The organism is Telluria sp. BA11 (assembly GCF_056680305.1).
Map to the genome: position 1 here is coordinate 4,805,788 of NZ_CM155275.1, position 56,417 is coordinate 4,862,204.

Here is a 56,417-nt window from a genome sequence, read left to right on the forward strand (position 1 = left end):
CGGCTGCAATCAAAAGGCAGCCAGGTGTCGCCGCCAACGCTCGCCATCCTCCCGCCATATCCTGATCAAATTCGTTTTCGTCCAGGGAAAGCAGGCGGGCACGGTCATGTCCACAATTGTTCGATGAAATTTCTTCGGCGTTGACGACGTTGCAAAAGGTCGTGAGGGCACAAAGACATAGTGCAGTGAAGGTTCGATTCAGCATGGGCAGGTTCATTGTCCGAAACATCGCATTATTTTTAGGAATTTACCATTGGAAAGAGGCGATGACGAGGAATACCCTCTGCGCATGAGTTTGGTGTTTACCTTGGAGAACATGATAAACAAGGCAATAATCAGCGCTTCGACACCGTACGGTCCACGTGATGACATTGCTTTCAAAGATGGCCGCCAATGCGCACTACAGTGCTGCCCTTTCAACTATCCAGAGTGCCGGCCTGACGCTGACCGGCTCTGCAGGTGATGATCAATTGACGGGAACAGCGCTGGATGACGCCATCTTTGGCGAAGCCGGCAACGATACCCTCGACGGCGGCGCCGGCAACGATACGCTCGACGGCGGTGCCGGCAACGATACCCTCATCGGCGGCGAAGGCGGCGGCGCCGACATCCTGCGGGGCGGCGATGGCGACGACTGGCTTCTTGTCAGCATGAATTGGCGTCGCCCTGATGCAGCGTCCCGGGTGAGCGAAACCGTGCTCGACGGCGGCGCCGGCAACGACAGCCTGCATGCCAGTCCTGAGGTCAAGAGCGTACTGGGCGGCAGTGGGGACGACCGCGTCGTCGTGTACTACAGCGGCCAGCTCACCGGCATCGCGCCGTTGTCGATCGATACCGGCGATGGCAACGACACGATCAGGATCGACGACGCTCTGGTCGAGCGCCCCGTGACGATCCGTGGCGGGGCTGGCAGCGATACGGTGTTCGTCGCGTCGAGCTTCGCACCACCTGTGGTGACGGTGCTCGATTTCGAGGCCGGGGTCGGCGGCGACGTGCTCGACCTGTCTGACCTCTTCCATCGGATTGCAGGCAACCCGTTCGGCGCCGTCGGTGGGCTGCGCCTGGTGCAGGACGGCAGCCGGGTACTGGTGCGGACCGATGACGATGGCGCGGCTGGCCCGGGCGTATTCATCACACGCATCATTCTCGAGAATGTGCTGGCTACTGAGCTGGGCGCCGCCAATTTCGCCGGCGGCTGGCATCCGGACGGGTCCACACGCGGCATCACGCTCGAAGGCGACGGTATGTCGACCCGCCTGTTTGGTGGCCGTCTGGACGACGTCCTGCACGGCAGCGCCATTGACGAGCACATCTACGGGGACGATGGCGATGACCGGATCGACGGTGGCGCAGGCAACGACCTCATGTATGGCGGCGATGGCAGCGACATCCTGCGGGGGAGCGCCGGCAACGACCGCCTCGATGGCGGGCTTGGCCTGGACACCGCTTTATACACAGGGCCGCGCGCGGCCTATGAGGTAGTCAGAAAAAGCAGCGGTGCAGACTGGCAGGTCAGCGAGCTTGACGGCAAGCGTGGCGAGGGTGTCGACAACACCGCCGCCCTGGAACGCCTGCTGTTCGCCGATGGCGCAACGGCGCTCGACTTGTCGGGCACGGCTGGCCAGGCGTATCGCATCTACCGGGCCGCCTTCGACCGCGCACCGGACGACGTGGGCCTGGGCTTCTGGATCGCAGCCCTCGACGCTGGCAGCGCGCTCGACACGGTGGCGCACGGTTTTGTCGCATCCGCCGAGTTTCGCGACGTGTATGGCAATGCGCCGACCAACGCCGACATCATAGGTCGGTTGTACCGCAATATCCTGGACCGAGAACCGGAGCAGGCCGGCTTTGACTTCTGGGTCGCGGTGCTCGATTCCGGGCGCGGCGACCTGGCTGGCGTGCTGGCGTCGTTCAGCGAGAGTGCCGAGAACGTCAACGCTGTCACGCCGCTGATCGCCCAGGGCATCGCCTACCAGCCCTGGGGATGAACACGGCTGCGCAGCCAACCAGGCGTAATCAACGGCTTTTTCTCCATGAATCTTGGGGAAAATGGTTGAATTCTCACTGTCCCAAAGGGCACGATGACTGCATCGCGTTAGGTGGCTTTGTCCAACTTGACCGCCGTGAACCAGATGAGCACACCCGCGCAGAGCCCCAGGATTGCAGGCGGTACCCAGTTCCAGGTAAGCCAGACCAGGACAACGATGAGTGGAACGACGAGAGCGAGCGCTTTTCCGCTGGCACCGATGTTGATTTTTTGTCCGCAGTTCGGGCACGCGCCATGTTTGACACGCTTTTGACCGTCGGATTCCGTAAAGATGCCGAGTCTGGATTGGCAGTTTGGACATCGAAGTTGCATGGTCTGGGCGCGGAAATAAGAGAAAAGAGGAAATTCAGTGATGAGCGAGGTTTGACGTGATCGTCTGAACAGCTGCTCATGGCCGACGCAAACCGTTCAAGTCAGCATAGCAAATCTTCCAGGACGAAAATAGCGCGTATTGTCACGAGTCGGAGCATGTCCGCCTCGGGCGCACGCCTCACACGTGATTGCTTTCGATCGAGCAGGATTGTCGATCTGGCCAGTTTCGGCAGCGCGTACGGCTCGCGCGCAGAATGGCGCATGTACGCGAGCGACACATGTGCGCTGGCGCAGCCACACACTAACGTTCGTCCGCGCGCCGCAGCCACAGGCTGCTGGCCCATCCCTCGACATCCTGGCCATCAAGTGTAGCGCGTACCTGCCACCAGTCGCCATCGCGGCGCCCGGTCGCAATCACGCGCGCACCGCCCGGCACCACCAGCAGGCGCTCGGCGCCGATGCCGCCTGCAACGCGCAGATTGAGCGCATCGCGCACGCGGTAGGGTGCGCCAGCCACGGGCACGTCGATTGCCGGCGGTGACGCCTCGGCCAGTTCGACGGACGGCGGCAGTGTGCCCGGTGCGCCGAACAATGCCAGCAGCAGCGCGCCGCCAGCCGCGGTACCGGCGGCCAGCACGCCCAGCGCGCGGGCGTTGGGCCGGCGCCACCAGCTGCGCGGCGTGAGCCACGCGCAGGCGCATAGCGTCAGCACGAGGGCCGCGCCGAACGCGCCAATGTACGTGGCGAAATGCGCCGCGATGTGGGTCGACGATGGCATGCTGGCCTCAGGCGTCGAAGCGCAGCACGTAGTGGCCGGCCACCAGGTGGTGGCCCGGCGGGATCAGGTACGGCGCTTCCTGCGTGGCCGCGTCGATCTGCGCCACCAGGGCCAGTTCAGCGTCGAGGTGATACAACGCCTGGCTCGGCGACAGGCGCACGACGCGCAGGCCGTCGCTAGATGCTTCCCAGCTGAAGGCGCTGCGCGACAGGCCGAGGCGGTCGGCGCTGGCGGCGGCGCCGTCGGCCTGGCGCACGAACTGCGGCGCATCGAGCACGCGCAGTGCTGCCAGCGATGGCATGCCGCGTCCGAACGTCAGGCGTGAGCCACCTGCCGCCGGTTGCGACGGGCCTTGCGGCAGCACCAGAAGGGCGCTGTAGCGCTCCGCCATCGACTGCGGCGCGGCGAGCAGGCCGATGCTGGCCCCGTCCATCGGCGAGAACTGCGACGGCACGGCAATCCGCTGGCGACCAGCAGGGGTGATCGCATGCAGTTCGTCCGCATCGTCGATGGCGAAGCGGATCACGTTGTCCTTGCCTGGCGCAGCCGGTACGAGTTGCGCATCGAGACCCACTTCGAGCGCCTGCGCACCCGTGTCGCGGTAGCGGCTCAGGCGTGGCAAGGCCAGCGCGGCCAGCGTGATGCGATGACGCGCGACGGGCGCGTAGGTGGTGTCGGTTTCTGACATCGCTGCGGAGCTCTTTGAAGATACGGGCGCCGGTGCGGCCAGTGGCATCGCGGTCAGGTCGGCCGGTGGCGTGCTGCTGCGCGACTTCCAGACGGCGGGACTGCGCTGAGGCGCGGTGGCTGGGGCTGCAGGCGCAGCAGCCGCGGACACCGGTGGCTTCAGGACTGCGCCAGCGCGACTGATTCTGAGCAGCAGGCGCTGGGCACTCGCGCCCTTGCCGCGCAGGACGTAGTAGCCATTGGTGGCATCGAAGACGCAGTCGAAACTGTCTTTCGGGCGCACCTGCAGTTCGAGGTGCGCTTCCGGTCCGTCGTTCACGAGGAGCAAGCCACCGTCCGGGCCGAACGGCCAGCCTGGCACGGCGAACGTGGCATTGGCGGGGTCCATGCCCACCAGGGTCAGGCGCTGGTTCGGGTAGATCGCGCACACGGGCTGCCAGATGGCGCTGTCGCGCGAGGCGGTCACCGTGTACTGCACCTGTTCGCCCGGTGCCGGCAGGTAGACGGCGTGGCCGAACTTGACCTGTACTTCGCCGGGCGCGATGCGCTCGTCGCCCGAAATGAAATAGCGCACCTCATCGCCGCCGAGCAGGTCGCCGAAATCCTTCTGGTGCAGCGCGGCCAGCGACTGCGCCAGGTCGCGCACGCGCGCGCCGCGGGTGAGGTGACGGTCGTCGTCGACGTCGTCCTGCGGCAGCATCAGCGTCACGTGCGAGAAGCAGCGCGTTGCGGCGCGGCCGCGCAGTTCGCGCGGCGAGCGTTCGAGCAGGTCGCGCAGCAGCGCGCGGCGCGAGAACAGCGACAGACCGGGCGCCTGCCACAGCGCGTCGGCGTTGAACACGTCTTCTACCTTGCCCAGGACTTCGTGTTGGACATAGACCGGCATGATTGAATCTCCTCGTTGAATGGGGTGCTTGCCATGCCAAACGCTAGCAGGGGGCAGATGAAAAACAGCAGGTGCGAGCCGCCGGCCGACAGGAAACTCATCGGCTGGCCCATGATCGGGAACATCGCCAGGTTGGTGCCCCACGACAGCAGCAGGTGGCCGGCGACGAACGCGGCGCCACCGCACAGCGCGAAGCACTGGAAGCGCCCCAGCCAGGCGCGCCTGAAATCGTTGGCTGCCAAGGCCCGGGCCCAGGCGCCGGCGGCAACGCGCACCAGCGCCACCAGGAACAACGCTTGCAGCGTCCATAGCGCCAGGCCGGCGGCCAGGCCGTGGCGCTGCAGCAGGAAGGCCGGCGCGAAGTCATCCTGGATCGCGGGGATCGCCAGCGCGTCGCCGGCCGCGCCACCCAGCGCCGCCAGACCGAAGGCATTGTCGGCCCCCATCCAGCCACCCTGGGCGATGGCGCGCGCGCCGAGCAGCATCTGCTGGCCCGTGTGCGGGTGGACGGTCGGTGCGCTCCAGACCTGGAACCGTTCGGGATAAAAGCCCAGCGCGCCGAGGAATGCCCCACCGCTACGCAGCGCTGCGCCGCCGGCGACCAGCAGGCAGAAGGCGACAGTCACCGTGACGAAGGCGGCGCGCCGGCCACGGCTCGCGCACCAGACCAGCGCCATTGCGCCGCTCCAGACCAGCAGCAGCACCAGTGGCGAATAATCGTCGACCCGCACCAGCGCCACACCCAGCAGGAACACGAACAGCAGCACGGGCGCGGCCATACGCAGCCAGAAGCGCCAGTTGCGCTGCTGGTGCGTCGCGCCACCCGCCACCAGCGCCAGGCAGTGGGCGCTGAGTGCGGCCAGCGCGAACTTGGCGAACTCGAACGGCTGGATGTCAAACACGCCCGTCTCGCTGCCGAAGCAGACCTGCAGCAGCACGCCGACCAGCGCGATCCCGGCGAGAACCAGCAGCACGCGTTCGGTGACGGGGCGCGACAGGTTGTTGCGGCCGACGGAGGACAAGAGCAGCAGCGTGCCCGGCAAGCCGAGGCCCAGCAGCGCGGTGGAGTTCTGGAAATGGCGCAGCCAGGCGGTGTCGCTCGCGCCCAGGCCCATCTCGAGCTGCACCAGCAGACCGGCGCCCAGCAGCAGGACGGCGGCAGCGGGCAATAAGCTGATGCGTGATTGAAAACGCAGGGCCAGCCACAGCGTGGCCCAGGCCAGCAGCAACGAGACGCCCACGCCGGGCGCGCCGCTGCTGCGTTGTGCCACCAGCAGCAGTGTGGCGCTGGCGGCGATCAGCGCCGCAACCACCGGCATGGCGACACTTGCGCGGGCGGCGCGCTGGCGCAGCAGGGGCAGTACGCTAGCCGCGCCCAGCAGCAGCACGCCAAGCGCGGCGGCCCAGGCCAGCGGCGTGGGGGCAGGCAGCGCGAACAGCGTGCGTTCCTGCCACTGCCAGCGCACGGCGTCGGGCAACTGGACCTGCGGCGCGTTCGACAGCGCGACCTGACCCGATGGTGTCAAGTGCAGCATGTCGCCATTTGGTGCCAACGTGAAAACCGTGCGGCCGACGGCGAAGGCATCGGTGGCCGCCAGCGGCTGGTCGCGCTGCGCGGCGTCTTCCCACCCGTTCGCAGTCGAGACGAGCACCGGCTGGTCGCCCCGTACCGAGAGCGCGATGCGGCCGTCGGGCAGGCGCGCCAGCATCGCCGTACCCGCGTCGAACGTGCTGCTGGCCAGCCGGTTGCCGCAATACAGCAGGCCGCCCAGGCTGACGGGCCGCGCCAGTCCCAGGAGGTGCGGCGTGACGCGGTTCCATAACGCGAGCGCGCGGCTGGCGAGGGGAGCATCAGGACAGGCCGGTTGCAGTGCGCCGTCCTGCAGCAGCGTGGCGCCGTCGTAGCGCCAGGTGCGCTCGCCGTTCGACAGTGTCATGCTGCGGGCATCGTGCGCCAGCACGGTAAAGCGCGCGGCGCCAGCCTGGATTTGCTGGCCGCGTTCCAGCGGCACCTCGCTGCTGCGCACGCGCGCGTCGCCACGGCGCAGCACGATGGGCTGGACCGGTTCCAGATTGCGCAGCCACCAGGCGCCGGCGATATCGCGGCGCAAGGTCAGCTGGCGCGCGGCGGCGCGCGGCGCGCCCAGTTCCGCGCGGCCGAGCACAATCGATTCGCCCGGCTGCAGGGTCACCGCGATCTCGCGCGGCAGCCAGGCAGCAGACGCGCGCAAGATGGCCAGCAGCTGCACGGCGCACAGCAGGGCGAGCAGAATCGAAGCCGTCACGGCGCCAAAGGACATGCGCGGGCGGCTGGGTGTCATGCTGCGCTCCGGGCTGGCAGGGCACCAAGCAGGCTGGTCGCTTGCCCGAGCAGGCGGCTGATTTCCAGCGCATGCTGTGGCCGCTCGGCAGGGCTGTCAGCCAGCAGGCGGCGCAGCAGCGCCAGGCCCGGTACGGCGGCCCGGCCCAGGTGGTTGGCGAACAGCGTAGCCTCATCGAGTTGCAGCACGGGCGGGCGCGCCTGGTGCGTGGCCAGCAGGGCCGCAGCGCCATCGCGACCATGCGCCTGCCAGGCCTGGCCGCAGGTGCTGCTGTAACGCAGCAGGCAACCGCAGACGAGGTAATAGAAGAGGGCGCCCAAGGCGAAATAGTCGGTGCGCGCTTCGGTGGCGTAGCCATCTGCGTCGGCGTCCGGGAAGAACTGCTCCGGTGCTTGCCAGTTGGCGGTGCCGGCATAGGTATGGGCGCGCAAGTCGTCCAGGCGCCGGTTGGTGCCAAAGTCGGCCAGTTTGAGCGTGTCGGTGGCACGGTCGAGCAGCAGGTTGCCTGGTTTCAGGTCGAGGTAGCGCCAGCCGTTGGCGTGGACCTTGGCCAGCGCCTGGTTGACCTGGCCGGTCCAGGCCAGGGCGCGGGCCGGGGCGATCGTGCGACCGGCAGTGGCCTCCTCCGCCAGATAGGCAGCCAGGTCGCCATCGAGCAGTTCCAGGACCAGTGCCGGCAGGCCCAGATGCTCGCCACTGTCGAGCAGGCGCACGATGTGGCGGCCGTCCCACGGCGCGAGGCTGCGCAGGAACGCGATCTCGGTGTTGGCGCTGTCCAGCCAACGGGTGCGCAGTGCGACCGGTGCCCGCGCCATCTGGTCGAGGTTGACGAGCTTGAGGGCGACGGCCCCGATGGCATGCAGGCTGTCGGCGCGCCAGACGACACCATAGGCCGCGCCAGCCAGCGGTTCGCGCAAGCGATATTGGCCGCCGCTGAGCGAAATGACGGTGCCTGCGTCGTACATGGTATCCCCCGAACATGGCGCAAGGCGCCGATGCAGAAGCACAGCGGAGGGAAAGAGAAAGGACTGCAAAAGCGGGGGTCAGGTCTGACATTCGGACACGATCTCGACAGTCGCGTAGTCGGACATCGGACCTGGCTGGAAAAAAGGCCACGCTAATGCTGGGCAAGACACCGTTGGAAGTGGCTAAGGCTGAGGCCGTGTCCGAATGTCAGACCTGACCCCGGCTGTGCCGGCTGTGGTTAAAGAAAAAGCCGCGCGGTGCGCGGCTTTCGGGGTTAGCGGCCGTAGCCGCGACGGTCATCGCGGTCCCAGCGGTCGTGGCGGTCATAACGATCGCGGCGGTCATGACGATCCCAGCCGCGGCCACCGTCACGGTATTCGACGTAGACCGGCCGCGGTTGCACGTACACCGGGCGCGATTCCACATACACCGGGCGTGGTTGGACGTATACCGGGCGCTGCTGGACATACACCGGGCGTTGCTGGACGTAGGCCGGTTGCGACTGGTAATACCCGCCGCGATTGTCGTAATAGTTACCGCGATCGCCGTAGTGGCGACGGTCGTCGCGCGAGTGGACCGAGTTGCCCACTGCCCGCGCCGATCACACCGCCCGCCACTGCGCCGCCGGTACCGCCGACCGTGTGGCCGACGACTGCACCGAGGACGGCGCCGATGGCCGTATTCGTACCACGATCGCCGGCCATTGCCGCCGGCGATACGGCGACGGCGGCCAGCAGCACAGCACCAAAGGTCTTCGATTTCAACATGGCTTTTTCCTTTTTACCCCGGCGGAGATCGGAATGATGTTCTCGCTCACCGGGTAAGAATGACTATATTCTTGCTTCTCGATAGTGCCATCTGTTAATACAGATTTTTACAAGTCATGCGCGGTCTGTAACATCCTCGCTTGCATCTCGGCCCATGTGCCCCATGTAGCTTCTATTGCTCTTCATCTATCCCCCTCATGCGTCCAAGCCGAAGCTTCCTCGTTGTTCTGTTTCTGATGGTCATGCTGCTGGTGTATCTCGGCATGCGCCTGCTGCCCGACCTGGCCCTCGGCATGGTCGGCAACCTGATCGCCGGATTGCTGTTGTGTCTGCTGGGCATCCTGGTGCCGGTCGGGCTGATGTCGGCCTCGATGCGCCGGCGCCGCTGGTCCGATGCCGTGGCCTGGGTCGGCTTGCTGTCGATGGGCCTGTTCTCGTCGCTGCTGGTGGCGACGGTGCTGCGCGACGTGGTGCTGCTGGTGTTGATGGTCGTCGGCGCAGTCACCGCCCCGGTGCTGTACATCAGCGCGCTGGCGGTGCCCTTGGTCGCGCTGGCGGTGACGCTGATCGGCTATGCCAACGCGCGCCGCGTCGCGCGCATCGTGAAGGTCGATGTGCCGATCCGCGACTTGCCGCAAGCGCTGCACGGCTACACGATTGCGCAGATTTCGGACGTGCACGTGGGTCCGACCATCAAACGCGCCTACCTGAATGCCATTGTCGACAAGGTCAACGCGCTGGAAGCGGACGCGATTGCCGTCACGGGCGACCTGGTCGACGGCAGCGTGCAGCGCCTGGCGCCGCACACGGAACCACTGGGGCGCCTGCGCGCGGGCGATGGCGTGTATTTCGTGACCGGTAACCACGAGTACTACTCGGGCGCGCTCGAGTGGATTGCCGAAGTGCGGCGCCTGGGCCTGAATGTGCTGATGAACCAGCACGTGATCGTGCACAAGGGCGACGCACGCCTGATGATCGCGGGCGTGGCCGACTATCACGCTCACCACTTCCACCCCGATCACAAGAGCGATCCGCAACGCGCCGCATCTGGCGCGCCGGCCGGCATCGGTGCGCGCGTGCTGCTCGCGCACCAGCCGCGCAGCGCGACGGCGGCAGCGGCGGCAGGGTTCGATTTGCAACTGTCGGGCCACACGCATGGCGGCCAGTTCTTCCCGTGGAATTTGTTCGTGCCGCTGCAGCAACCATTCGTGGCCGGCTTGAACCGGGTACGCGAGATGTGGGTGTACACCAGCCGTGGCACCGGCTACTGGGGGCCGCCGAAGCGCTTCGGGGCGCCGTCGGAAATCACGCTGGTGCGCCTGATAGCGGCCTGACAGCCGATACTGTTCCCTCTACAAGGAAAGTCGGGGCAAAACCTTACCGGATGCGCTATTGTTTGAATCCTTTCAATACCGCAAGGATTCCTGCATGAACTTCCGCGTTCGCCATCTTCGCCGTCTTCCCATTTTGGGCGCCATCGCTGGCGCGCTGATCGTGACACCAGCCCTGGCCGCCACTCCCGGCAACGATCCTGCTGCGCTGGTCAAGATCCGCGATGCGGCGATGACGAGCGACTATGCCTGGCAACGCACGGAAGACATGACCGACCTGATCGGCCCGCGCCTGTCGGGTTCGCCCGGCGCAGCGGCAGCAGTGACCCAGGTTGCCGACGCCATGCGCAAGCTGGGCGCGAAGGTGACGCTGCAGCCGGTAAAGGTGCCGCACTGGGTGCGCGGGATCGAGACGGGTGAACTGGTCGATTACACGGGCCGCCCGGCAGGCATCACCCAGCGCATCGTGCTGACCGCGCTGGGTGGCTCTGGCGCTACGCCGGTGGAAGGCCTGGTCGCGCCTGTGCTCGTGCTCAATAGTTTCGAGGAACTCAAGGCGCGCTCTGCCGAAGTGAAGGGCAAGATCGTGCTGTTCGACGTTGCCTTCGACCAGCACATGGCCGACCGCGGCCTGGCCGGCCCGGCCTATGGTGCGGGCTCGAACTACCGTCGCAACGGCCCGCGCCTGGCGGCCGAACTGGGTGCTGTCGGTGCACTGGTGCGCTCGGTCGGTGGCGCAGCTTATCGTTTGCCGCACACGGGTTCTTCCGGCCTGTCGGACGACGCACGCATCCCGGCAGCGGCCGTGACGGCGGAAGACGCGATGCTGATGGCGCGCCTGGCCAAACGCGGCCCGGTCAAGCTCAAACTCGTGCTGACCCCGAAAAACCTGCCCGACGCCGACAGCTTCAACGTGATCGCCGATCTGCCGGGCACGGACAAGCCGGAAGAAATCGTCATCGTCTCGGGCCACCTCGATTCGTGGGACTTGTCGCCCGGTGCGCACGATGACGCTGCCGCCGTGGCCAGTGCGATGGCTGTGTTCGACGTACTGAAAAAACTTGATTACCGGCCGCGCCGCACGATCCGCTTCATCGCCTGGATGAATGAAGAAAACGGCATGCGCGGCGCGAGCACCTATCTTGCCGTCGAACAGGCGAACGTCGCCAAGCACTTCGGCGCGATCGAGAGTGACAATGGCGTTGGCCGCCCGTTCGGTTTGCGCGCCAGCGTCACGCCGCAGTCGGTCAAGTTGTTCGCGCCCCTGCAAGCGGCCCTGCAGCCGATCGGCGCTGGCGTGTTCCAGCGCCAGGACGTGCTGGCGACGGGCGACCTGGCCGGCCTGGAACGCGCAGGCGTGCCAAGCTTCGCGCCGATCGTCGACACGGCGAACTATTTCGATATCCACCACACGCCGGCCGATACGCTGGACAAGGTCGATCCCGACAGCCTGCGCCGCAACGTTGCGCTGATGGCGGCGACGGCCTGGTACCTGGCCAATATCGAGCAGCCAATTGGCCGCTCCAGCGTGCCGGCGCTGTGACGCGGCTCAAGTTGCAGGTCAGGCCGCGGTTCAGCCCGCGGTTCAGCCCGCCGTACTGATCCGCCGTACCGCGCGCGCATGCCCGCGGTACGGCCGGCCGTAGATGGTCTGGATGCCACTGGCGAAATTCTGCCCCCAGACCAGCTGGGCGCGCGTGGCGTGCGGCTCGCTGGACCAGTACCAGTCGCGCTGGAACGATTCGCGCAGGTTGGCAAACAGCAGCGCCAGCTCGCGCCGCGTGGGCAGGGCGCCGCCCTGGCTGGCGGCCCAGTCGGCGGCCGTGGGCCAGCTGACGTCCGCGCTGTCGCCTGGCAGCAAGACAAGGTGGTAGTCGGGGTCGTCTTTGCCCAGGATGAGACCAGCGTATTCTTCACCCTCTTGCAGCAGGCCCCGGATTTGCATGTATTCGCCCATGGATTCACCTCACGTGTGGTAGCAATCCGGTAAGACTGGCGAACACGACGTTTGGTTGCATCCCGGGTTCGATCCAGATCAGACAACTGACGGGTTCCACGATATTCTCGCCGCCAACTTGCGCGGCGGGATGGCTCAGGCGTCGCTGTCGATGGGTTGCGCAACCTCAGGCCCACCGGCGCCGGCGCGATTGACCTGTGTGCTCACTTCGTGCCAGGCAAACGCATCCGGGGGCAGGGCGGCCGAGCGGGCCAGCGCCAATGCCTCTTCGCTCGAGAGCGCCGGATCGAGCCAGCGCTCGGCGTCCTGCGCGTCCAGCACCACCGGCCGCCGGTCGTGGATATCGAGCATGCCGCCCGAGGCATCGTCGGTCACGATGACAAAGCCCGCCTCGGCGCGGTTTTCGGTAAAACTGCCGAAATTGGCCAGCGCCAGCATGAACAGCGGCGCACCATCCTTGCGGTGGATATGCCACGGCTGCTTGCTGCCTTTTTCGCCCGTCCACTCGTACCAGCCCGAAGCAGGCACGAGCGCGCGCCCCGATTTGAGCAGGCCGCGCCAGTAGCGGTTGTCCAGCTTGTCCATGCGCGCGTTGATGGTCACCGGGACCTTGCCCTTGGCCCAGCGCGCCTGGTAACTCCAGTACACGTCGTCGACGCGCCGTTCACCGTCCTGCAGATGCAGCACAGGGCGATAGGTGCCCGGTGGCACGTTATAGGCCGGTTCGGATTCGCTGTCATACACGGCGTCGAGCCAGCCGATGACGCTGGCGTAGTAACGGGCCGTTTGGCTTTGGTCAAGTCGTCCACACATGGGAGCCATGGTAGCGCAAGGCGGCCGGACGCGTCGCACCGCGTTCTGGCCGCGCGCGACGCGTGTGGCATTTGGCCGCAACACGCCGCAATGGTATGCTCAGGAATACAACGATTGATGAGGAGCAGGTATGGCAGCAGGTTGGTGGACAGTATTGAGAACCGTTCCCTGGAGCGACGTGATCAGCGCAGCGCCGCAGGTGGCAAACGGCGCGCGGCGGCTGTGGGACACGGTCAACCGCAACCGGCAAGGGATGCCCGATGAGCCGATGGGCGTGGCGCCCGGGATGGCGGGGCAAGAAGAAGACGTGTTCGATATCCTGATCCGCAGCGTCGAGCGCAATGATGCCGAGATCACCGATCTGCGCAACCAGATGCGTTCGGCGTCCGAGATCATCGCCAACCTGGCCGACCAGAATGCGCAGCTCATCGCCAAGATGGATGCCCAGCGCCAGAAGATGACGTGGATGGGCGCGACGGCAGCGCTGTCCGGTCTGCTGTCGGTCGTGGCGCTCGTGCTCGTGGCCGTGCGTACCTAGTTAAACAAAGGCCGTCATGAAAGTCGTCCTGATTTGCGCGACGTTGTTCATCTTCTTTTCGATGCTGATGAACAGCGCGCGCAAGCGTGGCAAGCTCGGCGATAACGCCAACCGCGCCGTGACCGGCCTGGCCACGTCAATGCGCATCTTCGTCTACGGCCTGCTGTGCTGCGTCGTGATCCTCTGCTGCGCCATGGCCTGGCACATGCTCGGCCAGCAAGCCTGACGGGGTGACGACGCCAACGCCGGGTTTGGCAATCGGACTCGTATCGCGCGTACTCGATCTCGTCGATTGCGGCGTGATCGTGCTCGACGCGCAGGCCTGTATCGTCCACTGGAATGGCTGGCTGGTGCAGCGCTGCGGGCGCGGCGCTGCACGCGTCGTTGGCCATCCCCTGATCGAGGTTTTCCCCGTTCTGCGCGGCTCACGCGTCGAAACCGCCGTGCAGGCGGCGCTGACCGACGGTACGGTCACCACCCATGTGCCCGATGCAGGCAACCGCAATCCTCTTCCTCTACGGCCTGCCGGCAGCTTCGACGGCGACCTGATCGACCAGGCGGTGGCAGTCACGCCGTTCGACGACGCGGGCCAGCGGTTTTGCCTTATTGAAATCCGCGACATCAGCGATACCGCCGAGCGCGAGCGGCGTCTTCTGGAGCACGCTGAGGCCATGCGGGCGCGCTCGTTCATCGACGGCCTGACCGGCATCGCCAACCGCCGCCAGTTCGACGCCACGCTGGCGCGCGAACTGCGGCGCGCCCAGCGTGCCGACACCCCGCTCGCGCTGCTGATGTTCGATATCGATACGTTCAAGGCCTATAACGACCATTTCGGTCACCAGGAAGGCGACACGTGCCTGATCCGCGTGGCACAGGAGATTGCAGGCATCCTGAAGCGGCCCGCCGATCTGGCCGCGCGCTATGGTGGCGAAGAATTCGCGGCGATCCTGCCCGACACCACGCTTGAACAGGCGCGGGCGATGGCCGAGCGCATTCGCGCCCACATCGCTGCATTGAACCTGCCGCACGCCCCGGCCGCTGTCTACCGCCAGGTGACGGTCAGCGTGGGTGTGGCCGCGTTCGGGCGCGGCCGCCTGACTGACGAAGCCACGCTGATCGAAGCTGCGGACGCGGCGCTGTACGCCGCCAAGGATGGCGGTCGCAACTGCGTGGTGGCCGATGGTGACACTAGACCGGCAGCGGCATCTTCTCCAGCAGCTTGTCCAGCGTGACCGGATACTCGCGCACCCGCACACCAGTGGCGTTGTAGACCGCATTAGCAATCGCGGCAGCTACGCCGCACAGCCCCAGTTCACCCACACCCTTGGCCTTCATCGGCGACGAATACTCGTCTTCCTCGTCCAGGAAAATCACGTCCTGATGCGGGATGTCCGCGTGCACGGGCACCTCATAGGTTGCCATGTCGTGATTCGCGAAGAAGCCCAGGCGCGTGTCGACCACCAGGTGCTCCATCAGCGCGCCGCCCACGCCCATCGTCATCGAGCCGATCACCTGGCTGCGCGCCGACTTCGGATTCAGGATGCGGCCTGCCGCGCAGACGGCCAGCATGCGCCGCACGCGCGTCTCGCCCGTGCTTGAGTCGACCGCGACTTCGACGAAATGCGCGCCGAAGGTCGAGAGCTGGTTCTTTTTCGCCAGCTCGCCGAATTCGATGACGTCCTCGGCGACCAGTTCACCACCCTCGGCTGCCTTGGCCAGCGGCTGGCTGGCGCCGCCAGCGCGCACGGTGCCGTCGGCAAACACCGGGTCCGTCATGTTCAACTTGGCGGCGATCTGTTCGCGCAGCTTGACGCAGGCCGCGTACACCCCGGCCGTCGCACTGTTGGCGCCGAACTGGCCGCCCGAGCCGGCGGAGACGGGAAAGTCCGAGTCGCCCAGCTTCACCTTCACGCGCTCGAGCGGCAGGCCCAGCATCTCGGCGGCCGTCTGCGCAATGATCGTGTAGCTGCCGGTGCCGATGTCGGTCATGTCCGTTTCGACGGTCAGGATGCCATCCGTACCAAGGCGCACGCGGGCGGCCGACTTGACCACGGGGCTGTTGCGAAAGGCCGCCGCGACGCCGTGGCCGATCAGCCACTGGCCTTCACGGACCTGGGCCGGTTTGGCGTTGCGCGCCTTCCAGCCGAAGCGTTCGGCCCCGGTGCGCAGGCATTCGACCAGGCGCCGCTCGGAGAATGGGCGGTTCGGCTTTTCCGGGTCGACCTTCGTGTCGTTCAGGATGCGCAGCTGCACCGGGTCCATCCCGAGCTTCTCGGCCAGTTCGTCCATCGCGATTTCCAGCGCCATCATGCCCGGCGCCTCGCCTGGTGCGCGCATCGAATTGCCCTCTGGCAGATCGAGCACGGCCACGCGTGTTGCCGTCATCCGGTGCGTGCCGGCGTACAGCAGGCGCGTTTGCTGCGTGGCGACCTCGGGCCGGCCGCCCGGCAGGTTGCCGTTCCATGTTTCATGGCCGATGGCCTGGATGCGGCCATCGCGGCCCACGCCGATGCGCAGGCGCTGGATGGTCTTTGGCCGGTGCGTCGTGTTGTTGAAGATCTGGTGGCGCTGCAGGGCCACCTTGACGGGGCGGCCGGCAGCGCGGGCGCCCAGCGCGGCCAGCACGGCGTCGGTGCGCAGGAACAGCTTGCCGCCAAAGCCGCCGCCGATGTAGGGCGCGACGACGCGCACCTTGTCCTTGGCGATGTTCAGGGTTTTGGACAGATCGGTGCGGCACCAGTCGACCATCTGGGTCGAGGTCCACACCGTGAGCTTGTCGCCGTCCCAGCGCGCGGTGGTCGCATGCGGCTCCATTATCGCGTGCGCCTGGTCGGGCGTCGTGTAAGTGGCGTCGAGCTTGACGGGGGCGCTGTCGAACGTGCGCTCGAAGTCGCCGACGCGGGTGTCGGGCGGCGCATTGCGTTCGCCCTTGGGCGGGGTGCCGCTGTCCTTGACGCTGGCCAGATCGAAGCTGCCCTTGGCCTCGCGGTAGCTGACCTTGACCAGATGGGCGGCGGCGCGCGCCTGCTCGAACGTCTCGGCCACCACGAGGGCAACGGCCTGGTGGTAGTGCATGACCTCGGGGCCGGCCAGGAGCCGTGCCGTATTCTTCTGACCCTTGCCCAGTGTGCCGGCGTTGGCTGCAGTGACAACGGCCAGCACACCGGGCGCGCGGCGGGCTGCTCCGTCGTCGATACTCAGGATCGCGCCCTTGGCAATCGCGGCGCCGACCATTACGCCATGAGCGGCGTCCGGTACGGCCGCGTGGTGTTCATAGGCATATGGTGCCTGGCCGGTGCACTTGAGCGGGCCATCGACACGGTCGTACGGCTTGCCGACGTGGCGCAGCGTGTCGATGGGATTGGTGGTAGCGGGGGTATTGAATTTCATGGGCTCGGCCTTTGTTCGCCTCCGCATGGCGCGGGGGAGGGGTTCGGTGCACCGGAAAAAAGAGGGGAGCGCCTCATGGCCGCCAGGGACGGGGCCACGAGGGCAAGGTGGCGAACGGCATCATGCCGCCGCCACTGGAACGTCAAACGACCATCACACCGACAGCGGCATCTTTTCGATCAGCTTGTCGAGCGTGATCGGATACTCGCGCACACGCACGCCGGTCGCGTTGTAGATTGCGTTGGCGACCGCCGCAGCAACACCGCACAGACCCAGCTCGCCGATGCCCTTGGCCTTCATGGGCGACGAGATTTCGTCTTCTTCCTTCAGGAAGATGACTTCCTGGTGCGGCACGTCAGCGTGCACCGGCACCTCGTAGGTCGCCAGGTCGTGGTTGGCGAAGAAGCCCAGGCGTTTGTCGACCACCAGGTGCTCCATCAGCGCGCCGCCGATACCCATCGTCATGCCGCCGATGACCTGGCTGCGTGCCTGCATCGGGTTCAGGATACGGCCGGCTGCGCACACGGCCAGCATGCGGCGCACGCGCGTTTCGCCCGTGACCGAATCGACTGCGACTTCGACGAAGTGCGCGCCAAAGGTCGACAGCTGGTTTTTCTTGTCCAGGCCACCAGTGAATTCGATCGTGTCTTCGCCAACCAGTTCGCCACCGGCCGCTGCCTTGATCAGGGGCTGGCTGTTGCTGCCCGCGCGCACGGTGCCGTCGACGAATTCGGCGTCGGCTTCGTTCACGCCCAGCTTGGCGGCAACCTGCTCGCGCAGCTTGACGCAGGCCGCGTACACGCCCGATGTCGAACTGTTGGCGCCCCACTGGCCACCCGAACCCGCCGATGCCGGGAAGTCCGAGTCGCCCAGGCGCACATCGATGCGGTCGAGCGGCACGCCCAGCATTTCAGCCGCGGTCTGCGCGATGATCGTGTAGCTGCCGGTACCGATATCGGTCATGTCGGTTTCCACCGTCACGCGGCCATCCGTGCCCAGCTTGACGCGGGCACCCGATTTCATCACCGGGCTGTTACGGAAGGCGGACGCCACGCCATGGCCGATCAGCCAGCGGCCTTCACGAACCTGGCCCGGCTTGGCATTGCGCTTGGCCCAGCCGAACTTGTCGGCGCCCATGCGCATGCACTCGATGTAGCGGCGTTCCGAAAACTTGCGGATCGGCTTTTCCGGATCGACCTTGGTGTCGTTCAGGATGCGGAACTGGACCGGGTCCATGTTCAGCTTTTCGGCCATCTCGTCCATCGCTACTTCGAGTGCCATCATGCCCGGCGCTTCGCCCGGTGCGCGCATCGCGTTGCCTTCCGGTAGATCGAGCTCGGCCACGCGGGTGGCGGTCATGCGATCGGCGCCCGCGTACAGCAGGCGCGTTTGCGCGGTCGCCACTTCGGCGCTGCCTTTTGGCAGGTTGCCGTTCCAGGTTTCGTGGCCAATGGCCAGGATGCGGCCGTCACGGCCGGCGCCGATGCGGATGCGCTGGATCGTTGCCGGACGGTGCGTCGTGTTGTTGAAGATCAAGTGGCGGTGCAGCGACACCTTGACGGGACGCTTGGCCGCGCGCGCACCCAGGGCTGCCAGCAGTGCATCGGCGCGCAGGAACAGCTTCGAACCAAAGCCGCCGCCAACGTACGGCGAGATCACGCGCACTTTTTCTTTCGGGATGGCCAGCGTCTTGGCCAGGTCGCCGCGGCACCAGGCGACCATCTGGTTCGACGTGTAGACCGTGACCTTGTCGCCTTCCCAGAAGGCGGTCGAGGCATGCGGCTCCATCATCGCGTGCGACTGGTCGGGCGTGTGGTAGGTGGCGTCGAGCTTGACGGGCGAAGTCTCGAAACCGCGCGCGAAGTTGCCCGTCTTGGTATCCGGCGGATCCGATTCACCCTCGGGTTTCACGGCATTGCCTTTTTCGGCGTCCAGGTCGAAGCGGCCCTTCTGAACCGTGTACTTGACCTTGACCAGGTGCGCAGCAGCGCGCGCCTGCTCGAACGTCTCTGCCACTACCAGCGCGACGGCCTGGTGGTAGTGCTGGATGTTCGGACCGGCCAGCAGGTGGGCGGTGTTCATGTCGCCCTTGCCCAGCTTGCCGGCGTTCTCGGCCGTGACGACGGCCAGCACGCCTGGCGCGCGGCGCGCAGCCTCGATGTCGATCGATGCGATGCGGCCCTTGGCGATGCCCGAGCCGACGACGAAGCCTTGCGCGGCGTTCGGTACGTCCTTGTGATGCTCGTACGCGTACGGCGCGGTGCCGGTGGTCTTGAGTTTGCCGTCGATGCGGTTGGTCGGCTGACCGACATAGCGCATGCGGTCAATCGGATTGGTGGTTGCTGGAGTCAGGAATTTCATGGCTTAGGCTTTCTTTGCGTCTTGCATTGCTGCGGCCAAAATACGGTGTACCAAAGGAACCTTGAAGGCATTCTCTTCGGTGGTCTTCGCGCCGGCCATCAGGCGGTCGGCCACGGCCTTGGCGCCGGCGCCCATCTGCTGCTCGGCGGCTTCGACGCGCCATGGCTTGTGGGCCACGCCGCCGACGGCCACGCGGCCGCTGCCGTCCGGCAGGATCACGGTGGCAACCGACACCAGCGCGAAAGCATACGATGCGCGGTCACGGACTTTCTTGTACGCGTGCACGCCGCCCAGCGGTTTTGGCAGGGTCACGTAGGTGATCAGTTCACCCGGTTCCAGCACCGTTTCGATGTGCGGGGTATTGCCCGGCAGGCGGTGGAAGTCGGCGATCGGAATCGTGCGCTTGCTGCCATCGGCGCGCACGGTCTCGACTTCGGCGTCCAGCAGGCGCATGGCCACGGCCATGTCGCTCGGGTGCGTGGCGATGCAGGCGTCGCTCGTGCCGACCACGGCCAGGTTGCGGGTGAAGCCGCCGATGGCGGCGCAACCGCTGCCCGGCTCGCGCTTGTTGCACTTTTGCGCGGTGTCGTAGAAGTACGAGCAGCGGGTGCGCTGCAGCAGGTTACCCGACGTCGTTGCCTTGTTGCGCAACTGGGTCGAGGCGCCCGACAGCAGGGCGCGCGACAGCACGGCGTAATCCTTGCGCACGCGCGGGTCGGATGCCAGATCGGTGTTGCGCACGAAGGCGCCGATGCGCAGGCCGCCGTTGGCGGTTGGCTCGATCTTGTCGAAGCCCAGTTTATTCACGTCGACCAGGGCGCCCGGCGTTTCGATCTCGAGCTTCATCAGGTCGAGCAGGTTGGTGCCGCCGGCGATGAAACGTGAGCCTGGCGTGCGGGCTACGGTTTGCGCGGCCTGTGCAGGCGTCGTGGCGCGTTGGTAAGTAAAGACCTTCATGCTTTGACCCCTCCGACTTCCTTGATGGCGTCGATGATGTTGGAGTAGGCGCCACATCGGCAGATATTGCCGCTCATGCGCTCACGGATTTCTTCCACGGTCATCTGTGGCTTGGCGTTGAGGTCGGCCGTGACGTGGCTTGGCATGCCGGCGCGAATTTCTTCGATCACCGACACGCTGGCACAGATCTGGCCCGGGGTACAGTACCCGCACTGGTAGCCATCGTGCTTGACGAAGGCAGCCTGCATCGGGTGCAGCTTGTCCGGCGTGCCGAGGCCTTCGATCGTCGTGATCTTGGCGCCGTCGTGCATGATTGCCAGTGACAGGCACGAGTTGATGCGGCGGCCATCCATGATGATGGTGCAGGCGCCGCACTGGCCCTGGTCGCAGCCTTTTTTCGAGCCGGTCAGGTGCAGGTGCTCACGCAGCGCGTCGAGCAGCGTCGTGCGCGTGTCGAGTTCGAGCGTGACATCCTTGCCGTTGACGTTGAAGGAGACGCCGACCTTGACCGGCTCCGGGTTGGCGGCCGGGGCGTTGGCGGCCGTCTGCGCGTTTGCGCCCGGCATTGCAACGGCCGAGGCCGATACCGCGCCGGCGATCAATACATCGCGCCGGGACAGCTTGATTTCCCTGAATTGTTCCATGTTTGGAAGTTCCTTCTATACAGTACGTTGTTCACCGTGGCGTTGGCGTCGATACGATGGCGCCGCCCAGGCGAAAAGAAATGACAAGATAATGCGTTGATTTTATGTCAGCTCGCGTGAAGGCCGCGCTCCCTTGAAACCTGAAGCACTTTGGTGTAATAGCCATGTTGAGAGTGCGTGTTTATATCCGGCGGCGCAGCTCAGCCACTAACACCCGCGTTGCTCCACGTAGTACAATCCGGGCGGCGCGGGCATGGCGAAATTGGTAGACGCATCAGACTTAAAATCTGCCGCCGTGAGGCGTGCCGGTTCGATTCCGGCTGCCCGCACCACGAATGATCCCGGCGCTCCACAGCGCCGATGCACGAACCCTGGCGCGCAATCCCCAACCATCCGGGTATGGCAAGCGCAGCTCAGCGGTCTCGTCTGCATGGTGTAGCATGCCATTCGGCACATCAATGCCGCCGCGGCACCACGACACTCCCCAGCACGACATGCAAGGACCCGAATTGAATATCACGATCAACGACGAATTGCGCTCTTTCGTCGATCCACTCAGCCCGATCGAACAAGCCGCGCTCGAGCGCAGCCTGCTCGCCGAAGGTTGCCGCGATGCATTGGTACTCTGGCGCGATACGCTGATCGACGGCCATAACCGGTATGAGCTGTGCCAGAAGCACGGCATCCCGTTCCGCACCGTCCACAACAACACGTTTGAGTCGATCGAAGATGTGATGCTGTGGATGATTGATAACCACCTGGCGCGCCGCAGCGTATCGGACTTCCAGCGCGGCGTGCTGGCGCTGAAGAAAAAAGAGATCGTCTCGGCTCGCGTGGCTGAACGTCCTGCCGATGAGGCAGCCGATGCCGACGCCGCGCCCGATGCCTCATCGCCGCCATGGAACACGCGCGAAGATGTCGCGCGTGCGGCGCGCGTGTCGAGCAATACGATCAGCCAGATCGAACGCATCCAGAAAGCGGCGACGCCCGAGCTGCGCGAAGCGGTGCGTACGGGCACCATCTCGATCAATGCCGCCGCCAACGTGGCGCAGTTGCCCGAGTCGGCGCAGCTGGCCGCCGTGGCCGGCGGACGCAAGGAATTGCAGCAGGCCGCGCGCCAGGTGCGCGAACAGAAAAGTGCGGCTCGCCCGCGCAAAGAGAAAGAAGTGGTCGATCCGGCCGACGAGCTGGCCACGCTGCGCAGCGAGCGCGCGGCGATGAAAGACCGCCTGGCCACGCTGCTGACCGAAAACGAACGCCTCAAACAACGCCTCGTCAACGCCGGTCTCGGCGCCGACTGAACCTCGCCACGCCCTGAAGGAGTCTGCCCGTATGCCCACGTCACGTTCGTTCACGCCGGCATTGCTCGGCTTGCTCCTGATCGGCGCCGCTGCGCCATCGTTTGCCGTTGCGCCCAAGAAGACACCGATCGTCGCTACCAGCGCGCAAGCTGCGCCGAGCGCGGCCACGGTCGCGCGCTGGAAGGCGACGGCCGAGCGCGTGACGATCATGCGCGACAAGTGGGGCATTCCGCACGTGTTCGGCCGCACCGATGCCGACACCGTGTTCGGCACGCTGTATGCGCAGGCCGAGGATGACTTCAACCGCATCGAGCTCAACTACATCAATGCGATGGGACGCCTGGCCGAAGTCGAGGGTGAGGCCGAGATCTGGCGCGACCTGCGCATGAAGCTGTACGTCCAGCCGGCCGCCATGCAGGCGCAATATGCCGCCAGTCCTGCCTGGCTGCAGAACCTGATGAAGGCGTTTGCCGATGGCCTGAACTATTACCTGTACACGCATCCCGAGGTCAAACCGAAGCTCCTGACCCATTTCGAGCCGTGGATGGCCCTCACGTTCAGCGAAGGCAGCATCGGCGGCGACATCGAATCGATCGAGCTGGCCGACCTGGCCGCCTTCTACGGCAAGCGGCCGGCGGTGGCGCAACTGAGTGCGAAACTGGATGCGCAGCGCCATGACCCGCGCGGCTTCGCCCCCGAACCGCGCGGCTCGAACGGCTTTGCCATCGCGCCCAAACTGAGCGCCAACGGCCGCGCGCTGTTGATGATCAACCCGCACACATCGTTCTACTTCCGCCCCGAAGTGCACATGGTCAGCGAAGAGGGCCTGAATGCGTATGGCGCCGTGACCTGGGGCCAGTTCTTCATCTACCAGGGTTTCAACGACAAACTCGGCTGGATGCACACGTCCGGCGGTGGCGACGTCATCGACGAATACCTGGAAACGGTCGTCGACCGCAACGGTGAGTACTTCTACAAATACGGCAAGCACGAGGCGCCGATGCGCAAGGTCGCAATCACGCTGCCGTACAAGACGCCGGATGGCACGATGGCCAGCCGCAGTGTCACTGCCTACTTCACGCATCACGGCCCGGTCGTGCGCGCCGAGAACGGCAAGTGGGTGTCGGTCAAGCTGATGGACGACCCGCTCAATGCGCTGACCCAGTCGTACACCCGCACCAAGGCGCGTGACTACAGCGCCTTCTACAAGGCCATGGAGCTGCGCACCAATTCGTCCAACAACACCGTGTATGCCGATGCGAAGGGCAATATCGCCTACTTCCACGGTAACTTCATCCCGAAACGCGATCCGCGCGTCGACTGGACCCGCCCGGTGGACGGCAGCAATCCCGCCAACGAATGGCAGCGTCTGCACGAGATCGACGAGACCATCACGCTGTTCAACCCGGCCAGCGGCTACATCTTCAACACCAACAACTGGCCCTGCACGGCGGCCGGCCCAAGCAGCCCCAAGTGCGCGAACTACCCGGCCTACATGTGGTCGTTGCCCGAGAATGCCCGTGGCCGCAATGCCGCGCGCGTGTTCAAGGAGGCGAAGGGTCTGGACATCGACGGCCTGATCGCGGCCTCGTACGACACCCGCCTGCAGGCATTCGAGCCGCTGGTGCCGGCCGTCATTGCCGACTACGACGCCTTGCCGCCGGAAGACCCGCGCAAGGCGGCGCTGGCCGAACAGATCGACGCGCTGCGCAGCTGGAACATGCGCTACGCCATCGACTCGGTGCCCACGTCGCTGGCCGTGTATTGGGGCCAGGACCTGGTGGCCCAGCACGGCGCGCGCGCAAGACTCGAGACGATCCCGCCGGTCGACTACATCGCCCAGCGCTTGAGTCCGGCGGACCGCCTTGACGGCTTGCTGCGCGCGTCGGAAAAGCTGACCGCCGACTTCGGCGACTGGCGCACGCCATGGGGCGAGATCAACCGCTTCCAGCGCCTGTCCGGCGCCGTCGACCAGCAATACGACGACAGCAAGCCGAGCATTCCGGTGCCGTTCACGTCGGCCAACTGGGGCTCGCTGGCCTCGTTCGGCATGACGGCCAAACAAACGACGAAGCGTATCTATGGCGACCGCGGCAACAGCTTTGTCGCTGCCGTCGAGTTCGGCCCGAAGGTGCGCGCCAAGAGCATCCTGGCCGGCGGCCAGAGCAGCGATCCCCGGTCGCCGCACTTCAACGATCAGGCTGCCATGTATGCACGCGGCGAGTTCAAGGACGTGCTGTTCTACAAGGAAGATATCGAGCGCAATCTCGAGCGGAAATATCATCCGGGCAAGTGACGATGGGGCCGCGATTGGCTGGCGGCGTACGTTGCCGGCACGCTATAATCGCAGCCTTCGTCGCATTGGATAGACAGGCAGGACAGGGCAGTGGCCAAACTTTATTTCAGGTACTCGGCGATGAACGCCGGCAAATCGACGGCCCTGTTGCAGGTCGCGCACAACTACGAAGAGCAGGGCCAGCAGGTCAAGCTCTACACGGCGGCAATCGACAACCGCTACGGCGTTGGCGTGATCACGTCGCGCCTGGGCGCGCAGCGGCCAGCCGAAGTTTTTCACACTGACACCAATTTTCTTGACCAGGTCGAGAACGTGGCCTGCCTGCTGGTGGACGAGTCGCAATTTTTGACAGCGGCCCAGGTCAGCCAGTTGCACCAGCTGGCCCAGTTGCGCGGCGTGCCCGTGATCTGCTACGGCCTGCGCAGCGACTTTCGCGGCGAGCCGTTCCCCGGCTCGGCCTATCTGCTGGCGCTGGCCGACGATATCGAGGAAATCAAGAACATCTGCACCTGCGGCAAGAAGGCGACGATGAATATCCGCGTCGACGAGCAGGGCCGCCGTATCCGCGAAGGCGAGCAGGTCAGTATCGGCGGCAACGAAAGCTACCGCCAGGCGTGCGGGCGCTGCTTCTACGCACGCTGACACGATGCTCGGCGGCTGCAGCGCCTGGCTTCCCGCCGCCGCCTGCACCATGGCGGCATCATCGCTCGACATCCTCATCTATCTGATGCCGTCGGCCGCGTTGGCCTTCCTGCTGTGGATGGCCTCGGCCGCGCACCCCGTCTTTTTCGTGTTCACCGCCGCCGGCACGCTGTGCCACGAGCTGGCGCATTTCTCCGTGGGCCTGCTCACCAATGCCGAACCGGTCGGGATGAGCGTGCTGCCGCGCCGCATCAAGCGGGCCAAGGGTAGCAAGGCTGGTGGGCATAACTGGGAACTGGGCTCGGTCACGTTTGCCAATCTGCGCTGGTATAACGCGGCGCCGGCCGCGCTGGCGCCGCTCCTCGTGCTGTTCGTGCCGCTGGGCGTGGCCTGGTGGCGCACGCGTCATGGGCTGGCCTTCGAGCCGGTCGACCTGGCGCTGACGGTGTTTCTCGCGCCACAGTTCCTGTCGTTCTGGCCGTCGCCCGTCGACTGGAAGCTTGCTGCCCGGTCGTGGCCATGGGCACCGCTGCTGGTCCTGGTCGGTTTGCTCTGGTATTACGGCGACGCGCTATTGATGCTTGTCAAAGGGTAAATACAGGGTTGTGAGCAGGCTTACGGCAACCTTAATTGTCAGTATTTGCGGTGCCGCAAACGGGTCAGGCTGCCGCTTGCGCGCCGATCTACCTGTAGAATGAAACGAAAAGCGCGGTATGGCAGGTTTGCCTTGCGCCATGCCGCAACCGCAACAGGAATCCCGTTCGGAGAATCGCAGAATGAAGAAGCACGTGCTCCTCGCCGCCATGGCGTTTGCCATGTCCGCCCATGTGGTGACCGCGCAGCCCGAGAAATCCGCTGCCGTCGCAACGCCACCGGCTCCGGCCAAGCCCGCCGATTCGGCGAAGTCTGCTGCCAAGCCCGCCGGCAAATCCGCCACCCCGGCCATTCCGGCCGACATGAAGCCGATCGCCGCCCAGACCCAGGCCGCGCTGTGGGCCTCGCGCGTGCTGGGCCGCTATCACTACAGCCCCGTCCCGCTCGACGACGCCATGTCTGCCAAGATTTTCGATAAATACTTCGAAGGCCTCGACAGCGAAAAGCTGTACTTCGTGCAGGCTGACCTCGACAACTTCGGCGCCCTGCGCACGAAGATGGACGACGCCATCAACAACGAAGATCTGAGCGCGCCGTTTTCGATCTACAACATGTACCAGAAGCGCTTCGGCGAACGCATGGCGTACGCGCGTAGCCTGCTCAAGGGTAATTTCGACTTCTCGACCGAAGAAACGATGCAGTTGGATCGCGAGAAAGCATCGTGGGCCAAGAGCGAAGATGAAATCCACGATCTGTGGCGCAAGCGCGTCAAGAACGACTGGCTGCGCCTGAAGCTGGCTGGCAAGGACGATAAATCGATCCGCGAAACGCTCGACAAGCGCTACGAGAACTACGTCAACCGCATTGGCAAGCTGAACAACGAAGATGTGTTCCAGATGTTCATGAACGCGTATGCAACCGCCATCGAGCCGCACACCAACTATCTTGGCCCGCGCTCGGCCGACAACTTCGATATCGCGATGCGCCTGTCGCTCGAAGGCATCGGCTGCGTGCTGCAGTCGCGCGACGACTACACGATCATTCGCGAAGTCGTGCCTGGCAGCCCGGCTGAAAAGTCCGGCAAGCTCAAGGTCGGCGATCGCATCGTCGGCGTCGCACAGGGCAATGCACCGTTCACCGACGTGCTCGGCTGGCGCCTGGACGACGTCGTCGCGCTGGTGCGCGGCGAAAAGGGCACCACGGTACGGCTGGACGTGATTCCGGGCGACGGCGGCGTCGACGCCAAGCACGTGAGCGTGTCGATGGTGCGCAACAAGATCAGCATGGAAGAGCAGGCTGCCAAGAAGTCGATCATCAAGGTCAAGGAAAACGGCGTCGAGCGCCGCATCGGCGTGATCGCGCTGCCGACCTTCTATCAAGACTTCGAAGGCCGCCGCAAGGGTGAAAAAGACTTCCGCAGCGCCACGCGCGACGTCGAACGCATCCTGGTCGAGCTCAAGAAAGACAAGGTCGACAATGTCCTGATCGACTTGCGCAATAACGGCGGCGGTTCGCTGACCGAGGCTGTCGAACTGACCGGCCTGTTCATCGACAAGGGCCCGGTTGTCATGCAGCGCACGGCGGAAGGCCGCGTCGAAGTCGAAAGCGACGTCAAGGCCGGCCTGGCGTGGGATGGCCCGATGGGCGTGCTGATCAACCGTGGTTCGGCTTCGGCGTCCGAGATTTTTGCGGCGGCGATCCAGGATTACGGCCGCGGCCTCGTGATTGGCGAGCCAAGCTTCGGCAAGGGCACGGTCCAGACGCTGATCGACCTCGACCGCTTCGCACCGGGTGAAAAAGCCCGCTACGGCGAGCTCAAGATGACGATCGCCCAGTTCTTCCGCATCAATGGCGGCACCACGCAGCTGCGCGGCGTGACGCCGGACATCAAGCTGCCGGTCATGACCGACCTCGACAGCTTTGGCGAATCGTCGTACGACAATGCGCTGCCATGGGTGGCGATCAAGCCGGCCACCTATATGCCGGCGGGCGACCTGAAGGAACTGGTGGCACCGCTGCAGCAACGGCATGAAGCGCGTATTGCCAAGGACAAGGACTTCCAGTTCCTGCAAGAAGACATCGCCGAAGTGCTCAAGCTGCGCAAGGAAAACGTGATTTCGCTGAACGAGACCATCCGCCGCAAGGAGCGCGATACGCAGGATGCCCGCTCGAAGCTGCGTGAAGCCCGCCTGGGTGGCACGTCGGCGACGCCGGACGAGCCTGCCAGCGGTCCGGGCAGCAAGGAAAAGCGCGCCGAAGCGCCGGATCCGACCAAGGCCAAGAAATCGGTGGTCGCCGTGCGCGGTACGCCGCGTCAGGATGACGGCTTGCAGGCGGACGAGCGCAATCTGCAATCCGAGCTGGCGGCAGAGAAGGCGGCCAAGGATGCCAAGGACGTCATGCTGCAAGAGGCTGCCAACATCCTCGCCGATGAAGTGGGCATGCTCAAGACGGACATGCGGATGGCGTCGCGCGTGATGCCGTACATGGTCGTCGCGCCGGCCGGTGGGGCCGTCAGCGCCAACGTCAAGTAAGCGTCACGCTTAGCGCGCGACAATGTCGCGCTATACAAAAAAGGCTGCATCCTTTCGGGTGCAGCCTTTTTTATTTGCACTACAGATTACCCGGTCAGGTAGTGACAAACTAATACGAGAATTGTCATAAAAGTATCAACATTGCTTTACGGATGGGAACGGTCTCTATTTTGTTTATAGATTGAAATCTATGTTGTTCATGCTTTTAACTCCAGGTTCGTTGGGATGGATAAACCATTAAATGATGTAAATATGGTACGCACGATTTGATTGCGACCAACAGTTGGCTTTCCGTAACGCATGCTAGGATGACTTCGTGCTTGTAAAAAGAATAATCTTTAATTTCCTAGGAGTTACTTTCATGTCAATTCGCCACCTTGTTGTTGCTTCGCTTCTGATCTCCGCCGGCGCAGCCCAGGCCGATGTCGTGTCGTCGACATCGCAGCCTGCGTTCCAGAACGGCTGGACTACGGGCAATGGTTCCAGTGTCATTGGCTCCGGCGTATTTGGTAGCGGTGTCAGCCTGGTTGGCGGCATTGCACACAATGCCAATACGGATCTGACGTCGGTCCTGGTTGGCAAAGTCAGCGCCAGCCTGTCGCAATCGGATGCCCAGAAACTGTTTGTACAACAAGGCATCGACGCCAGCTACGTGCTGAGCGCCGGTAACGGCTTGCTGGCAGCACGCTTCGGCAACTCCGCAGCAGTCATCAACGATGGCGACGGCGTCAAGATCGTACAAGGGCAGACCGGCCAGAGCAGCAGCGGCGCAACGTCGCCAGCAGCTGGCGGCGCGGCCGGCGGCGGTGCGGCAGTGGGTGGCGGTAGCGGTTCTGGTACCGGTTCCGCTGGCGGCTCGACTAGCGGCTCGACTGGCGGCGGTTCGGCCGGCGTTGGCGTCACCGATGGCAGCACCCCGGCAAGCAGCGGCGGTGCGAGCGGTGGCAGTGCGCCAGTTGCCGGTGGTAGCGGCAGTGTCGACATCAGCCTGCCGCCTGTCACGGACGACACCGGTGATGGCAATGCGACCCAGCCAGTGACTGGGCCGGTTGCAGCGCTGCCCGTCGCCGCCGATCCGAGCCTGATCCTGCCAAATGAAATCAACGAAGTGCCTGAGCCAGGTACGATCGCGCTGATGCTGGCTGGTCTGGCTGGCGTAGGCATGATCGGTCGCCGTCGCAAGGCGAAGTAAGTTTCTTGACGTGCATGCAAGGCAGCCTTGGTGGCTGCTCAACCACCATGGCGCCAGCCTCGTCTGGCGCCATTTGCATTTTGGTGCCGTCGACGTGGCGCAGATTTGTCAGCCTGGAATGCTCTGAACCGGTGTTTTGATATGGTTTCACCATGGTTCATTAGCAGGACTGACGCCAAAAGCCGACACATTTTAATTCCTTGAGTCAATTTTTATTCTTTCTGGCATAGAATCTACGCTGCAAGAATTAGACCAAGGAATGGTATGGCACGGCCAGAGAAAGTGCGCCTCGGCGAAGTATTGATGCAGCAAAAGCTGTTGAGTGAAGAACAACTCCAGCGAGCCCTCGCGGATCAGAAGCGCACCGGCCGCAAACTCGGGCGCGTTTTTGTCGAGAGCGGCTATGTCACCGAGGATCAGATTTCAGGCGCACTGGCGCGCCAGCTCGACATCCCGTACATCAACCTCAAGTTCTACAACATCAATGCCGACCTGGTGCGGCTGCTGCCCGAGACGGCTGCGCGCCGTTTTCGCGCACTGGTGCTGGAAGACCGGGGCGACGCCATGCTGGTGGGCGTGTCCGATCCCACCGACCTGTTCGCCTACGATGAGATTGCGCGCCTGATCAAGAAGGGCGTCGAGCTGGCCGTGGTCAACGAGACCGAAGTGCTGGGCGCGATCGACCGCATCTACCGCCGCACCGGCGAGATCACGGGTCTGGCGCGCGAGGTCGAAGCCGACCTGGGCGACGTGTCCATCGACTTCGGTGCGCTGGCGGCCAACCCGGGCCTCGAAGAAGCGCCGATCGTCAAGCTGCTGCAATCGGTGTTCGACGATGCCGCCCAGGTGCGTGCATCGGATATCCACATCGAGCCGCAGGACGGGCGCCTGCAAATTCGCTTTCGCATCGACGGCGTGCTGCACCTGCAGACCGAGGCCGACCTGAAGGTGGCCACGCCGCTGGCGCTGCGCCTCAAGCTGATGGCCGACCTGGACATTTCCGAAAAACGTTTGCCGCAGGATGGCCGCTTTGCCGTCAAGGTGCGCAACCAGCGTATCGACGTGCGTATCTCGACGATGCCGACGCAGTACGGCGAATCGGTCGTCATGCGTCTGCTGAATCAGGGCGGCACCAATCTGCGCCTGGACGCCATCGGCATGCCGGCACGCCTGGTGGAGCGTTTCCGCGCGATTGTCGCGCGCCCGAACGGGCTGGTGCTTGTCACCGGGCCGACCGGTAGCGGCAAGACGACGACGCTCTACAGCGCGCTGGCCGAACTCAATTCGGTCGAGAAAAAGCTGATCACGGTCGAAGACCCGGTCGAGTACCGCCTGTCGGGCATCAACCAGGTGCAGGTCAACGACAAGATCGAACTGTCCTTCGCGCGCGTGCTGCGTTCGGCGCTGCGGCAAGACCCGGATATCGTGCTGGTCGGCGAGATGCGCGACCAGGAAACGGCGCAGATCGGCCTGCGCGCCGCAATGACGGGTCACCTGGTGCTCTCGACGCTGCACACGAACGATGCCGCTAGCACACCGCTGCGCCTGATGGACATGGGCGTGCCGCGCTACATGGTCGGCGGCTCGCTGCAGGCCGTGCTGGCCCAGCGCCTGGTGCGCGTGATCTGCGAGAGCTGCACGGTCGACTACCAGCCGGCCGCAAACGAAGTCGAGTGGCTGCGCTCGGAACTGAAAGAGCTCGCCGCGACCACGCGCTTTTTCCATGGCAAGGGCTGCTCGCATTGCAACGGCACCGGCTACCGGGGCCGCACCGGCGTCTACGAATTGCTGGAGATGACGCGCGCCGTGACCGAGGCCGTCAACCATCCCGATCCGGGACACTTCCTGAAAGTGGCCCAGGCCGAGATGCGCGGCGACACGCTGCGCCGCCATGCGGTGAGCCTGGCCGTGCAGGGGCGCTCGACGATCTCCGAGGCGATGCGGGTCAGTAACCAGTTCGACGATTGAGCCGGGGACCGATAAACGATGCCATTTTTCGCCTATAAAGGCCGCGACGGACGCGGCGAGTTGCTGCAGGGCGTGCTCGAAGGCGCCGACAGCGGCGCCGTTGCCGACCAGCTCTTCGGCAGTGGCGTGACGCCGCTCGAGATCAGCGTGACCAAGCGCCGCGCGACCAGTGGCGGCGCTGGCAGCAGCAGCCTCAGCTGGCGCGAGCGCCTGTTCGAGAAAAAGGTCACGTCGATGGACGTGCAGCTGTTCAGCCGTCAGATCTACACGCTGCTCAAGTCCGGCGTGCCGATCATGCGCGGGCTGGCCGGGCTGCAGGAGTCAGCCATCAGCACATCATTCGCGCGCATCATCAAGGACCTGCGCGAGTCGCTCGACGCCGGCCGTGAGTTGTCGATCGCGATGGGCCGCCACCCGCTCGTCTTTACGCCGTTCTACCTGTCGATGGTGAAGGTCGGTGAAATGACGGGGCGCCTGGAGGAAGTCTTCCTGCGCCTGTTCGACCACCTCGAGTTCGATCGCGACATGCGCGAGCGCGTCAAGACGGCGCTGCGCTATCCGACCTTTGTCGTGATCGCCATGGTGCTGGCGATGGTCGTCGTGAATGTTTTCGTGATCCCCAAGTTTGCCTCGGTGTTCGCGTCGTTTGGCGCCGAATTGCCCCTGATGACACGCGTGCTGCTGACGACCTCGCAATTCACGATTGCCTGGTGGCCGGCGCTCGCTGGCGTGACTGTTGCATCCATTGTCGGCTTCAAGGCATGGACCCGCACGGTAAATGGCCGGCTGGTCTGGGACCGCGTCAAGCTGCGCCTGCCCATTGCCGGCAAGATCATCCACAAAGGGACGATGGCGCGTTTCGCACGGAGCTTCGCGCTGTCGCTGCGCAGCGGCGTACCGATCGTGCAGGCATTGACGGTGGTGTCGCAGACGGCGGACAACGCCTACCTCAGTTCGCGCATCGACCAGATGCGCGACGGCGTTGAGCGCGGGGAGAGCATCCTGCGCACGTCGACCGCTGCGAACGTGTTCACGCCGATCGTCCTGCAGATGATCGCCGTGGGCGAGGAAACGGGTTCGATCGATGACCTGATGGATGAGATTGCCCTGATGTACGAGCGCGAAGTCGACTACGAGCTCAAGACACTCTCGAGCCAGATCGAGCCAATCCTGATCACCTTCCTGGGTGTCATGGTGCTGATACTGGCGCTGGGTATTTTCCTGCCAATCTGGGATCTGGGACAGGCGGCATTGCATCCGAAATAACACAGGTTTCCAGCCGAGTGTTGCGAAATGGCACCAAAATAATGCTTGCCGGGCGGAAAAGTCGCACTAGCTCAAAATACTTTGTGGAAAGTTCTTCCTGGATATCGAAATTTCCTAGGGTCAATGTAGAATTCTTTATGCGCTCTCCGCCGTCAGGCTTGGATGAGGGCGAAGATATCAGGAGGATCGGTCCACGGCGTGCCTTGGTGCACCGGTCCTCGATCAACCAGTCGAAAGGAATTTTTTCCTTTCAATCATACGGAGAGTAGCGATGAACAAAGGTTTCAACAAAGGCGCGCAAGGCGGTTTCACCCTGATCGAATTGATCGTCGTGATCGTCATCCTGGGCATTCTGGCAGCAACGGCGCTGCCGAAATTCGCCAGCCTGAGCGGCGATGCCCGTGCAGCGTCGCTGCAGGGCGCCCGTGGTGCCCTGAGCGCCGCGTCGTCGATGTTGCGTGGCAAATTCCTGATTACCAATGCCACCGACATCGTTGTCGAAGGCGAGACCATCAAGATGGTCAATGGCTACCCAAGCGTGGCCACCATTGGCGCGGCAGCGGGTCTGAGCGACAAGGACTACAAGTCGGCAATCGCTGGTCAAACCGTGACGTTCACGCCGTTGAACATGCCGGCAGCCCTGGATAACACCTGCAACGTGCGCTACACCGAGGCGACCGCCGCTGTGCCGGCACCGGTCATCCAGGTGATCAGCACCAAGTGCGAATGATCCCCGTGATCTGATTAAAAAAGCGCTGCTGCGGCAGCGCTTTTTTTATGGTCCAGCCCTCGTCAGCGCTGGAGGGCACCAGGCGTGGAAAGCGGGGGCGGCGAAATCGGTGGCTTGCTAGCCACACGCCGGAAATAACTTCACTTACCGTGCGTCTTTTTGTAATTGCCCTCAATCACTCTTGTCTATAATCAAGAAATTGTCGGTAACGACCCATAGTGCGACCAGATTGCGGCCTGCATGCATTTGTTTAAGAAATCCAAGAAAAAAACTGGCTGGCTGAGTTTTGCCATCGCTGGCGACAATGTGTTCGTTGCGAGCGTGGCGAAGACGCCTGGCGCCCAGGCGACTGTGCTCGCCGTCCAGGCGGCCACCGGTGTATCGCGCGATACGATCGACAAGCTGGCAGGCGACGCGCAGGCAGCGGGGCGCCATTGCACCACGCTGCTCACCGGCGGCGACTACCAGATCCTCAACGTCGAAGCGCCCAGCGTGCCGCGCGACGAAATGAAAACGGCGATGCGCTGGCGTCTGAAGGACATTCTCGACTTTCCCGCCGCCGAAGCGACCATCGACGTACTCGACATCGCGCTGGACGCCAACTCGCGCGCGCAGCAATCGGTGTTCGTCGTCGCGGCAAAAAACAGCATTATTGCGCCGCGCCAGAAATTGTTTCTGGATGCTAAGGTTGAACTGGCCGCCATCGATATCCCGGAAATGGCCCAGCGCAATGTGTCGGCCATGCTCGAGCCGGAAGGCCGCGGCATTGCCATGCTGTCGTTCGGTGACGATGGCAGCCTGCTGACGGTGTCGTACCGCGGCGAGCTGTACCTGTCGCGCCGCTTCGATGTCACGCTGGCGCAATTGCTCGAACCGGACCACGAGCGCAAGCACGCGAGCTTCGACAAGATCACGCTCGAACTGCAACGCTCGCTTGACCATTTCGAGCGCCAGTACTCGTTCATCAGTGTCGCCAAGCTCATTCTTGGCCCATCGGCCGTGACGGGGCTGGACGAATACCTGTCCAGCAATCTGTACACGCCGGTGGAAACGCTGAACCTGGCGAGCCTGTTCGACCTGTCGCGCACGCCCGAGCTGGCCGACCTGGCCCAGCAGCAGCGCTTTTTCCTTGCCATCGGCGCCGCGCTGCGGGACGGGGAGGGCGCATGAGCCAGCAAATCAATCTGTTCAATCCGGCGTTCCAGCCGCAAAAGCACGTGCTGTCGGCAGCGCAGCTGGCGCTGGCCGCCGGCGTGATCGTCGTCGGCATCGCCGGCCTGGCACTCCTGGGGAGCATGCGCACGGCCGAACTGCAGCAGCAGGCGGATGCCGGTGCGGTGCAGCTCGACAAGCGGCAAGCACGCCTGGCCTCGGTCAACACCGAATTCGTGCCGCGCGCGAAAGACGCGACGATGGCGGACCAGCTCCTTGGCGCCGACCGCAAGCTGGCCGCCATGCGCCATGTGTCCGGTGCGCTGTCACGGGGCGAACTGGGTGACACGAACGGCTTTGGCGGTTACTTCAAGGCGCTCGCGCGCCAGAGCATGTCGGGTCTGTGGCTGACCGGCGTGACAGTCGACGCGGGCGGCGCCCAGATCGGCATCCGCGGCCGTGCCATGGACCCGGCCATGGTGCCTGGCTACCTGAATCGCCTGACCAGCGAGCCCCTGATGCAGGGTAAGTCGTTCGCCAGCCTGCAAATCGGCGAAGCGGCGCCGCTACCGGTGCCGTCAGCCGTGCCCGGCGCGGACGGCCAGCCCGTCACTCGCGCTGCGCCGTATGTCGAATTCAGCCTGCAGTCGGTCGCCACGGAGCCGCAGCCATGAGCGCCTCAATCAAGCAGCGCGTCCTCCAACTTGCGGCGCGGATCGACGCCCTGTCGCTGCGTGAGCGCGGCATGGTGTTTGGCGCCACCATCGCCGTGCTGGCGTTTGCCGGGCACACGGTCGTGCTGGCGCCGCAGGACGCAAAACAGGCAGCGCTGCGTACGCAGATCGAGCAGCAGCAGACCGCGATCGCCGCCATCGATGGCGAGATCACGGCGCGTGTGGAGGGTTCCCGGATCGACCCCGACGCCCAGGCACGCACGCGCCTGAACACGATGCAGCAAGAGATGGGGCAACTGGGCAGCGAGCTGCTGGCGCTCGAACATGGCCTGGTGCCGCCCGAGCGCATGGGGCCACTGGTCGAAAGTATCCTGCGCGCCAACGGCCGCCTCAAGCTCGTCTCAATGCGGACGTTGCCGGCCGAACCGCTGGCCGCACCGGGCGCTACTACCGCCCCGGCTGCCGCAGCAGGCGCTGCGCCGGTCGCGGGGGGCGACGTGCCCTTGCTGTACCGGCACGGCGTTGAAGTCACGGTGCGCGGCAATTACCTCGACATGGTCGACTACATGAGCACACTCGACGCGATGCCGACGCGGATGTTCTGGGGCCGCGCCCAGCTCGACGTCGAAACCTATCCGACCGCGCGTCTGACGCTCACACTGCATACGCTCAGCCTGGACCGACAATGGATGAAGCTGTGAAGAACCTGACCAAGACCGTGCTGGCCTGCCTCGCGCTGTGCCAGTTGCCTGCCGTCGCGCAGCCGTTGCAGGACCCGACCCGCCCGCCGGCCGGCATGGACCGGATCGCGCTCGATCCGGCCGTGCAGCGCGACGTCCCGCGCCTGCAATCGGTGCTGATCGCACCGCATGCGGGCGGGCGCCACGTGGCCGTCATCGACGGCGAAACGCTGCGCCTGGGCGAGCTCTACAAAGGCGCACGGATCACGAGTATCAAGCCTGGCGAGGTCATCCTCATGCGCGGCAACGCGCGCCAGGTGCTGCGCATGGATGCACCGCTGTCCGGCATGACGCCGGTTGCCCGCTAACCGATGAAGTACGTACCCACATGACACCCAAGTTTGTAATGGCGCCGCGCGCGCTGGCCGTGGCGCTTGCCGTCACCGTGCTCCTGGGCGGCTGCCAGAGCGCGCCACAGAACGCCACCTATGACGCGATCACGAAAGAGCTGACGAAAGCCAGCACCCAGCAGGGCGCCCGCCCTGCAGTGGACGATGCGGTGGCCAATGCGCTGCTGCCGCCCGCGGCAACGCTGGCCAGCCAGCTGCCCAAGGCCAGGCCCGCGCTGGAAGAGCGCTTCAACGTCGCCTTCAACAACGTCCCGGCGCAGCAGTTTTTCCGCTCGATCGTGGCCGGCACCCGCTACAACATGCTCGTGCACCCGGACGTGACGGGCAATATCAGCGCCAACCTGAAGGACGTGACGCTGGTCGAGACGCTGGAAGCGGTGCGCGACATGTACGGCTACGACTACAAGATCGACGGCGCCCGCATCGCGATCCGCCCGCTGACGATGCAGACCCGCATGTTCCATGTGAATTACCTGACGGCGCAGCGCAGCGGCACGTCCAACCTGCGCGTGTCGTCGACGTCGGTGGCCGACGCCGGCAATGGCAACAACAATAACAACGGTGGCGGCAACAACGGCAGCCAGAACAACGGCAACAACAACGGCAATAACGGCAACAACAACGGCAACAACAACGGCAACAACGGCAACAACAGCAACGGCCAGACCCAGACCAACAGCACCGATGTGCGCACGCGCTCGGACAACGATTTCTGGGGCGACCTGAAGCTGTCGATTGCCGCCATCGTCGGCTCGACCGAAGGCGGTCGCAGCGTCGTGGTCAGCCCGCAATCGGGCGTGCTCGTGATCCGCGCGATGCCCGACGAATTGCGCAACGTTGACGCCTACCTGAAGGCCACCCAGCTGTCGGTCGACCGCCAAGTGATCCTGGAAGCCAAGATCCTCGAGGTGGAACTCAACGACAGCTTCCAGAGCGGCATCAACTGGGCTTCGTTCGCCTCGTTCCGCGGCTCGCACCCGAACCGCGTTTCCGGCGGCCTGATTTCGCCCGGCGCCAACCTCGCGCCATTGCCGTACACCGGCGGCCAGCCGCCTGTCATCAACAGCGGCCAGGGCCTGGCAGCCAGCACCGGCTTCTCGCTGTCGAACGCCGCGACGGCAGCCGGTTCGCTGTTCGGCTTTGCGTTTCAGACGAATAACTTCGCGGCGCTGATCACGTTCCTCGAATCGCAGGGCAGTGTGCACGTGCTGTCCAGCCCCCGTATCGCGGCGGTCAACAACCAGAAGGCCGTGCTCAAGATCGGTACCGATGAATTCTTCGTCACCGGCGTGACCAACAACATCACGACGGGCGACAATGGCAGCATCGTGAGCCCGAGCGTGACGGTGCAGCCGTTCTTCTCCGGCGTCGTGCTCGACGTAACACCGCAGATCGACGCCAACGGCAACATCCTGCTGCACGTGCACCCTTCGGTCAGCCAGGTCACGACCGTCAACAAGGATGTCGACCTGGGCTCGGGTGGCACGCTGCGTCTGCCGCTGGCGGCATCGAGCACATCGGAACTCGACAGCATCGTGCGCGGCCGCAACGGGCAGGTGGTGGCGATCGGCGGCTTGATGCGCCAGGCATCCACCGGCGACACCGACCAGCTGCCGGGCGCCGACAAGATCCCGCTCCTGGGTAACCTGTTTCGCAACAAGAACCGGACCAACCAGAAGCGCGAGCTGGTCGTGTTGATCAAGCCGACCATCGTCGAAGGCGCCAGCGACTGGAGCGAAGACATGATGGACGCGAGCCGCCGCATCGAGCAGCTCGATCCACGCAGCCGTGCTTCCGGCTGGGGCGTTGACTGATGTACGCGGCGCACTTTGGCCTGCGCGAGCTGCCGTTCGGCATCACGCCGGACACCAGCTTCTTCTTCGGCAGCCCGCGCTCGCAGGAAGCCCTCAACACGCTCCTGGTGGCCGCGCGCAGCGGCGAAGGCTTTATCAAGATCACGGGTGAAGTCGGCACCGGCAAGACGCTGTTGTGCCGCAAGTTCATGGCGACGCTGGGGGAAGGGTTCGTCACGGCCTACATCCCGAACCCGTATCTCGAACCGCGCACCTTGATGTTGGCGCTGGCCGACGAACTGGAGATCGTGCTCGAGCGCGACGTCGACCAGCATCAGCTGCTCAAGGCGATCAACCTGCGCCTGCTGCAACTGGCCGCGCAGGACCTGCGCGTCGTGCTGTGCCTGGACGAAGCGCAGGCGATTCCCGTCGACAGCCTGGAAGCCCTGCGGCTGCTGACCAACCTGGAAACGGAAAAGCGCAAGCTGCTGCAGATCGTCCTGTTCGGGCAGCCCGAACTCAATCGCAAGCTGCAACTGGACTCAATCCGCCAGCTGGCCCAGCGCATCACGTTCCACTACCACCTGGGACCGTTGAACCGCGACGACATCGATTTCTACGTGGCGCACCGGCTGCGCGTGGCCGGCTTCACCGGCGCGCGGCTGTTTTCCAGCGCCGCGATCCGCAGCCTGTACAGGGCCAGCGGGGGCGTGCCGCGCCTGGTCAACATCATGGCGCACAAGGCGATGATGCTCAGTTACGGCCAGGGTAAACAGCAGGTCGCGGGTGGCCATGTCGCCATCGCCGCGCGTGACACGGTGGGCGTGGGGCGCGCGATCCGCCAGTGGCTGACGGGCGGCGCAATCGTCATGGGCGCCCTTGGCGTATTTGCCTGGGTGGTGGCGCCATGAGCCTGATCAACAAGATGCTCAAGGACCTCGATGCACGCGCCGGCCAGCCTGGCGCAGAACCGTTGCCGGCCGACGTGCGGCCCGTGGCTGCATCCGAGCGTCGCGGACCGGTGCTGCGCGCGGCGCTGGTCGGTGGCGCGCTGCTGGCGGTCGGTGCCGGTGTCGCCGGCTGGAAGATGATGCAGACAGCGCCCGCGCCAACGCCTGCGGTGCTGGCCGCTGCGCCAGTCGCGGCACGCACGGCGGTGGTGGTGGACATGCCGGCGGCAGCGCCGGTGCAGGTGATCGATGTGGCGCCAGCTGCGTTGGCACCGGAACCGACACCGGAACCAGAGCCGGCACCGGCACCGGCACCGGCACCGGCAGCCAGGCGTGTCACGCCGGTCGCTCCGGCACCAACCGCCAGGCCTGCACCACGCACGGTTGCCGTGGCCAAGACTGCACCGGCTGTACCGGCTACGGGTCGCACCGACACGCCGTCGCAACGGGCCGAAAACGCCTACCGGCGCGCACTCGGCGTGCTGGAAGATGGTCGCGTGACCGAGGCGATCGCCACGCTGCAGGCGGGCCTGCAGATAGATCCGCGCCACGAAGCAGCGCGCCAGACGCTGGTCGGCCTGCTGATCGAGGCTGGCCGTCCGGACGATGCGATGCGCCAGTTGCAGGCGGCGCTCGCGATCGACGCGCGCCAGCCGGCACTGGCGATGCTGCTGGCACGCCTGCAGCTCGAACGGGGCGGGCCGGCCGTTGATACCCTGATGCGCACGCTGCCCTATGCGGCGGGCAACGGCGAGTACCACGCATTCCTGGCCGGCGTGCTGCAGCGCGAAGGTCGCGCGCATGAAGCGGCCGAGAACTATCAGGCCGCGCTCAAGCGCTCGCCCGGCAATGGCGTCTGGTGGATGGGCCTGGGCATCGCGCTGCAGGCCGACAAGCGCGATGCAGAAGCTGCCGCCGCATTCGTGCAGGCGCAGGCCAGCGGGACGCTGTCGCCCGAACTGCAGGCCTTCGTCGAGCGCAGGCTGGGCCAACTCGGTCGTTGAGGCCGCCGCCGGGGAGGGCTGGCATGGTAAAGTGTCATGCCTGCGCAGGTACCCCTGCGCAGCTCCCCGGTCAACGAGCGTGACCCAATAACAGTACCCCGGGTGTCCCATGAACTTGTTCGAACATTTGGCCTTGCTGGCCGTGCTGGTGCTTGCGGCGGGCTTCCTGTCGCTCACCGAGATCTCGCTGGCAGGCGCCCGCAAAATCAAACTCAAATTGCTGGCCGAGGCGGGCGACGAGCGCGCCCGCAAGGTCATGGCGCTGCAGGCGCATTCGGCCGACTTCTTCGCCGCCTCGCAGCTTGGCCTGAACGCCATTGCGATCCTCGGCGGTATCCTGGGCGAAGGGGCGCTGCGCCCGTTCTTCCTCGAGTGGCTGTCCGTGGTCTACACAGGCCCGGGCCGCGAAAACATCGCCTTCACGCTGTCGTTCGTGTTCGTCACCACGCTGTTCGTGCTGTTCTCGGACCTGATGCCCAAGCGCCTCGCGCTGATCTCGCCCGAGACGACGGCGATGGCGGTGATCCGCCCGGTGCTGTTCGTCATCCGCCTGTTCAAGCCGTTTTCGTGGACGCTGAACGTGATCGCCAACGGCTTGTTCAAGCTCTTTGGCATCAACATGACGCGCGAAGACCGCATCACGTTCGATGAAATCTCGGCGGTAGTCGAAGCGGGTGCGCAGGCCGGCGTGCTGCAAAAGCAGGAGCAGCACTTCATCGAGAACGTGTTCGAACTCGAGTCGCGCGCCGTGACGTCGACGATGACGACGCGCGAAAACATCGTGTTCTTCGACCTGACCGAGCCCGAAGAGAGCGTGCGCCAGAAGATCGCTGCGCACTCGCTGTCGAAATTCCCCGTCTGCGATGGCGTGATCGACCGCGTGGTCGGCTATGTCGATACGCGCGACATCCTGGTGCGCCTCTTGAACAACCAGTCGCACTTCCACCTGAGCGAGTCGACGATCCGCACGGTCTTGATCATCCCGGACAGCCTGACGCTGTCCGAGCTGCTCGACCGCTTCCGCTCCAGCAAGGAGACCTTCGCGGTCGTGATCAACGAGTATGCGTTTGTCGTCGGCGTGATCACGCTGTCGGACATCATGGTGACGGTGATGGGGCGCTGGGGCAGTCCGCTGGAAGCGGACCAGCAAACGATGCAGCGCGAAGACGGTTCGTGGCTGATCGATGGCAGCACGCCGGTGGCGGAGATGAAGCGCGTGATCGACCTGCATTCGCTGCCCGAAGAAGAGCGCTACGAGACGGCGGCCGGCTTCATGATGTTCATGCTGCGCAAGGTGCCCAAGCAGACCGACAGCGTCGAGTACGAAGGCATGCGCTTCGAGGTGCTCGACGTCGACCATCACCGGATTGACCAGATACTGGTCAAGCGCCTCGACCCGGGGCAGAAGGCGCTCGGGGCGGCCACGCCTGCCGTCCACTAGGTATCGGCGAAACTGCGCTTAGAACTGAGCCTACAACCGTACGAGACGCTCCAGCGCAAGCTGCAGCGTCTCGTCTTTTTTCGCAAAGCAGAAACGCACCACATGCGACTCTCTCGGCTGGCTGTAGAACGCCGAGACGGGAATGGCGGCGACCTTGATCTCGCGGGTCAGCCATTCGGCGAAGTCCGCTTCGCTCAAATCCGAGATCGCGTCGTAGCGCACGCACTGGAAGTAGGTGCCGTCCGACGGCAGCAGCGTGAAGCGCGACGCCGCCAAGCCGGCGCGGAACAGATCGCGCTTGGCCTGGTAGAACGCCGGCAGGTCGCGCCACGGCGCCGGGTCCTGCAGGTAGGCGGCGATCGCGTGCTGCATCGGCGCGTTGACGCAAAAGACGTTGTACTGGTGGACCTTGCGAAACTCGACCATCAACGCAGCCGGCGCGGCCACGTAACCGATCTTCCAGCCTGTGACGTGGAAGGTCTTGCCAAAGCTGGAGACGACGAATGCGCGTTCGGCCAGCGCCGGATGGCGCGCCACCGAGGCATGCGGCTCGCCGTCGAACACCATGTGTTCATACACTTCGTCCGACAGCACCAGGATCTGCGTGTCCTGCACGATCGCCACCAGCGCGTCGAGATCGGCCTGGCGCAGGATCGTGCCCGTCGGGTTATGCGGCGTGTTGATGACCACCATACGCGTGCGCGGCGTGACCGCTGCCCGCACGTCCTCCCACTCAACGCGGTAGCCATCGGCGTCCAGTCGCATCGTCACCGGCACCACGACGCCACCGGCCAGCACGATGGCCGGCGCATAGCAGTCGTAGGCCGGCTCGATGACGATCACCTCGTCGCCCGGGTGCACGACGGCCAGGATCGCCGACTGGATCGCCTGGCTGGCGCCAGCAGTCACGGTGATTTCGGTAATCGCGTCGTAGCGATGGCCGTAAGTCGCCTCGATCTTGGCCGCAATCGCCTGGCGCAGCGCCGGCAGGCCGGTCATCGGCGGATACTGGTTATGGCCGGCGCGCATCGCGTCAGTCACCAGATCGACCAGCGCCGGGTCGCAGGCGAAATCGGGGAAACCCTGCCCCAGGTTGACGGCGCCATGGTCGATGGCCAGTTGCGACATGCGGGTGAACACGGTGGTGCCGACGTGCGGCAGGCGGGAGACCAGCGGTGGGAGGCTCATGAATGCATCCTGATCGAAAGCAAATGGGGTAAAGCCTTATTCTAGCGTGCCTTCGGCCCTGGCCTGGCGCCACATGGCCACCCACACCTCGGGCAGCATGATGCGAAAGAGCCCCGCCTGCGCCGTCTTGCGTCCCAGCTTGAGCAGCGCCTTGTCCTTGCTGATCAGGATCGACGCGCCGGCATCGCGCGCGAGCTCCATGAATTTCTGGTCGTCGCGGTCGGTACACACGGGCAGGCGGATCGCTTTCGAATCGACGTCAACGAGGCGCAGCAGGGCGTCGAAGCGGGCGGCGGCTGCCAGGCGGCTGTCGTCGTCCAGCGGCAGGTGATGGTAGTGCAGCACGGCCAGGTATTCGGCGCGGCAGTCGGCGCGCGTGATGGCGTCGATCTCCTTCGATTCGATGGCGGCAAGCAGGTCGGCCCAGCGCGGATCGTGGAACACGAACAGGTCGAGCAGCACATTGGTGTCGATGACGATGGTTGGGGCTGGAGCGGTTATCATGTCGGTTGCTTATTTATGGAAAAGTTTCGTACGGCCATGCTGATTGTCCTGTCTCCCGCCAAGTCCCTCGATCTCGAATCGCCCCTGAGCACGCCGCACCAGTCCACACCCGATTTCATTGCCCATGCAGGCGAACTGATCGAGGTCCTGCGCGGCCATTCACCCGCCTCGATCAGCGAATTGATGGACCTGTCCGACGCGCTGTCGATGCTTAACGTCGGGCGCTACGCCCACTGGGAAGCCGATCATGGACAAGCGCGGCCGGCGATCATGTCGTTCAATGGCGACGTGTACACGGGCTTCGATGCGCGCACGTTGAACACCGAGGCGCTGACGTTTGCCCAGCGCCACGTGCGCATCCTGTCGGGCCTGTACGGCGTTCTGCGGCCATTGGACCAGATGCATCCGTATCGCCTGGAAATGGGCACCCGGCTGGCTACGCCGCGCGGCAAGGACCTGTACGCGTTCTGGGGCGAGACGATCACCGCCGCCCTGAACACGCAACTGGCAGAGAACGGCTCAACGGCGCTGGTGAATCTGGCCTCGACCGAGTACTTCAAGTCGGTCAAGCCCAGGCTGCTGGCTGCGCCGGTCATCGAGCCCGTGTTCCAGGACTGGAAAAATGGCAACTACAAGATCATCTCGTTCTACGCCAAGCGTGCGCGCGGGATGATGGCGCGCTATGCCACCGAGAACGGCATCACGGATCCCGAGGGGCTCAAGGACTTCGATGTCGACGGCTATGCTTTCGAGCCGGCGGCGTCAAGCGAGCGCGCGTGGGTGTTCCGGCGCCGCATCGCCGACGCTGTCGGGTAAACGTCGTAGGGTGGGCGGGTATCCCGCCCACGCGTTCAAATCGGCTTTGCCTATTGCGGGCCGAGGTTTGAACGCGTGGACGGCATAGCCGTCCACCCTATGTGCTTGCTGCTGCTTACTGCACCGCATCCTTCGGCGCCGCCTTGGCGCCACCCTTGGACCAGAACTTCCACCACGGCGCATCGCCGCGTGCGTTCGGGTTCAGGAAGTAGCTGTCCGGATAGTTCAGCGCGAACACACGCTGCGTATCGTCGCGCAGCAGCGGCATGCCGAGCTTGTCATACGAGCGGATCATGATGAACAGCGCTTCTTCACGTGCCGGGGCATCGGTGTAGTTGGTCACCGCATCCTGGGCACGATTGAGCGCCGCCAGGTACGCGCCGCGGCGGTAGTAGTAATTCGCCACGTGCACTTCGTACTGGGCCATCGCATTGATCAGATAGCTCATGCGCTCGGTCGCGTCGGCTGCGTACTTGCTGTTCGGGTACTTGTCGACCAGCGCCTTGAACGCGGCGAACGCTTCACGCGTTGCACGCGGATCGCGCTCGGTCGGGTCCTGCGAGTACACGAAGCTGAAGAACCCGAGCTGATCGTTGAAATTGATCAGGCCACGCAGGTAGTACATGTAGTCGACCTGGGGGTGGTTAGGGTGCAGCTTGATGAAGCGCTCGACCGCTGCCAGCGCTTGCGCCTGGTCAGCCGACTTGTAGTGGGCGTACGCCACTTCCATCTGCGCTTGTGTTGCGTACACGCCGAATGGGAAGTTGGTTTCGAGCCGCTGGAACAACGGGATTGCGGCTTCGTAGTGCCCACCTGCCATCTCTTCGCGCGCCTCAGCGTATAATTTCTCCGCCGACCAGTTTTTGGACTCGTCCTTGGCCTTTGGCAGCATACTGCATGCCGACAGACCGACGAGGGCGCAAGTAGCGACCAACACAGACAATTTTTTTTGCATAGCTTTTTGCAAGAAATGTTTTACCTAGATTCAACGAACGGCTGATTATAGCCGATGGGACTCACGTGATATTAACTCCTGCGCCGAATCCGGCGGATTTACCGATTGACCCTGATTTTGACGATGAGCTGGAGATCGGGTTCGTCCCGTTGCCAGGCACCGATCTGTCGCCCATTACCCTGGCGCTGCAAGAGGAACACTGCGGCCAGCGCCTCGACAAGGTAGTGGCCGGCCTGGTGCCCCAGTTCTCGCGCAGCCGCCTGCAGCAATGGTTCGAAAGCGGCCACATCACGGTTGACGGTAAACCGGCCCGGGGCAAGGACACGGCCTATGGCGATGAAGCCATTGTCGTCGTGCCACAAGCTGCGCCTGAAGACACGGCGTTCGCGCCGGAAGCGATGGATCTCACCATCGTGTACGAAGACGACGACATCATGGTCGTCAACAAGCCGGCGGGCCTCGTCGTGCACCCGGGTTCGGGCAACTGGACCGGCACGCTGCTCAACGGCCTGCTGCATCACTGCCCGCAACTGGTTGGTGTGCCGCGCGCCGGCATCGTCCACCGTCTCGACAAGGATACCAGTGGCCTGATGGTGGTCGGCAAGACGCTCGCCGCCCAGACCGACCTTGTACGCCAGCTGCAGGCACGCACCGTCAAGCGCGAATACTTCGCGCTGGTGTGGGGCACGCCGCGCCTGTCGGGCACGATTGATAGCCCGATGGGGCGCGACGCCAAGGATCGCGTCAAGATGGCCGTCTCGAGCAGCCCGTTTGCCAAGCCGGCGATCACCCATTACGAGCGCGTCATTTCGGGCGAGCTCGACCGGCGTCCCGTCACGCTGGTACGCTGCCGTCTGGAGACTGGCCGCACCCACCAGATTCGCGTGCACATGCAGTCGCTGGGCTTTTCGCTCGTCGGCGATGCTGTCTACGGCAAGCGCCACCTGACGCCGGTGTTCCCGCGCCAGGCGCTGCAGGCGCGTCGCCTCGGCCTCGTGCATCCGGCCACCGGTGAGCAATGCGAATGGACCGTGCCGCTGGCCGACGATTTCGCCGAGCTGATCGCGCGCGCGGGCATCGAAGAGCCGGAACTGGGTGAGTTCGGCACGGCGATCGAGGATGCCGCGGACGACGACAACGGCGTCGTCACCTACCGCGCATGAGCACGCTGGCCCCGTTGTCCCATTCAGCGCTGGTCTGGCCAGATTGGCCTGACTTGCCGGCGACCGTGGGCGCGCTGGCGACCAGCCGCGATGGCGGCGTCTCCGTCGGTCCGTACGACGACGGCAAGGGTGGCGGGGGCCTGAATCTGGGCCTGCACGTGAACGACGCGCCAGACGCCGTCGCGGCCAATCGCGCCTTGCTGCAAGCCTGGTTGCCGGGCCGTCCGGCCTGGATCGCCCAGGTGCACGGTGCCGACGTCGTCGACGCCGGCACCGTGGGCCCGGACCAGCCAGTGCGCACGGGCGACGCCAGCATCGCCACGATGCCTGGAATCGTCTGCGCCATCCTGACTGCCGATTGCCTGCCGGTGCTGTTTGCCGATCTGGATGGCAAGGTGGTGGGCGCGGCGCACGCCGGCTGGCGCGGTTTGGCCGGTGGGGTGTTGGGTTCAACCGTGCGCGCCATGCGTGCGGCAGGCGCGGGCGAGATCACGGCGTGGATGGGGCCGGCTATCGGTCCCAATGCGTTCGAGGTTGGCGACGACGTGGTGGCGGCATTTGCCGCGGCGCTGCCGGGTGACGCAACACGTGCCTGCTTCTCTGCCTACCCGGGTCGGCCCGGTAAATACCTCGCTGACATGTTCACGCTGTCACGTTTGACCCTGGCGCGTGACGGCGTCGAACGCGTGCACGGTGGCGGGCTGTGTACGGCCGGTGCGCCGGAGCGCTTTTATTCCTACCGCCGCGATGGCGTGACCGGCCGCCAGGCTAGCGTCATCTGGATGAGATAGATCCGGCGCGATGCAATACGGCTCAGTCGCCGTCACCGCCGCCGTCATCCATGTCGTCTGCGGGCGACTCACGCCGGGTATCCACATGACGACGCGACTGCGGCCCTGGCCCGCGCTGCCGGCCCCGTTTCGCGCCAGTGATATAAAAAAGTATGGATAATGGCAGTGCGCAATAAAACACGAAGGTCATGATGCCGCCCACGACGGTCGGCTCGGTTGCTGCCATGAGCACTACGACATAGATCCAGGCAATGGCAACGATCCACATGCTGTAGTTCCCGGTTGTCGTACTTGGTTGAAGAGACGCAATTCTAACAACGGATGCCCACATGAACATGCCTGATCCACAAGCGCTTGCCGCTGCCTGGTTGTCCCAATGGTCCGATCCTGCCGCCTGGCAGCCCTGGATGACGATGATGTCCACCATGCCAGCCATGCCACCCATGCCAGCAATGCCGGCCCCGGGCGGCGCCAGTCCGCTGGCCGGCTTCCTCAAAGATGCCGGCGCCGGCATCGACACGGCCCGCATGGAAGCGATCCGTGACGATTATCTCAAGAAAGCAACTCAGCTGTGGCAAGACGTCATGCTGGGCAAGACGCCCGAGCTGAGCGACCGGCGCTTCGCGGCAGCAGAATGGCGCGGCAATCCGCTGTCGGCGTTTTCGGCTGCCTCGTACCTGCTGAACGCCGAATGCATGATGGCCATGGCCGATGCGGTCGAAGTTGGGCCGCGCGAGCGCCAGAAGCTGCGCTTCTCGGTCCAGCAGATGATCGACGCGATGTCGCCCGCCAATTTCCTGGCCACCAATCCGGAAGCGCAGCAGCAGATGATCGAGACCCAGGGCGAAAGCCTGACCAAGGGTCTTACCAATATGCTGACCGACATGCAGAAGGGCCGTATTTCGCAATCCGACGAAACAGCCTTCGAAGTCGGCCGCAATGTCGGCAACACGGCCGGCCAGGTCGTGTTCGAAAACGATTTGTTCCAGCTGATCCAGTACACGCCGACCACGGCGAACGTGCACAGCGTGCCGCTGGTCATGATCCCGCCGTGCATCAACAAGTTTTATATCCTCGACCTGCAGCCCGAAAATTCGCTGGTGCGTTACGTGGTGGAGCAGGGCCATACCGTGTTCATGGTCTCCTGGCGCAATCCGGACCGCAGCCAGTCGCACCTTCGCTGGGACGATTACGTCGAAGACGGCGCGATCCGTGCGCTTGATGTCGTTGCCCAGATCACCGGGCAAGAAAAAGCGCACGTGTTCGGCTTCTGCGTCGGCGGCACTATCGCCGCGACGGCGCTGGCCGTGCTGGCCGCACGCGGCCGCCAGCCGGCCGCCAGCCTGTCGCTGCTGACCACGCTGCTGGACTTTTCCGACGCCGGGGTGCTCGAAGTATTCATCGACGAAACCCAGGTGGCGCTGCGCGAGCAGAAGCTCGCGGCCGGCGGGCTGATGCCGGGCCGCGACCTGGCAACGACGTTCTCGTCGCTGCGGCCGAACGACCTGGTCTGGAATTATGTCCAGCAAAACTACCTGAAGGGCAAGGAGCCGCCGGCCTTCGATCTGTTGTACTGGAACGCCGACAGCACCAATCTGCCGGGGCCGATGTTCTGCTGGTACTTGCGTAATATGTATCTGGAGAACAAGCTCAAGCAACCGGGCGCGCTGACGGTGTGTGGCGTGCCGGTCAATCTGGGTGCCATCGATGCACCGGTGTTCGTCTACGGCTCGAAGGAAGACCATATCGTGCCATGGACGGCGGCATTCGCCTCGATGCAGCTGCTCAATCCGGGCAACCCGAAAGCCAACCGCTTCGTGCTGGGTGCGTCGGGCCATATCGCCGGCGTCATCAACCCGGCCTCGAAAAACAAGCGCAGTTACTGGGCCAATGACAAGGGCGGCAAGTCGCGGCCCAAGACGGATGGTGCCTGGTTCGAGAGTGCTGCAGAGCACAAAGGCAGTTGGTGGCCGGAGTGGGCAAAATTTTTGGCGGAGAACGGCGGCGCGCAAGTGCCGGCTCCAGGCACCGCTGGCAGCAGCGACTATCCACCGTCCGAGCCAGCGCCGGGGCGCTATGTACAAGTCAGGGCCGACTAGCAGTCGCTGCGACGTATTGACATAAAAGCCATACTTGTGATGCATCTGGTAATTGCTGCAACCGCCACAATTGCATGGTAAGGTGTCTGTTATCCCCCACGGTCGCTCCGGCCGTGGGTCGGGTGGAGACGGGCCGGCCACGCCGGCCAGAATAATCATAAGTGCGCGGCTCACGAAGCAGCGCCGCAAACCATGGAACCAGAGATGAGCAGTGTGAAGAAGAGTGCAGAACGCCTGATCAAGAAATATCCGAACCGTCGTCTGTACGACACGCAGACCAGTTCCTACATCACGCTGTCGGACGTCAAGCAATTGGTGCTCGACGCCGACGATTTCACGGTGGTCGACGCCAAGAGCAGCGAAGACCTGACCCGCGCGATCTTGCTCCAGATCATTCTTGAAGAAGAAGCGAATGGCGTGCCGATGTTCTCGAGCTCGGTACTCTCGCAAATCATCCGCTACTACGGCCACGCGATGCAGGGCATGATGGGCTCGTACCTGGAAAAGAACGTCCAGGCCTTCACCGACATCCAGCACAAATTCACCAGCAACGCCGCCGGCGCCATCGAGGGCAAGCCATTCAGCCCCGAGATGTGGACCCAGTTCATGAACGTCCAGGGTCCGATGATGCAGGGCATGATGAACAACTACATCGACCAGAGCAAGAACCTGTTCATCCAGATGCAGGAACAGATGCAGAGCCAGAGCAAGGCGATGTTCGGCGTGTTTCCATTCCCGGGCATGACGCCCCCGCCGACCGACAAGAAATAAACCACCCGGTATTGGGGCAGCAGGGCCTCACCTTCGAGGCCCGGTTCAGGTACAATCGCGGATTGCCCAAACACTTTTCCGCTGCCCATGACTGAACTTCGTCGTAGTCCTTCCGCCAACTCTAGCAGCCTGGCTGCCGCAGCCAAGGCGCCTGGCGTCATCATTCCGGCACCGATGCCTGGCGTGATCGCGCCGAAGGTCGGCTTTGTCTCGCTTGGCTGCCCGAAAGCGCTGGTCGATTCCGAGCAGATCCTGACCCAGTTGCGCGCCGAAGGCTATCAAACCGCCAACTCGTACGACGGGGCGGACCTCGTGATCGTCAATACCTGTGGCTTCATCGACGCTGCCGTGCAGGAGTCGCTCGACGCCATCGGCGAAGCGCTGGCCGAAAACGGCAAGGTGATCGTCACCGGCTGCCTGGGCGCCAAGAAGGATGCTGCAGGCGACGACATCATCACCAAGGTGCACCCGAAGGTGCTGGCCGTGACCGGCCCGCATGCGCTGGCCGAGGTGATGGACTCGGTCCACCTGCACCTGCCGAAACCGCACGATCCGTTCATCGACCTGGTGCCGGACCACGGCGTGAAACTCACGCCCAAGCACTACGCCTACCTGAAGATTTCCGAAGGCTGCAACCACCGCTGCAGCTTCTGCATCATCCCGTCGATGCGCGGCGACTTGGTCTCGCGCCGCATCGACGAAGTGCTGGTCGAAGCTGAGAACCTGTTCAAGTCGGGCGTCAAGGAACTGCTCGTGATCTCGCAGGACACCAGTGCCTACGGCGTGGACGTCAAGTTCCGCACCGGCTTCTGGAATGGCCGCCCGATCAAGACGCACATGACGCAGCTGGTCGAAGCGCTGGGCCAGCTCGCGCGCCAGTACGACGCCTGGGTCCGCCTGCACTACGTCTATCCATACCCGCACGTCGACCATGCGATCCCGTTCATGGGCGATGGCCACGTGCTGCCGTACCTCGACATTCCGATGCAGCACGCGCATCCGGATGTCTTGAAGCGCATGAAGCGCCCGGCCAGCGGCGAGCGCAATCTCGAGCGCATCCTGAAATGGCGTTCGATGAACCCGGACCTGACGATCCGCTCGACCTTCATCGCCGGCTTCCCGGGCGAGACCGAGGCCGAGTTCGAGTATCTGCTCGACTTCCTGAAAGAAGCGCAGATCGATCGCCTGGGTTGCTTTGCCTATTCGCCGGTCGAAGGCGCAACCGCCAACCTGCTCGACAATCCGGTGCCGGAAGAAGTGCGTGAAGAGCGCCGCGCGCGCGTCATGCTGCTGCAAGAAGAGATCTCGGCCAAGCGCCTGCAGGCCAAGGTCGGCAAGACACTGCGCGTGCTGATCGACGAAGTCGGCGCCCGCGAAGCGATCGGCCGTTCGAGCGCCGATGCGCCGGAAATCGACGGTGTCGTGCACATCAAGCGGCCACTCGTGCCAGGCAAGAGCAAACTGGTCGTCGGCCAGTTCGCCGATGTCGTCATCACGAAGGCCGATGCGCACGACCTGTGGGCCAATCCCGTCTAATCGGCTGAGCTCATGAGCGCCAAGTCGATCCAGACCACGCTGGTGCATAGCGACTATGTTGCACCGGCGGGGTTCGATGCCTTCCCGCCGGCGACGCACCGCGCGTCGACCGTGCTGTTTGCGAACACGGCGGCGATGCGCGCGAGCCAGTGGACAGACAAGACCGCCTACACCTACGGCTTGCACGGCACGCCCACCACGTTCACGCTGGAAGGCAAGCTGGCCGAGATCGAGGGCGGCAACCATTGCCTGCTCACGCCGTCGGGCCTGGCGGCGATCGCGATGGTCGATTTCGCGCTGCTCAAAAGCGGCGACGATGTGCTGTTGCCCGAGAACGTCTACAACCCGAACCGTGAACTGGGCCGCTGGCTCAGCGCCGATTTCGGCGTCACTGCACGCTACTACGATCCGATGGTCGGCGCCGGCATCGCCGCGCTGATCCAGCCCAACACCAAGCTGCTGTGGGCCGAGGCGCCAGGCTCGGTGTCGATGGAAGTGCCCGATCTGCCGGCGCTGTGCTACGCGGCGCATGCCCGGGGCGTGCTGGTAGCGCTCGACAATACGTGGTCGGCGGGCCTGGCGCTGCGCGGGTTCGATCTTGGCGCCGACATCGTCATGCACGCGCTGACCAAGTACCAGTCGGGCGGCGCCGACCTGTTGATGGGCGCCGTGATCACGCGCGACCGCGCGCTGAACGACCGGCTGGCGCTGGCACACATGCGGCTGGGCCTGGGCGTGAGCCCCGACGATGCGTATCTCGTGCAGCGCGGCTTGCCGACGATGAAGATGCGCTTCGAGCGTCACGACGCCAGTGCGCGCGAACTGGCCACCTGGTTCAAGGGACGGCCCGAGATCGCAAAGGTGCTGCATCCGGCGTTTGAAGACTGCCCGGGCCATGCGTTCTGGCAGCGCGATTTTACCGGGGCAGGTGGCTTGTTCTCGGTGGTGTTCGACGCACGCTTCGACGAGGCGCAGGTCGATCGCATGGTCGATGCGCTGACGCTGTTCGGGATCGGCTATAGCTGGGGCGGTCCCAACAGCCTTGTGATGCCTTATCGGATCAACAGCTTGCGGGATCGGTGGGAGGGCGGGGTACTGGTGCGTTTCAATGTGGGCCTGGAAGACCCGGCCGACCTGATCGCTGATCTGGCACGGGCCTTCAACGCGTTATGACATAAAAATGGGGCCACTGGCCCCATTTTTTTACACCGGCATTGCGCGGTTGTTGTTCAAATCGATGAAGCCGCGGATCAGGCGATAGGCCTTCCAGATCCATGCGACGGGCCACACCACCCACGCGGCAGGAATGCCGATGATGGTGGCGAACAGCACCGCGCCAACCGCCATCCACACCACGTACCACCAGAACGAGCGGATCATCCACGTGTGATGGGTGTAGACCATCGTACCGGCCGTATCGGGGCGCTTGATGTAGTTGACGATCACCGGCACGATCGACAGCATGCCGAGCGAAAAGAAGAACGTCAGCGCATGGATCACATACAGGATGCGCGCCCAGTGCTTGTTGTCTTCGACGCCTCGTTCCAGAATCAGTTCTTGCGACATACCGTCTCCTCTTGCGGGGACATCCCCCTTTGTTGCCATTGTAGCAGCACCATCTGCGGTCGCTGGCGCGCCGCTTTACCCAGTGTGCTGGCGCACCCAGGCGGAGAGGCGCACCGCATCCATCGCGCCGGACTGACGCGCGATTTCGCGGCCGCCCTTGAACAGCGCCAGTGTCGGGATACTGCGGATCGCAAAGCGCGCCGACAGATCCTGCGCGCGCTCGGTGTCCACCTTCAGCAGGCGCACGGCCGGCTCGAGTTGCCCGGCCGCCTGGGCATACGCCGGCGCCATCATCTTGCACGGGCCGCACCATTCGGCCCAGAAGTCCACCAGCACGGGAATATCGTTGCGGCCGATATGACGGTCGAAACGCGCGCTGTCGACGTCCAGCGGACGTCCCGTGAACAGGGGCTGCGCGCATTTGCCGCAGGTTGGCGCGTCCTGCAGGCGCGACTGTGGCATGCGGTTGACGGCGTCGCAGTGTGGGCAAACGATGTGGGTTGGTTCGGTCATGCTTAGCTCCTCCGGTCGATACGATGTTCTTATTGTAAGCGGGGCCTGGTCTGCACGTCGCCTGCATGTCGCCATCGCTTCCATGCGCCGCGCGCTGCTTCGGCTCGCTAGAATGGTTGCAATAATATAAATGAGACGATCGTATGCCTGAGCAGAATATGCCTGGCCGCCTGCTGGTCGGTTGTGCCGGCTGGAGCCTTGGGAGCAAGGACTTCGCCGCGTTTCCGGCAGGGGGAAGCCACCTCGAGCGCTATGCCGCCGTGTTTCCGGCGGTGGAAATCAATTCGTCGTTCTACCGGCCGCACAAACCAGAGACCTATGCGCGCTGGGCCGCCAGCGTACCCGAACACTTTCGCTTTGCGGTCAAGGTGCCGCGTTCGATCACGCATGACGCCAGGTTGCGGGATGTCGATGCGTTGCTTGACCGGTTCCAGGGCGAAGCCGGCATGCTGGGCGACAAGCTGGGCTGCCTGCTGGTCCAGTTGCCGCCACGCTTTGGCTTTGATGACGTGCTGGCGCATGCGTTCTTCGGGCAAGTGCGTGAGCGTTTCGGCTGCAGCATCGCGTTCGAAGCGCGGCACGCGAGCTGGTTTTCGGAGGCCGCCACGGCGACGCTGCGCGAGTGCGGGATAGTGCGCGTCATCGCGGATCCTGCCGCCGGCCAGCCAGGGGAGCACGAGCCGACAAGCGACGCCCACGTCTACGTGCGCCTGCACGGCGCGCCGCGCATCTATTACTCGGCCTATCCGGGCGACGAGATCGCCCGCTGGCGTCACCGCCTTGATCGCGAGGTCGCGGCGGGACGCACGGTGTGGTGTATCTTCGACAATACAGCCGAGGGCGCGGCCGTGCCCAATGCGCTCGAACTGATGGGGCACGAAGTGGGTCCATCGGGCGACCGGGGCGGGGTAGAATCAGCGAATCCGAACGCCACCGCGCCATCCGAGTGAACTCATTCACCGCCGTCCAGTCAGAGCCGGGCCCGACTGCAGGCCCGCAGTCTGCCGCCGCGCCCATGAGGGTCGAGTGCCCGCCGGGCGCCTGCGTCTGCGATCGGGCGCGCGTGCTGGCCGACCCGCAGCTGGATCAGCGGCCATTGATGATCACGCGCCAGCAGGAACTCAAGCTAATCGAGCGGATCGAGCGGATCGATAGTCTCGCCGACCTGCAGCACGTGCAGGGGCTGATTCACAAGAACATCGGCGCAACGCTGCACATCGCACCGGGGCCGAATGAAGTGCGCAGCGTGCGCGGCATCGTGATCGTGCTCGAAGACCGCCCCGGTCTGTGCAAGAAGGTGCGGCAATCCGTGCCGGCAGCAGTGCGGAGGTGCTTGACCATGCGGCCCGAGATCGCCTGGGCCATCCTTGATGCGCACGATCTGTTTGGCAGTTAATCGCCGATCGCGGCGAGACAGTACGAAAGAGAGATGACATGTTCGACGAATGCACATGGCTTCACACGCCACCCGAATGCCAGATCGACCAGGACACGTTAAAGGTCATCACCAGCGAGAACACGGACTTCTAGCGCATCACCCAATACGATTTCATCCATGATAACGGCCACTTCTTTGGCAGGCCCGTCGATCATGCGTTCACTGCCCAACTGCATGTGCGCGCAGACTTTCAGGCCTTGTACGACCAGGCCGGCTTGATGGTGAGAATCGACGAGACCCGCTGGATCAAGATCGGTGTGGAGTACTCGGACGATCAGCTGATGCTCAGCACCGTGCTGACCGATGAAAAGTCGGACTGGGCGGTGATGCCTGCACCTCCCATCAACGACGGCTTCTGGATCCGCGTGACCGTCGGCTCTGGCACTGTCAGGGCGCAGTTTTCGGTGGACGGCGTCGTTTGGCCGATGCTACGCCTGGCACCGTTTCCCGTGGCGGATCGTTATTTCGTCGGCCCCATGTGCTGCACGCCACAACGAGGTGGGCTCGAGGTATTGTTCAGCAAGTTCTCGGTACAACCGGCACTGCAGAAAGATTTGCACGATTTGTCCTAAGCGCAACGCGGTGACACAGCCGGGGTCACAGCCGGGGTCAGGTCTGACATTCGGACACGACCTCAGCCTTAGGCACAGCCGGGGTCACAGGCACAGCCGGGGTCAGGTCTGACATTCGGACACGACCTCAGCCTTAGGCTAATCCAACGGCGTCTTGACAAGAATCAGCATAGCCCGTTGCCAGCTGGTTCCGCTTACCCCATTGTCGAGATCGTGTCCGAATGTCAGACCTGACCCCCGCTTTTTTGCACACGCCACAACGAGGTGGGCTCGAGGTATTGTTCAGCAAGTTCTCGGTACAACCGGCACTGCAGAAAGATTTGCACGATTTGTCCTAAGCGCAACGCGGTGGCACAGCCGGGGTCAGGTCTGACATTCGGACACGACCTCAGCCATAGGCACAGCCGGGGTCGCAGGCACAGCCGGGGTTACAGCCGGGGTCAGGTCTGACATTCGGACACGACCTCAGCCTTAGGCTAATCCAACGGCGTCTTGACAAGAATTAGCATAGCCCGTTGCCAGCTGGTTCCACTTACCCCATTGTCGAGATCGTGTCCGAATGTCAGACCTGACCCCCGCTTTTTTGCAGTGTCCGAATGTCAGACCTGACCCCGGCTTTTTTGCATGAAAAAAACCGGCATCGGCCGGCTTTGTTGGGGATTACCTGCGGTACGGGAAATGCGACCCGATATGTCCGCCCCAGCCACGGCCGCGATGACCGCGCCAGCTGCTGCGGCCGAAATCGAAACCCAGCCCGATCGAAATCGGCGGATACCAGTAGTTCGGCTGCTCGACATACACCGGCTGCGGCACGTAGACCGGCTGCTGTTGGATATACACGGGTTGCTGCTGAACATACACCGGCTGCTGCGGCGTGTAGTAAGGCGTCGAGTAGCTGGTCGCAGGCACTGGCGTCGAGGTGACGGTGGTGCCACCCGACGATGCCACGCGCGCCCCGGTACCGACCGGCACGGGCGTCACGGACACGACGCGCCACTGGCTCGGATCTGCCGGTTGGGCATAGCCTTGATTGCTGTAGTAGGGACCTGGCGCGGCGCAACCGGCCAGCGCGCCCAGAGACACGATAATGATGGCAAGATTTTTCATGGCGCTCCTCCTGATC

54 protein-coding genes and 1 tRNA gene (1 of these 55 running past the window's edge) are annotated in these 56,417 nt (G+C 64.4%); 36 read left to right on the top strand and 19 right to left on the bottom strand.

The window, feature by feature from the left end; all coding sequences use genetic code 11:
• On the bottom strand, positions 1 to 205 hold the 5' portion of the coding sequence (locus AC1MGT_RS21295; RefSeq protein WP_499501972.1) for a hypothetical protein. The gene continues 425 nt to the left of window position 1, outside the view; 205 of the gene's 630 nt are visible here — the first part of the coding sequence; it begins with the start codon at positions 203 to 205; the stop codon falls past the left edge of the window.
• Between the two features lie 160 nt (positions 206 to 365).
• On the opposite strand from AC1MGT_RS21295, the gene AC1MGT_RS21300 reads away from it, so the two are divergent.
• The gene (locus tag AC1MGT_RS21300; RefSeq protein ID WP_499501973.1) at positions 366 to 1,988 is read left to right on the top strand and encodes a DUF4214 domain-containing protein; all 1,623 of its coding nucleotides are present in this window, start codon (positions 366 to 368) and stop codon (positions 1,986 to 1,988) included.
• Positions 1,985 to 2,419: a hypothetical protein gene (locus AC1MGT_RS21305; RefSeq protein WP_499501974.1), complete on the top strand. Its 435-nt coding sequence runs from the start codon at positions 1,985 to 1,987 to the stop codon at positions 2,417 to 2,419. Before AC1MGT_RS21300 ends, AC1MGT_RS21305 begins: the two co-directional genes overlap by 4 nt.
• Before the next feature lie 241 nt (positions 2,420 to 2,660).
• Here the strand turns inward: AC1MGT_RS21305 and AC1MGT_RS21310 are convergent, their stop codons facing one another.
• The 5 genes from AC1MGT_RS21310 to AC1MGT_RS21330 all read right to left on the bottom strand — a co-directional run bounded on the left by AC1MGT_RS21310 (position 2,661) and on the right by AC1MGT_RS21330 (position 8,586).
• Positions 2,661 to 3,137 carry an SH3 domain-containing protein gene (locus tag AC1MGT_RS21310; RefSeq protein WP_499501975.1) on the bottom strand — a complete coding sequence of 159 codons (477 nt, stop codon included), beginning with the start codon at positions 3,135 to 3,137 and terminating at the stop codon, positions 2,661 to 2,663.
• 7 nt (positions 3,138 to 3,144) lie between these two features.
• A complete protein-coding gene (locus tag AC1MGT_RS21315; RefSeq protein WP_499501976.1) occupies positions 3,145 to 4,710 on the bottom strand; it encodes an RAD23 family protein in 1,566 nt (521 codons plus the stop codon).
• Entirely contained in the window at positions 4,671 to 7,031 is a 2,361-nt protein-coding gene (locus tag AC1MGT_RS21320) for an FtsW/RodA/SpoVE family cell cycle protein (protein ID WP_499501977.1), read from the bottom strand. The genes AC1MGT_RS21315 and AC1MGT_RS21320 overlap by 40 nt, the downstream gene beginning before the upstream one ends.
• On the bottom strand, positions 7,028 to 7,996 hold the full coding sequence (locus tag AC1MGT_RS21325) for a protein kinase domain-containing protein (protein ID WP_499501978.1): 969 nt from the start codon (positions 7,994 to 7,996) through the stop codon (positions 7,028 to 7,030). Before AC1MGT_RS21325 ends, AC1MGT_RS21320 begins: the two co-directional genes overlap by 4 nt.
• A gap of 275 nt (positions 7,997 to 8,271) precedes the next feature.
• A complete protein-coding gene (locus tag AC1MGT_RS21330) occupies positions 8,272 to 8,586 on the bottom strand; it encodes a hypothetical protein (RefSeq protein WP_499501979.1) in 315 nt (104 codons plus the stop codon).
• Between AC1MGT_RS21330 and AC1MGT_RS21335 the strand changes: the two genes are divergently transcribed.
• The 3 genes from AC1MGT_RS21335 (at position 8,579) to AC1MGT_RS21345 (ending at position 11,638) form a co-directional block, all read left to right on the top strand.
• Positions 8,579 to 8,821 carry a hypothetical protein gene (locus AC1MGT_RS21335; RefSeq protein WP_499501980.1) on the top strand — a complete coding sequence of 81 codons (243 nt, stop codon included), beginning with the start codon at positions 8,579 to 8,581 and terminating at the stop codon, positions 8,819 to 8,821. The two genes, AC1MGT_RS21330 and AC1MGT_RS21335, sit on opposite strands and share 8 nt — an antisense overlap.
• Positions 8,822 to 8,961: 140 nt before the next feature.
• The gene (locus AC1MGT_RS21340; protein WP_499501982.1) at positions 8,962 to 10,098 is read left to right on the top strand and encodes a metallophosphoesterase; all 1,137 of its coding nucleotides are present in this window, start codon (positions 8,962 to 8,964) and stop codon (positions 10,096 to 10,098) included.
• A 94-nt stretch (positions 10,099 to 10,192) separates the two neighbouring features.
• Entirely contained in the window at positions 10,193 to 11,638 is a 1,446-nt protein-coding gene (locus AC1MGT_RS21345) for a M20/M25/M40 family metallo-hydrolase (RefSeq protein WP_499501983.1), read from the top strand.
• Positions 11,639 to 11,680: 42 nt separating this feature from the next.
• On the opposite strand, the gene AC1MGT_RS21350 is transcribed toward AC1MGT_RS21345, so the two are convergent.
• Both AC1MGT_RS21350 and AC1MGT_RS21355 read right to left on the bottom strand, forming a co-directional pair.
• A complete protein-coding gene (locus AC1MGT_RS21350; protein ID WP_499501984.1) occupies positions 11,681 to 12,052 on the bottom strand; it encodes an Lcl C-terminal domain-containing protein in 372 nt (123 codons plus the stop codon).
• 135 nt (positions 12,053 to 12,187) lie between these two features.
• A complete protein-coding gene (locus tag AC1MGT_RS21355) occupies positions 12,188 to 12,865 on the bottom strand; it encodes an SOS response-associated peptidase (protein ID WP_499501985.1) in 678 nt (225 codons plus the stop codon).
• A 154-nt stretch (positions 12,866 to 13,019) separates the two neighbouring features.
• Between AC1MGT_RS21355 and AC1MGT_RS21360 the strand changes: the two genes are divergently transcribed.
• From AC1MGT_RS21360 to AC1MGT_RS21370, 3 genes are read left to right on the top strand one after another with little or no spacing between them, the layout of a single operon-like run.
• Positions 13,020 to 13,403 carry a hypothetical protein gene (locus tag AC1MGT_RS21360; protein WP_499501986.1) on the top strand — a complete coding sequence of 128 codons (384 nt, stop codon included), beginning with the start codon at positions 13,020 to 13,022 and terminating at the stop codon, positions 13,401 to 13,403.
• 16 nt (positions 13,404 to 13,419) lie between these two features.
• Positions 13,420 to 13,629, top strand: a complete 210-nt coding sequence (locus AC1MGT_RS21365; RefSeq protein ID WP_258837803.1) for a hypothetical protein — start codon at positions 13,420 to 13,422, stop codon at positions 13,627 to 13,629.
• A 4-nt stretch (positions 13,630 to 13,633) separates the two neighbouring features.
• Complete coding sequence (locus tag AC1MGT_RS21370; protein WP_499501987.1) at positions 13,634 to 14,635, top strand: diguanylate cyclase; 1,002 nt, start codon at positions 13,634 to 13,636, stop codon at positions 14,633 to 14,635.
• Here AC1MGT_RS21370 and paoC (AC1MGT_RS21375) read toward each other — a convergent pair.
• The 4 genes from paoC (AC1MGT_RS21375) to paoA form a co-directional block, all read right to left on the bottom strand.
• Complete coding sequence (paoC, locus tag AC1MGT_RS21375) at positions 14,592 to 16,793, bottom strand: aldehyde oxidoreductase molybdenum-binding subunit PaoC (RefSeq protein WP_499501988.1); 2,202 nt, start codon at positions 16,791 to 16,793, stop codon at positions 14,592 to 14,594. The two genes, AC1MGT_RS21370 and paoC (AC1MGT_RS21375), sit on opposite strands and share 44 nt — an antisense overlap.
• Before the next feature lie 153 nt (positions 16,794 to 16,946).
• Complete coding sequence (gene paoC / locus AC1MGT_RS21380; RefSeq protein WP_499501989.1) at positions 16,947 to 19,154, bottom strand: aldehyde oxidoreductase molybdenum-binding subunit PaoC; 2,208 nt, start codon at positions 19,152 to 19,154, stop codon at positions 16,947 to 16,949.
• 3 nt (positions 19,155 to 19,157) lie between these two features.
• Entirely contained in the window at positions 19,158 to 20,111 is a 954-nt protein-coding gene (locus tag AC1MGT_RS21385; RefSeq protein ID WP_499501990.1) for an FAD binding domain-containing protein, read from the bottom strand.
• A complete protein-coding gene (paoA, locus tag AC1MGT_RS21390) occupies positions 20,108 to 20,755 on the bottom strand; it encodes an aldehyde dehydrogenase iron-sulfur subunit PaoA (RefSeq protein ID WP_183551712.1) in 648 nt (215 codons plus the stop codon). Before paoA ends, AC1MGT_RS21385 begins: the two co-directional genes overlap by 4 nt.
• Before the next feature lie 247 nt (positions 20,756 to 21,002).
• Here paoA and AC1MGT_RS21395 point away from each other — a divergent pair.
• The 18 genes from AC1MGT_RS21395 (at position 21,003) to paeA (ending at position 41,382) form a co-directional block, all read left to right on the top strand.
• Positions 21,003 to 21,087, top strand: a tRNA-Leu gene (locus tag AC1MGT_RS21395).
• Positions 21,088 to 21,264: 177 nt separating this feature from the next.
• On the top strand, positions 21,265 to 22,056 hold the full coding sequence (locus AC1MGT_RS21400) for a ParB N-terminal domain-containing protein (RefSeq protein ID WP_499453432.1): 792 nt from the start codon (positions 21,265 to 21,267) through the stop codon (positions 22,054 to 22,056).
• Between the two features lie 31 nt (positions 22,057 to 22,087).
• Entirely contained in the window at positions 22,088 to 24,352 is a 2,265-nt protein-coding gene (locus AC1MGT_RS21405) for a penicillin acylase family protein (RefSeq protein WP_499501992.1), read from the top strand.
• Positions 24,353 to 24,442: 90 nt separating this feature from the next.
• Positions 24,443 to 24,994 carry a thymidine kinase gene (locus AC1MGT_RS21410; protein WP_499501993.1) on the top strand — a complete coding sequence of 184 codons (552 nt, stop codon included), beginning with the start codon at positions 24,443 to 24,445 and terminating at the stop codon, positions 24,992 to 24,994.
• Positions 24,995 to 25,043: 49 nt separating this feature from the next.
• The gene (locus AC1MGT_RS21415; protein ID WP_499501994.1) at positions 25,044 to 25,589 is read left to right on the top strand and encodes a hypothetical protein; all 546 of its coding nucleotides are present in this window, start codon (positions 25,044 to 25,046) and stop codon (positions 25,587 to 25,589) included.
• A gap of 181 nt (positions 25,590 to 25,770) precedes the next feature.
• The gene (locus tag AC1MGT_RS21420; protein ID WP_499501995.1) at positions 25,771 to 28,122 is read left to right on the top strand and encodes a carboxy terminal-processing peptidase; all 2,352 of its coding nucleotides are present in this window, start codon (positions 25,771 to 25,773) and stop codon (positions 28,120 to 28,122) included.
• A 361-nt stretch (positions 28,123 to 28,483) separates the two neighbouring features.
• Positions 28,484 to 29,314 (top strand): PEP-CTERM sorting domain-containing protein, encoded by an 831-nt coding sequence (locus tag AC1MGT_RS21425; protein ID WP_499501996.1) that lies wholly within the window; start codon positions 28,484 to 28,486, stop codon positions 29,312 to 29,314.
• Positions 29,315 to 29,578: 264 nt separating this feature from the next.
• Entirely contained in the window at positions 29,579 to 31,282 is a 1,704-nt protein-coding gene (locus tag AC1MGT_RS21430; RefSeq protein WP_499501997.1) for a GspE/PulE family protein, read from the top strand.
• An 18-nt stretch (positions 31,283 to 31,300) separates the two neighbouring features.
• Positions 31,301 to 32,548 carry a type II secretion system F family protein gene (locus AC1MGT_RS21435; RefSeq protein WP_499501998.1) on the top strand — a complete coding sequence of 416 codons (1,248 nt, stop codon included), beginning with the start codon at positions 31,301 to 31,303 and terminating at the stop codon, positions 32,546 to 32,548.
• A 271-nt stretch (positions 32,549 to 32,819) separates the two neighbouring features.
• Entirely contained in the window at positions 32,820 to 33,278 is a 459-nt protein-coding gene (locus AC1MGT_RS21440) for a type II secretion system protein (protein WP_499453443.1), read from the top strand.
• Between the two features lie 240 nt (positions 33,279 to 33,518).
• Positions 33,519 to 34,448, top strand: a complete 930-nt coding sequence (locus tag AC1MGT_RS21445) for an agglutinin biogenesis protein MshI (RefSeq protein WP_499501999.1) — start codon at positions 33,519 to 33,521, stop codon at positions 34,446 to 34,448.
• A complete protein-coding gene (locus AC1MGT_RS21450) occupies positions 34,445 to 35,104 on the top strand; it encodes a PilN domain-containing protein (protein WP_499502000.1) in 660 nt (219 codons plus the stop codon). The genes AC1MGT_RS21445 and AC1MGT_RS21450 overlap by 4 nt, the downstream gene beginning before the upstream one ends.
• Positions 35,101 to 35,805: a hypothetical protein gene (locus AC1MGT_RS21455; RefSeq protein ID WP_499502001.1), complete on the top strand. Its 705-nt coding sequence runs from the start codon at positions 35,101 to 35,103 to the stop codon at positions 35,803 to 35,805. Before AC1MGT_RS21450 ends, AC1MGT_RS21455 begins: the two co-directional genes overlap by 4 nt.
• Complete coding sequence (locus AC1MGT_RS21460) at positions 35,790 to 36,152, top strand: hypothetical protein (RefSeq protein WP_499502002.1); 363 nt, start codon at positions 35,790 to 35,792, stop codon at positions 36,150 to 36,152. The genes AC1MGT_RS21455 and AC1MGT_RS21460 overlap by 16 nt, the downstream gene beginning before the upstream one ends.
• A gap of 20 nt (positions 36,153 to 36,172) precedes the next feature.
• Positions 36,173 to 38,008 carry a pilus (MSHA type) biogenesis protein MshL gene (gene mshL, locus AC1MGT_RS21465; protein WP_499502003.1) on the top strand — a complete coding sequence of 612 codons (1,836 nt, stop codon included), beginning with the start codon at positions 36,173 to 36,175 and terminating at the stop codon, positions 38,006 to 38,008.
• Complete coding sequence (locus tag AC1MGT_RS21470; RefSeq protein ID WP_499502004.1) at positions 38,008 to 38,898, top strand: ExeA family protein; 891 nt, start codon at positions 38,008 to 38,010, stop codon at positions 38,896 to 38,898. Before mshL ends, AC1MGT_RS21470 begins: the two co-directional genes overlap by 1 nt.
• Positions 38,895 to 39,941, top strand: coding sequence for a tetratricopeptide repeat protein (locus AC1MGT_RS21475; RefSeq protein WP_499502005.1), 1,047 nt, complete (start codon positions 38,895 to 38,897; stop codon positions 39,939 to 39,941). Before AC1MGT_RS21470 ends, AC1MGT_RS21475 begins: the two co-directional genes overlap by 4 nt.
• 109 nt (positions 39,942 to 40,050) lie before the next feature.
• Positions 40,051 to 41,382, top strand: coding sequence for a polyamine export protein PaeA (gene paeA / locus AC1MGT_RS21480; RefSeq protein WP_499502006.1), 1,332 nt, complete (start codon positions 40,051 to 40,053; stop codon positions 41,380 to 41,382).
• Positions 41,383 to 41,412: 30 nt separating this feature from the next.
• Here paeA and AC1MGT_RS21485 read toward each other — a convergent pair whose 3' ends face one another.
• The gene (locus AC1MGT_RS21485; protein WP_499502008.1) at positions 41,413 to 42,570 is read right to left on the bottom strand and encodes a pyridoxal phosphate-dependent aminotransferase; all 1,158 of its coding nucleotides are present in this window, start codon (positions 42,568 to 42,570) and stop codon (positions 41,413 to 41,415) included.
• Positions 42,571 to 42,606: 36 nt separating this feature from the next.
• Positions 42,607 to 43,074 (bottom strand): putative toxin-antitoxin system toxin component, PIN family, encoded by a 468-nt coding sequence (locus tag AC1MGT_RS21490; RefSeq protein WP_499502009.1) that lies wholly within the window; start codon positions 43,072 to 43,074, stop codon positions 42,607 to 42,609.
• A gap of 36 nt (positions 43,075 to 43,110) precedes the next feature.
• On the opposite strand from AC1MGT_RS21490, the gene yaaA reads away from it, so the two are divergent.
• A complete protein-coding gene (gene yaaA, locus AC1MGT_RS21495; RefSeq protein ID WP_499504343.1) occupies positions 43,111 to 43,890 on the top strand; it encodes a peroxide stress protein YaaA in 780 nt (259 codons plus the stop codon).
• A 115-nt stretch (positions 43,891 to 44,005) separates the two neighbouring features.
• Here yaaA and AC1MGT_RS21500 read toward each other — a convergent pair whose 3' ends face one another.
• On the bottom strand, positions 44,006 to 44,845 hold the full coding sequence (locus AC1MGT_RS21500) for an outer membrane protein assembly factor BamD (protein WP_499502010.1): 840 nt from the start codon (positions 44,843 to 44,845) through the stop codon (positions 44,006 to 44,008).
• Positions 44,846 to 44,910: 65 nt separating this feature from the next.
• Between AC1MGT_RS21500 and AC1MGT_RS21505 the strand changes: the two genes are divergently transcribed.
• Both AC1MGT_RS21505 and pgeF read left to right on the top strand, forming a co-directional pair.
• The gene (locus AC1MGT_RS21505; protein WP_183551769.1) at positions 44,911 to 46,008 is read left to right on the top strand and encodes an RluA family pseudouridine synthase; all 1,098 of its coding nucleotides are present in this window, start codon (positions 44,911 to 44,913) and stop codon (positions 46,006 to 46,008) included.
• A complete protein-coding gene (gene pgeF / locus AC1MGT_RS21510) occupies positions 46,005 to 46,799 on the top strand; it encodes a peptidoglycan editing factor PgeF (protein ID WP_499502012.1) in 795 nt (264 codons plus the stop codon). The genes AC1MGT_RS21505 and pgeF overlap by 4 nt, the downstream gene beginning before the upstream one ends.
• Positions 46,800 to 46,821: 22 nt before the next feature.
• Here pgeF and AC1MGT_RS21515 read toward each other — a convergent pair whose 3' ends face one another.
• Positions 46,822 to 47,067, bottom strand: coding sequence for a hypothetical protein (locus AC1MGT_RS21515; RefSeq protein WP_499502013.1), 246 nt, complete (start codon positions 47,065 to 47,067; stop codon positions 46,822 to 46,824).
• A gap of 61 nt (positions 47,068 to 47,128) precedes the next feature.
• On the opposite strand from AC1MGT_RS21515, the gene phaC reads away from it, so the two are divergent.
• From phaC to AC1MGT_RS21535, 4 genes are all read left to right on the top strand, one after another.
• Positions 47,129 to 48,898: a class I poly(R)-hydroxyalkanoic acid synthase gene (gene phaC, locus AC1MGT_RS21520; protein WP_499502014.1), complete on the top strand. Its 1,770-nt coding sequence runs from the start codon at positions 47,129 to 47,131 to the stop codon at positions 48,896 to 48,898.
• A 204-nt stretch (positions 48,899 to 49,102) separates the two neighbouring features.
• Positions 49,103 to 49,669 carry a polyhydroxyalkanoate synthesis repressor PhaR gene (gene phaR / locus AC1MGT_RS21525; protein ID WP_183551781.1) on the top strand — a complete coding sequence of 189 codons (567 nt, stop codon included), beginning with the start codon at positions 49,103 to 49,105 and terminating at the stop codon, positions 49,667 to 49,669.
• Between the two features lie 174 nt (positions 49,670 to 49,843).
• Positions 49,844 to 51,205 carry a 30S ribosomal protein S12 methylthiotransferase RimO gene (rimO, locus tag AC1MGT_RS21530; RefSeq protein WP_258837865.1) on the top strand — a complete coding sequence of 454 codons (1,362 nt, stop codon included), beginning with the start codon at positions 49,844 to 49,846 and terminating at the stop codon, positions 51,203 to 51,205.
• Positions 51,206 to 51,217: 12 nt separating this feature from the next.
• The gene (locus AC1MGT_RS21535) at positions 51,218 to 52,378 is read left to right on the top strand and encodes a cystathionine beta-lyase (RefSeq protein WP_499502015.1); all 1,161 of its coding nucleotides are present in this window, start codon (positions 51,218 to 51,220) and stop codon (positions 52,376 to 52,378) included.
• 30 nt (positions 52,379 to 52,408) lie between these two features.
• Here AC1MGT_RS21535 and AC1MGT_RS21540 read toward each other — a convergent pair whose 3' ends face one another.
• Positions 52,409 to 52,771, bottom strand: coding sequence for a DUF4870 family protein (locus AC1MGT_RS21540; protein ID WP_499453473.1), 363 nt, complete (start codon positions 52,769 to 52,771; stop codon positions 52,409 to 52,411).
• 75 nt (positions 52,772 to 52,846) lie between these two features.
• Positions 52,847 to 53,284, bottom strand: coding sequence for a thioredoxin TrxC (gene trxC / locus AC1MGT_RS21545; protein WP_499502016.1), 438 nt, complete (start codon positions 53,282 to 53,284; stop codon positions 52,847 to 52,849).
• Between the two features lie 143 nt (positions 53,285 to 53,427).
• On the opposite strand from trxC, the gene AC1MGT_RS21550 reads away from it, so the two are divergent.
• The 3 genes from AC1MGT_RS21550 (at position 53,428) to AC1MGT_RS21560 (ending at position 55,294) form a co-directional block, all read left to right on the top strand.
• On the top strand, positions 53,428 to 54,234 hold the full coding sequence (locus AC1MGT_RS21550) for a DUF72 domain-containing protein (RefSeq protein WP_499502017.1): 807 nt from the start codon (positions 53,428 to 53,430) through the stop codon (positions 54,232 to 54,234).
• A 65-nt stretch (positions 54,235 to 54,299) separates the two neighbouring features.
• On the top strand, positions 54,300 to 54,680 hold the full coding sequence (locus AC1MGT_RS21555) for a hypothetical protein (RefSeq protein WP_499504344.1): 381 nt from the start codon (positions 54,300 to 54,302) through the stop codon (positions 54,678 to 54,680).
• Positions 54,681 to 54,817: 137 nt separating this feature from the next.
• Positions 54,818 to 55,294 (top strand): DUF1349 domain-containing protein, encoded by a 477-nt coding sequence (locus tag AC1MGT_RS21560; RefSeq protein WP_499504345.1) that lies wholly within the window; start codon positions 54,818 to 54,820, stop codon positions 55,292 to 55,294.
• A gap of 660 nt (positions 55,295 to 55,954) precedes the next feature.
• On the opposite strand, the gene AC1MGT_RS21565 is transcribed toward AC1MGT_RS21560, so the two are convergent.
• Positions 55,955 to 56,401, bottom strand: coding sequence for a hypothetical protein (locus AC1MGT_RS21565; RefSeq protein WP_499502018.1), 447 nt, complete (start codon positions 56,399 to 56,401; stop codon positions 55,955 to 55,957).
• Positions 56,402 to 56,417: the final 16 nt, after the last annotated feature.

Coding starts and splice junctions, on each gene's coding strand:
- AC1MGT_RS21420 (WP_499501995.1), top strand. CDS start 25,771: ATGAAGAAGCACGTGCTCCTCGCCGCCATGGCGTTTGCCATGTCCGCC.
- AC1MGT_RS21345 (WP_499501983.1), top strand. CDS start 10,193: ATGAACTTCCGCGTTCGCCATCTTCGCCGTCTTCCCATTTTGGGCGCC.
- AC1MGT_RS21485 (WP_499502008.1), bottom strand. CDS start 42,570: ATGAGCCTCCCACCGCTGGTCTCCCGCCTGCCGCACGTCGGCACCACC.
- AC1MGT_RS21365 (WP_258837803.1), top strand. CDS start 13,420: ATGAAAGTCGTCCTGATTTGCGCGACGTTGTTCATCTTCTTTTCGATG.
- AC1MGT_RS21440 (WP_499453443.1), top strand. CDS start 32,820: ATGAACAAAGGTTTCAACAAAGGCGCGCAAGGCGGTTTCACCCTGATC.
- phaC (WP_499502014.1), top strand. CDS start 47,129: ATGAACATGCCTGATCCACAAGCGCTTGCCGCTGCCTGGTTGTCCCAA.
- AC1MGT_RS21350 (WP_499501984.1), bottom strand. CDS start 12,052: ATGGGCGAATACATGCAAATCCGGGGCCTGCTGCAAGAGGGTGAAGAA.
- AC1MGT_RS21430 (WP_499501997.1), top strand. CDS start 29,579: ATGGCACGGCCAGAGAAAGTGCGCCTCGGCGAAGTATTGATGCAGCAA.
- AC1MGT_RS21455 (WP_499502001.1), top strand. CDS start 35,101: ATGAGCGCCTCAATCAAGCAGCGCGTCCTCCAACTTGCGGCGCGGATC.
- AC1MGT_RS21550 (WP_499502017.1), top strand. CDS start 53,428: ATGCCTGAGCAGAATATGCCTGGCCGCCTGCTGGTCGGTTGTGCCGGC.
- AC1MGT_RS21450 (WP_499502000.1), top strand. CDS start 34,445: ATGAGCCAGCAAATCAATCTGTTCAATCCGGCGTTCCAGCCGCAAAAG.
- paoC (WP_499501988.1), bottom strand. CDS start 16,793: ATGAAATTCAATACCCCCGCTACCACCAATCCCATCGACACGCTGCGC.
- mshL (WP_499502003.1), top strand. CDS start 36,173: ATGACACCCAAGTTTGTAATGGCGCCGCGCGCGCTGGCCGTGGCGCTT.
- AC1MGT_RS21340 (WP_499501982.1), top strand. CDS start 8,962: ATGCGTCCAAGCCGAAGCTTCCTCGTTGTTCTGTTTCTGATGGTCATG.
- AC1MGT_RS21515 (WP_499502013.1), bottom strand. CDS start 47,067: ATGTGGATCGTTGCCATTGCCTGGATCTATGTCGTAGTGCTCATGGCA.
- AC1MGT_RS21415 (WP_499501994.1), top strand. CDS start 25,044: ATGGCGGCATCATCGCTCGACATCCTCATCTATCTGATGCCGTCGGCC.
- phaR (WP_183551781.1), top strand. CDS start 49,103: ATGAGCAGTGTGAAGAAGAGTGCAGAACGCCTGATCAAGAAATATCCG.
- AC1MGT_RS21310 (WP_499501975.1), bottom strand. CDS start 3,137: ATGCCATCGTCGACCCACATCGCGGCGCATTTCGCCACGTACATTGGC.
- rimO (WP_258837865.1), top strand. CDS start 49,844: ATGCCTGGCGTGATCGCGCCGAAGGTCGGCTTTGTCTCGCTTGGCTGC.
- AC1MGT_RS21490 (WP_499502009.1), bottom strand. CDS start 43,074: ATGATAACCGCTCCAGCCCCAACCATCGTCATCGACACCAATGTGCTG.
- AC1MGT_RS21305 (WP_499501974.1), top strand. CDS start 1,985: ATGAACACGGCTGCGCAGCCAACCAGGCGTAATCAACGGCTTTTTCTC.
- AC1MGT_RS21500 (WP_499502010.1), bottom strand. CDS start 44,845: ATGCAAAAAAAATTGTCTGTGTTGGTCGCTACTTGCGCCCTCGTCGGT.
- paeA (WP_499502006.1), top strand. CDS start 40,051: ATGAACTTGTTCGAACATTTGGCCTTGCTGGCCGTGCTGGTGCTTGCG.
- AC1MGT_RS21405 (WP_499501992.1), top strand. CDS start 22,088: ATGCCCACGTCACGTTCGTTCACGCCGGCATTGCTCGGCTTGCTCCTG.
- pgeF (WP_499502012.1), top strand. CDS start 46,005: ATGAGCACGCTGGCCCCGTTGTCCCATTCAGCGCTGGTCTGGCCAGAT.
- AC1MGT_RS21425 (WP_499501996.1), top strand. CDS start 28,484: ATGTCAATTCGCCACCTTGTTGTTGCTTCGCTTCTGATCTCCGCCGGC.
- AC1MGT_RS21555 (WP_499504344.1), top strand. CDS start 54,300: ATGAGGGTCGAGTGCCCGCCGGGCGCCTGCGTCTGCGATCGGGCGCGC.
- AC1MGT_RS21540 (WP_499453473.1), bottom strand. CDS start 52,771: ATGTCGCAAGAACTGATTCTGGAACGAGGCGTCGAAGACAACAAGCAC.
- AC1MGT_RS21325 (WP_499501978.1), bottom strand. CDS start 7,996: ATGTACGACGCAGGCACCGTCATTTCGCTCAGCGGCGGCCAATATCGC.
- AC1MGT_RS21435 (WP_499501998.1), top strand. CDS start 31,301: ATGCCATTTTTCGCCTATAAAGGCCGCGACGGACGCGGCGAGTTGCTG.
- AC1MGT_RS21460 (WP_499502002.1), top strand. CDS start 35,790: ATGGATGAAGCTGTGAAGAACCTGACCAAGACCGTGCTGGCCTGCCTC.
- yaaA (WP_499504343.1), top strand. CDS start 43,111: ATGCTGATTGTCCTGTCTCCCGCCAAGTCCCTCGATCTCGAATCGCCC.
- AC1MGT_RS21315 (WP_499501976.1), bottom strand. CDS start 4,710: ATGCCGGTCTATGTCCAACACGAAGTCCTGGGCAAGGTAGAAGACGTG.
- AC1MGT_RS21445 (WP_499501999.1), top strand. CDS start 33,519: ATGCATTTGTTTAAGAAATCCAAGAAAAAAACTGGCTGGCTGAGTTTT.
- paoC (WP_499501989.1), bottom strand. CDS start 19,154: ATGAAATTCCTGACTCCAGCAACCACCAATCCGATTGACCGCATGCGC.
- paoA (WP_183551712.1), bottom strand. CDS start 20,755: ATGGAACAATTCAGGGAAATCAAGCTGTCCCGGCGCGATGTATTGATC.
- AC1MGT_RS21535 (WP_499502015.1), top strand. CDS start 51,218: ATGAGCGCCAAGTCGATCCAGACCACGCTGGTGCATAGCGACTATGTT.
- AC1MGT_RS21565 (WP_499502018.1), bottom strand. CDS start 56,401: ATGAAAAATCTTGCCATCATTATCGTGTCTCTGGGCGCGCTGGCCGGT.
- AC1MGT_RS21355 (WP_499501985.1), bottom strand. CDS start 12,865: ATGTGTGGACGACTTGACCAAAGCCAAACGGCCCGTTACTACGCCAGC.
- AC1MGT_RS21475 (WP_499502005.1), top strand. CDS start 38,895: ATGAGCCTGATCAACAAGATGCTCAAGGACCTCGATGCACGCGCCGGC.
- AC1MGT_RS21320 (WP_499501977.1), bottom strand. CDS start 7,031: ATGACACCCAGCCGCCCGCGCATGTCCTTTGGCGCCGTGACGGCTTCG.
- AC1MGT_RS21300 (WP_499501973.1), top strand. CDS start 366: ATGACATTGCTTTCAAAGATGGCCGCCAATGCGCACTACAGTGCTGCC.
- trxC (WP_499502016.1), bottom strand. CDS start 53,284: ATGACCGAACCAACCCACATCGTTTGCCCACACTGCGACGCCGTCAAC.
- AC1MGT_RS21385 (WP_499501990.1), bottom strand. CDS start 20,111: ATGAAGGTCTTTACTTACCAACGCGCCACGACGCCTGCACAGGCCGCG.
- AC1MGT_RS21470 (WP_499502004.1), top strand. CDS start 38,008: ATGTACGCGGCGCACTTTGGCCTGCGCGAGCTGCCGTTCGGCATCACG.